The following is a 54530-nucleotide window of genomic DNA, read 5'->3' on the forward strand; positions in this document are numbered from 1 at the left end:
TTTGGTGGCCGTGGTGGTCGCCATTGGCATGTCGGTGTGGCGCTCGCGTCAGGCCAAGCTGGTCACGACCTATGGTTCGGCGCGCTGGGCCGACGCGGATGACATTCGCAAAGCCGGGCTGACGCGGCCTGCCGGCGTTTTCCTCGGCAAGTATCGCAACGAGTATCTGCGCCATGAAGGCCCGGAACACGTCCTGACCTTCGCGCCGACGCGCTCCGGCAAAGGCGTCGGCCTGGTCATTCCCACGCTATTGTCCTGGCCCGCGTCCGCCGTCATCCATGACATCAAGGGCGAGAACTGGCAGATCACCGCGGGCTGGCGCTCGCGCTTCTCGCATTGCCTGCTGTTCAACCCGACCGATGCGAAGTCGGCCGCCTACAACCCGCTGCTGGAGGTTCGGCGCGGCGCGCATGAAGTGCGCGACGTGCAGAACATCGCGGACATCCTGGTCGATCCCGAAGGCGCGCTGGAGAAGCGCAATCACTGGGAGAAGACCAGTCATGCGCTACTGGTCGGGGCCATCCTGCACGTACTCTACGCGGGCGAAGACAAGACGCTGCGCGGCGCCGCCAATTTCCTGTCCGATCCGGCGTGCCCGTTCGAGCTGACCCTGCACCGGATGATGACGACGAAGCACCTGGGCGATGTATCGCACCCGGTTGTCGCGTCCGCTGCGCGCGAAGTGCTCAACAAGTCGGACAACGAGCGCTCGGGCGTGTTGAGCACCGCCATGTCGTTCCTCGGCCTGTACCGCGACCCCACGGTGGCCGAAGTCACCTCGCGCTGCGACTGGCGCATCGCCGACCTGATCGCGTCCGAGCATCCCGTCTCGTTGTATCTGGTGGTGCCGCCGTCGGACATTTCGCGTACCAAACCGCTCATCCGCCTGATCCTCAACCAGATCGGGCGGCGCTTGACCGAATCGCTCGACGGTAGCGACGGCATCGAGCGCCGTCACAAGCTGCTGTTGATGCTCGATGAGTTCCCGGCGCTGGGCCGCCTGGATTTCTTCGAGACGGCGCTCGCCTTCATGGCGGGCTATGGCATCCGCAGCTTCTTGATCGCGCAGTCGCTCAACCAGATCGACAAAGCCTACGGCCAGAACCATTCCATCCTCGACAACTGCCACGTCCGCGTGACGTTCGCCACCAACGACGAACGCACCGCCAAGCGCATCTCCGAAACGTTGGGCACCGCCACCGAACTGCGCGCGCAGCGCAACTATGCCGGTCACCGGCTTGCGCCGTGGCTGGGGCACTTGATGGTGTCGCGGCAGGAGACGGCCCGCCCCCTGCTGACGCCCGGCGAAGTCATGCAGCTTCCGACTGACGAGGCCGTGGTGATGGTGTCCAGCGTGGCGCCGATCAAGGCGAAGAAGCTGCGCTATTACGCCGACGCGAACTTCAAGCGCCGTGTGCTGCCGCCGCCGATGCTGGTAGCCGGGCGTTACACCGATGCGCCGCCTGCGCGCCCTGATGACTGGAGCGATCTGGCCATTCCCGCTGTACCGACCACGCCGGCCGGTACAGCAGCCGATGGCATGGGCGGCACCGCCGATGAAGGCGGCCCACGCCGTCAACCCGAACTCTCCGAAACCGTCGCCTACGCCCCCGAGTTGGCCGCACCTGCGGGCGACCTTGGCCTGCTCGATGACGACGACCTGCCGCTTCCTCTTCCGCGCCAGTTCGACCCCGCCATGCAGCGCACGGCCCGGCTGGCAACGCTGGACCCCAACGACGGAATCGACCTATGAGCCCTCATCGTGCGAACTATCGCCTCAATCTGTTCATCCAGCCCGAGCACGCCAAGCGTCTCGAAGAACTGGCCGCCAAGAAAGGCGTCTCGAAGTCGTCCATCGTCGCGGCGGCGCTCGCATCGTGGCTGTCACCCGATGCCGGCGACCAGCGCGAGGCCGCCATCGCCAAGCGGCTGGATCGCCTGTCGCGGCAGGCCGAGCGCCTGGAGCGCGACCAGAACATCCAGATCGAAACACTGGCGCTGTTCATCCGCTACTTCCTGACCGTCAGCACGCCGGTTCCCGAGACCCATCAGGACGCGGCCCGCGCCCAGGGCAAAGCGCGTTTCGAGCAGTTCGTGGAGCAGCTTGGCCGCCACCTGCTACGCGGTCGGAGCTTGGTGCGCGACGTGGTGGAAGAACTGCATCCCGATCCGGTGCGGATGGATGACGCGGCGGCGCTGGCCGAAGCCCACGAACGGACAGCGGAGCGTGCCTCATGAGCGCTGTTCCTCAAATCCCGCCCGAACGCTCATCCACCGCGGCTTCGCTGGATCGCCGCATCCAGATGCTGCGCACGGCCATGGGGCCGGTCATCGCCGCCGCGCTGGCCGACCCGGACGTGGTGGAAATCATGCTCAACCCCGACCGCACCCTGTGGGTGGATCGGCTCTCAATGGGCCGCACGCCGCTGGGCATGGAACTGTCCGAAGACGATGGTGAACGCATCATCCGCCTGGTGGCCGCGCACGTCGGCGCGGAAGTGCATCGCGGGCGGCCACTGCTTACCGCCGAGCTGCCCGAAACCGGCGAGCGCTTCGAGGGCATCTTGCCGCCGGCTGCGCCGGGGCCAGCCTTCGCGCTGCGCAAGCGTGCCGTGAGCATCATCGGCCTGGATCGCTATGTGGCCGACGGCATCCTGACCACCGGGCAGGCCGAGTTCCTACGCCGCACCGTGCGCGAGCGCCAGAACATCCTGATCGCCGGGGCGACGAGCAGCGGCAAGACCACGCTCGCCAATGCCTTGCTGGCCGAGATCGCCGCCACCGGCGACCGCGTGCTGGTGCTCGAAGACACCATCGAACTGCAATGCGACGCCCGCGACCATGTGCCCCTGCGTACCCGCGCTGGCGTCGTCTCGATGCAGGAGCTGGTGCGCGCCACGATGCGCCTGCGCCCCGACCGTGTGGTCGTCGGCGAGGTGCGTGGCGGCGAAGCCCTGGACCTCATCAAAGTGTGGGGCACCGGTCATCCCGGCGGCATCGCCACGATCCACGCCGGTTCCGCGCTGGGCGCCCTGCTGCGCCTGGAACAGTTGATTCTCGAAGTGGCGGTGAATCCGCCGCGTGCGCTGATCGCCGAGGCCATCAACGTCGTCATCCACATCGCCGGACGCGGCCGCAAGCGCCGCGTCGAAAGCATCGCCCGCGTCGTCGGTTTCGGCGGCGTGGGCTACCGCCTGGCAGACGCGCTGGAAACACCGTTTCCCGAGCTGACGCCAGTTTCTTCCCCGTCCCCTGAACCCTCTGGAGAACTGCCATGACGCAGATGCACCTTCCTGCTTTCCGCTTTTCCGTAAATCCGCTTCCACGAATGGCACGGCTACGCAGCCTGTCCCGCCCTGCGGGGCAAGGGCTGCTGCTGGCCGCGCTGCTGCTGTTCTTGGCCGGTACCGCGCAGGCTGCCGGTTCCTCGATGCCCTGGGAAGGGCCGCTGACCTCCATCCTCGAATCCATCCAGGGTCCTGTGGCACGCATCGTCGCGGTCATTATCATCATTTCCACCGGCCTGGCGCTGGCCTTCGGCGATACCAGCGGCGGCTTCCGCAAGCTGATCCAGATCGTGTTTGGGTTGAGCATCGCCTTCGCCGCGTCCTCGTTCTTCCTGTCGTTCTTCAGCTTCTCCGGCGGGGCGGTCGTATGAGCGCCCCGGACAGCTTCGCGGCAGGGTTCGAGGTGCCGCTGCATCGCTCGTTGACCGAGCCGATCCTGCTGGGCGGCGCGCCGCGCACCGTAGCGATTGCCAACGGCACGCTGGCCGCCGCCGTCGGGCTGGGCCTGCAACTGTGGATTCCCGGTGTCGTGCTCTGGATCGTCGGCCACTCGCTGGCCGTCTGGGGCGCGCGTGTCGATCCGCAGTTCATGCAGGTCTTCGCCCGACACATCAAGCACAAGCCGCTGCTGGACGTGTGAGGACGACGCCATGCTGAACCTTGCCGAATACCGCCAGCGGCCCGCGCTGCTGGCCGACTGGTTGCCCTGGGCCGGGCTGATCGCGCCGGGTGTCGTCTTGAACAAGGACGGCAGTTTCCAGCGCACAGCGCGCTTTCGCGGGCCTGATCTGGACAGCGCCACGCAGGGCGAGCTGATCGCCACCACGGCGCGGCTGAACAACGCGCTGCGCCGGCTGGGTTCGGGCTGGGCGCTGTTCGTGGAGGCCGAGCGCCAGCCGGCAGCGGACTATCTGCATTCCGACTTCCCCGAACCGCTGTCGTGGCTGGTGGACGAGGAGCGCCGCGCCGCCTTCGAGGAATCGGGCCACCACTTCGAGAGCGCCTATCACCTGACGCTGGCCTATCTGCCGCCCGAGGAATCCCGCGCCCGTGCGGCCAAGCTGCTCTACGAGCACGCACCGGGCGATGGCGTGGACTGGCGCGGCCGGCTCGATGCCTTCGTGGCAGAGACGGATCGCGTGTTCGACCTGCTCGATGGCGTGATGCCGGAAATCGCCTGGCTCGATGACGCGCAGACACTGACCTATCTGCACGCCACGGTTTCGACGCGGCGCTACCGGCTGGCCGTGCCCGAGGTGCCGTTCCACCTCGACGCGCTACTGGCCGACTCCGCGCTGGTCGGCGGCCTGGCGCCCACGCTGGGCGACCAGCACCTGCGCGTGGTGTCGGTGCGGGGCTTTCCGACCTCGACCTGGCCGGGCCTGCTGGACGACCTCAACCGCCTGGGCTTTGCCTATCGCTGGAGCACGCGCTTTCTCTGCCTCGACAAAGCCGAAGCGGAAAAAGAACTGGGCCGCCTGCGCCGCCAGTGGTTTGCGAAACGGAAGAACGTCATCGCCTTGCTGCGCGAGACGATCTTCCAGCAGGAAAGCCCGCTGGTGGACACCGACGCCAGCAACAAGGCCGGCGATGCGGACGCCGCCATGCAGGAGCTGGGCAGCGATCAAGTCGCCTTCGGCTACCTCACCGCCACGGTCACCGTGCTCGATGCCGATCCGGCCGCGGCCGACGAGAAGCTGCGCAGGGTGGAGCGCGTGATTCAGGGCCGGGGCTTCGTGACCATTCCAGAAACCTTGAATGCGGTCGATGCGTGGCTGTCGTCGGTGCCGGGCAATGCCTATGCCAACGTGCGCCAGCCCATCGTTTCGACGCTGAATCTGGCGCACATGATGCCGGTGTCCGCCGTGTGGGCCGGGCCGGAGAAGAATGCCCATCTCGACGGCCCGCCGCTGATCGTCACGCGCACCGATGGCGCGACGCCGTTCCGGCTGGTGACGCACATCGGCGACGTGGGGCACACGCTGGTCGCGGGGCCGACCGGCATGGGCAAGTCCGTGCTGTTGGCGATGCTGGCCTTGCAGTTCCGACGCTATGGCGGCTCGCGCATCTTCGCCTTCGACATGGGGCGCTCGATGCGCGCCACCATCCTCGGCCTGGGTGGCGAACACTACGACCTGGGCGCGGACGGCGGAATCGCCTTCCAGCCGCTCGCGCGCATCGACCGCGAAGGCGACCGTACCTGGGCGGCCGAATGGGTGGAAGGCCGGCTGCTGCATGAAGGCGTCACCGTCGGTCCGGACGAGAAAGCCGCCATCTGGTCGGCGCTGGGGAGCCTCGCCGGTGCGCCTGTGGAGCAGCGCACCATGACCGGCCTGTCGGTGCTGCTGCAATCGAACGCGCTGCGCCAAGCCCTGTCGCCGTATGTGCTGGGCGGTGCGCACGGCAAGCTGCTGGATGCCGACGGTGACAGGCTCGGCAGCGGCGACGTGCAGGGCTTCGAGATGGAAGAACTGATGCACAGCCCCGCCGCCGTGCAGGCGGTACTGCGCTACCTGTTCGCCCGCTTCGATGCACGGTTCGACGGTGCACCCACGCTGCTGATCCTCGATGAAGCCTGGCTGTTCCTCGATGAACCATCGTTTGCAGCGCGCATCCGGCAATGGCTCAAAACGCTGCGCAAGAAGAACGTCAGCGTCATCTTTGCCACGCAGTCGCTGGCCGACATCAAGGATTCGAGCATCGCGCCCGCGATCATCGAAAGCTGTGCCAGCCGCATCTTCCTGCCAAACCCGCAGGCGACCGAGCCGCAGATCCGCACGATCTACGAGGGCTTTGGCCTGAACGCGCGGCAGATCGAAATCGTCGCCACCGCACAGCCCAAGCGCGATTACTACTACCAATCGCGCCTGGGCAATCGCCTGTTCGACCTCGACCTGGGGCCGGTCGCGCTCGCCTTCGCGGGCGCTTCCACACCGCAAGACCAGCGCGCCATCGACGAGGTTCTTGGCCGCGTGCCGACGCAGGCCGGCGCTCCCGGCTTCGCCGGCGCGTGGCTGCGCCATCGCGGCCTCGATTGGGCCGCCGACCTGCTGCCCTCGTTCCGCGGCTTCGCGCCGGGTTCCCTCACTGACCACCCCCTGGAGAACTTGCCATGAAGAAGCGTCTTATCGCCGCCGCCATCGCGGCCATGCTTTGCAGCGCCACCGCCCATGCGCAATGGGTCGTGGTCGATCCCACGAACCTCGTGCAGAACACGCTGACCGCCGTTCGCACGCTGGAGCAGATCAACAATCAGATCCATCAGCTCCAGAACGAAGCGCAGATGCTGATGAACCAGGCGCGCAACCTGACGAAGCTGGACTTCAACATCGTCAACCGCTTGCGCTCCACGCTGGCGACCACCGAACGCCTGATCGCCGAGGCGCAAGGGCTGGCCTATGACGTGCAGAGCATGGATCGTGAGTTCGCCCGGCTGTACCCGGAGCAGTACGCGGCCACCGTCAGCGGCGATCAGATGCTGCGCGATGCCCGTGAGCGGTGGAAGAACACCCTCGACGGCCTGCACACCGCGATGCGGATGCAGGCGCAGGTGTCGCAGAACCTAGCGCAGGACGAAGGCGCGCTTGCCGATCTGGTCAGCCAGAGCCAATCGGCCACCGGCGCCTTGCAGGCCATGCAGGCGACCAACCAGCTGCTGGCGTTGCAGGCCAAGCAGTCCATCCAGGCCCAGCAACTCCAGATCACGCAAGACCGGGCGGCTTCGCTGGAGCTGGCGCGGCAGGCGGCGGCCACCGAGCGCGCCCGCGAAGTGCGGCGGCGCTTCCTCGGCACCGGCACGCCGTACACGCCGCAGTCCGTCAATTTCTACACCAACAACTGACGGGAGGCGGCCATGCGATGGATTCCTGTCCTGCTGGCCGTGCTGCTGACCGCTTGCGGCCAGCAACCGGCCGAAGACCTGGCCGCCACCTTGGCCGCCGATCCCGTGCGGCTCAAGGCGCTGCGCGCCCGATGCGCAGCTAACAAGCAAGCCGCAGGCGAAGACGCCTGCCGAGCGGCCGCTGAAGCCTTCCGCCGGCGCTTCTTCGCTGGCCAGGCCGGGCCGGACGAGTACCGGACGCTGGCCGAACTGCCGCCGATTCCAGCGAGCTTCGACACGCCCACCGACGACGCGCCGGAAGGCGATGCGTCGATCGCCGCAGCGGAGGACACGCCATGAACGACGTGACCATCATCGACAGATTCTTCGATACCTTCTCGCGCTACTTCGACTCGGGCTTTGGCCTGCTGCACGGCGAAGTGGCGTTCCTGACGGCCACGCTCATCGTCATCGACGTGACCATCGCCGGCCTGTACTGGGCCATGAGCCACGCCACCGGCCAGGGCGAGGACGTGATCGCCAAGCTGCTGCGCAAGGTGCTCTACGTCGGTGCCTTCGCCTACATCATCAACAACTTCAATTGGCTGTCCGGCATCGTATTCCGGTCGTTCGCCGGGCTGGGCCTGACGGCCAGCGGCTCGACGCTGACGATGGAATCCTTCCTGCAACCGGGACGGCTGGCGAAAGCCGGTCTCGATGCCGGAGGACCCATCATCCTCCAGCTCGACGACATGATGGGATTCCCCGAGGTGTTCGCCAACCTCGACGTCATCCTGGTGTTGTTCATCGCCTGGCTGATCGTCGTGCTGTGCTTCTTCGTCTTGGCGATCCAGCTTTTCATCACGCTGATCGAGTTCAAGCTGACCACGCTCGCCGGCTTCGTGCTGGTGCCGTTCGCGTTGTGGAACAAGACTTCGTTCCTCGCCGAGAAGGTGCTCGGCAACGTGGTGTCGTCGGGCATCAAGGTGCTGGTGCTGGCCGTCATCGTCGGCATCGGCTCGGGGCTGTTCGCGGAGTTCCAGGTTCACCCCGATGAGCCTTCCATCGACCATGCGCTGGTCGTGATGCTGGCTGCGCTCACGCTGCTGGCGCTGGGCATCTTCGGCCCTGGCATCGCCACGGGCCTGGTGTCCGGGGCGCCGCAGCTCGGTGCGGGCGCGATGGCCGGTGCTGCCGTCGGTGCGGTCGGCACAGGCGTTGCCATCGGTGCCGCCGCGACTGGCGTGGGCGGTGCCGTCATGGCGGGTGCACGCATGGCCCCTGCCGCCGCCAAGCTGGCCGGCAGCGGCGCGCGTGCGGCCACGTCGGCGGCCAGTAGTGCGAAGTCGGCGTTCCAGACCGGTTCGGCCGCTGCGGGAGGCGGGGCCAAAGGCGCTGCTGCAGGCCTTGGCAACGTCGCCAAGACCGGCGCGCAGGCCGCCGGCCGCCGCGCCGTGTCGGGCGTTTCCGCTGCCGGGCAGAAGGTGGCCGATTCCTTCGGGGCGGGATGGAACGGCGCAGAGGCCGGCGCTGCCGGCGCCGGCCAGGCCGCCGCAGGCGAAGGCGAAGGCGCGGACAGTGCCGCCAGCGCACCGAAGCAGGAACAACCCACCTGGGCCAAACGGATGCACCGCAGCCAGCAGATCACCCATGCCGCGACCACCGCCGCCCACACGCTGCGCGGGGGTGATGGCGGCGGCTCGGGGCAAGGCCCGAGCTTGCGCGATTCCGATACCTGACCCTCAAGGAGAACACTCATGCGATTCAAACGACCGCAGGTGCGCTATGCCGATACACCGCAGCCTGCCACCCCGTACCAGTCCGCCGCGCAGGTGTGGGACGACCGTATTGGCTCGGCCCGCGTCCAGGCCAAGAACTGGCGATTCATGGCCTTCGGTTGTCTCACGCTCGCGCTGCTGATGGCCGGCGGCCTGGTCTGGCGTTCGGCGCAATCCATCGTCACGCCCTACGTCATCGAGGTGGACAAGAGCGGCCAGGTGCGTGCGGTCGGTGAAGCCGCCACACCGTACAAGCCCGCTGATGCGCAGATCGCCTACCACCTCGCGCACTTCGTCACGCTGGTGCGCTCGCTCTCCGTCGATCCCATCGTCGTGCGGCAGAACTGGCTCGACGCCTACGACTACACCACCGACAAGGGCGCGGCGGTGCTCAACGACTACGCCAGCAAAAACGATCCGTTCGCCCGTGTCGGCCGCGAGTCGGTGACGGTGCAGATCACCAGCGTGACCCGCGCCAGCGACACGTCGTTCAACGTGCGCTGGACGGAACAACGATTCGTCAACGGTGCGCCCGCCGGCACCGAGCGGTGGAACGCCGTGCTGTCCATCGTCCTGCAAACCCCGCGCACCGAACAGCGCCTGCGCAAGAACCCGCTGGGGATCTACGTCAATGGCCTGTCATGGAGCCGCGAACTGGATGCTTCCGAAGGAGTGAAACCATGAATGCACTTTTCCGCAAATCCGCCGTGCCGTCGATCCTGCTGGCCTCGGCTGTCTTGTTCTCGGGCTGCGCCTCGCAGGGCAAGCCGCCGCCGGCCGTCTCGCTCGATGAGCCGGTGCAGGCGCAGCCGTTGCCGGAGCCGCCCGCGCCGGTGGAGGTGGTCAAAGTGCCCGAGCCGCTGGCGCTGCCGGCACAGTTGAAGCCATTGTCCGAAGCGGATGCGGCCCCGGCTGCGCCGGAGCCTGCCGACGAGAAGGTGCGCGTGTCCCGCGCCAACGCCGAGGCGCGCATCGCGCCCACCCGCGAGGGCTACGTCAATGCGATTCAGGTGTGGCCCTTCACCGATGGCGCGCTGTATCAGGTCTATGCGGCCGTGGGCCGCGTGACCGTGATCGCGCTCCAGCCGGGGGAGGAACTGGTGACGGTCGCTGCCGGCGATACCGTGCGCTGGATCGTGGGCGACACGTCCAGCGGCAGCGGCGACGCGCTGCGCGTCAATGTGATGGTGAAGCCCATCCGTTCGGGCCTCAAGACGAACCTGGTCATCACCACCAGCCGCAGGACGTACCTGCTGGAGCTGACTTCCACGGAAAAGGCGTGGATGGCCTCGGTGTCCTGGGATTACCCCAAGGACAAGATGCTGGCCTTGCAGCGTCAGGCGCAGACGGCTAGCGCCGCCGCGCCGGTCGATACCGGCCTGTCGCTGGAGAAGATCCGTTTCCGCTACGTGGTGTCCGGCAGCAATCCGCCGTGGAAGCCGCTGCGCGTCTTCGATGACGGCGAGAAGGTCTACATCCAGTTCCCGGCGGGCATCGCCCAAGGCGAGCTGCCGCCGCTGTTCGTGATCGGCCCGCAGGGCGACGGGCAGTTGGTGAACTACCGCTTCCGTCCGCCGTACTACATCGTGGATCGGCTGTTCGGCGCTGCCGAACTGCGCCTGGGTGGCGACAAGGGTGACGTGGTGCGGATCGAGCGTACCGATGGCGTCGTCTCAAGGAACGGGAGGAACTGAGCATGAGCCAAGACGACGCTCCCGACCTCACCATGCCACAGGCGGGCAAAGTCGCGCCCGAGGCGGTGGCGCTGCGCGCCCAGCCGCGCCCGGTCACGCGCTTGAACCGGCGCACGCTGGCCATCCTCGCAGGCAGCCTGTCGGTCGCCGTGCTCGGCGCGTTGATGTGGTCGCTGCAACCGCAGCGGCGAGGCACTGGCGAGCAGACCGAGCTATACAACGTCGATCGCGTCTCCAAGTCCGAAGGGCTGGATGCGCTGCCGGCGGATTACTCCAAGCTGCCGCCAGCCGTGCCGCCCAAGGTGCCCGAACTGGGGCCACCGCTGCCAGGCGATCTTGGCCCGGCCATCGTGAAGTCGCAGCAGCCGGTGACGGCCACCTATGCGCCACCCAGCCAGGACCCCAACGACGCCTTACGCAAGGAAGCCGAAGCGGCCGCGGGTTCATCGGTGTTCTTCCGCTCTGGCACGCAAAAGGCCGCGCCGGTGGCGCAGTCGCAAGCCGCTGCCGCGTCCGGCTTCGCCGCCAATGCGGCGTTCGATCCGATGGCGGCCGGGCCTGCCTCGACGGCGGCCCAGTCTGCCGATCCGACCACCGTGCAGAACCGGCAAGACCAGAAAGAGGCGTTCCAGAAAGCCGGAACCACGGAAACCCGTAATTCCGGCAATCTGACCCTGCCGGCTTCGCCGTATCAGGTGATGGCCGGAACGGTGGTGGCCGGGGCGCTGGTGACCGGCATCAAGTCGGACTTGCCGGGCGAGGTGATCGCCACGGTGACGGAGCCGGTCTATGACACGGCTACCGGGAAGTTCCTGCTGATCCCGCAGGGTTCGCGCATCCTGGGCAAATACAGCAGCCAGGTCAGCTACGGGCAGAGTCGCGTGCAGGTCGTGTGGAACCGGATCATCCTGCCGGACACGTCTTCGCTCACGCTCGACAACCTGGCCGGCACCGACCCGGCCGGCTACGCCGGGCTGGAAGACGACGTGGATTACCACTGGCGCCGCATCTTCGCCGGCGCGGCGCTGACGACGCTGCTGGGTGTCGGTGCCGAGCTGGCCGCGCCGGAGAACCGGCAGGACGGCAATCGCATCGTGATTGCGGGGCGCGACAGCGCGCAGGACAGTGTGAATCAGGTCGGGCAGGAAATGACCCGGCGCAACATGAACATCCAGCCGACGCTGACCGAACGGCCGGGTCTGCCGGTTCGCATCATCGTCAACCGCGACCTGGTGCTGCGGCCGTACCAGCCGCTTTTCTTCAACCGGGGGACTTCACGATGACGACGCGCAAGCTGCGGCTGGGGCCGCTGCCAAAGATGGAATCCACGAAGCTGACCTTTGCTTGCCCGGCCAGCCTGAAAACCGACCTCGACCGGTACGCCGCGCTGCACGCGCAGACCTATGGCGAGACGGTCGATGCGACGACGCTAATCCCGCACATGCTCGAAGCCTTCATGGCGGGGGATCGGGGGTTCAGGAAGGGAGAGGCCGGCAAGGCTGTGACGCCAAAATCAAGCTGACGATGGTGGTTTCTGCTAGCGGCCATTCCTCGACGCGCAGCCCCAAGGCTGCGCGTTCTTAGTTGTGGAGAGCGGCGGTCGATCGGGCTATGATGACGGTTCAAGCCCGGCGTTCTCTGCACGACCAAGTGCGATCCGGCTTTCTCTCCCGACGCTCCTGTGTGGCACCTAGTCCACAACGCCGCACTCCCGCAACGCGGCCCAAAGTAGAGCTAAACCCGCGCCCTGTATAGACTTCTGACCATCAGGCTGTTTTCACTAATGGCTTGACACCGGCCCTTTTTTGTTTCCGAAAGAAGGCTAGTCGGGTCGGTCGTCCGCGCGCAGGCGCCAGGTGCCTTCGTGGCGTTCGGCCAGGCCGCGCTGCTCCAGGTCGCTGAGATAGCGACGCAGACCGCGTTCGCCGCGACGCTGAAAGAACGGCAACAGGCGCGGCAGCAGGTCGGGCACCAGCATCGCCAGCCGGCTCAGCCAGAGTTCGCCGGCGCGCGGGGCGCTTTCCAGCCGCGGTCGATCCAGCACCCGCACCAGCAGCCGCGCCACCGTCTCGGGCGACTGGGGCGGATCCATGAATTGCAGGGCATTGCCGCCGGCGATGGCTTCGTGGCGCAGCATCGGGGTGTCGGTGGCCGACGGCAGGACACAGCAGACGCGGATGCCCTGGGGCGCGAGATCCTGGGCCAGGGCGAGGATGTCGCCGCGCAAGCCGAACTTGCTGGCGCAATAGACGGGGCTCTCCGGGGTGGGAAAGATGCCCGCCAGGGAGACGGTGGTGACCAGCCGGGCATTGGTCGAGCGCCTGAGCAGGGGGATGGCCAGGCGCGCGAGCAGCAGGGGCGCCAGCAGGTTGATGTCGAGCTCCTGGCGAATGCTGGCCGGACTGCGTTCGGTCAGGGGGCCGACGCGGACGATGGCGGCGTTGTTGACCAGGGCGTCGAGGCGACCGCAGCGCTGCTGGACGAAGTCGATCAGGGCGGTGAGCTGGTCTTCGTCGCAGAGATCGGCGGCGTAGGTCAGGGTGGCTTCGCCCAGCTCGGCGCGCAGGGCGGCCAGGCCCCTGGCGTCGCGGTCCACCAGGACCAACTGGACGGGCCGGCGGCTGAGTTGCCGCGCCAGGCATTGACCGATGCCGCCAGCGGCACCGGTGATCAGGATGACGTCGCTCATGGGCAGGCTCGCTCAGGACGGGGTGGCCAGGCTGGCCGGAAGCGGCGCGGGCGCCTGGCGCAGGGGATCGAAATAGCCCGGGGTCAGGTCGCTCCAGCCCAGCCGGCGGCGCAGCTGGCGCAGGTAGGTCTGCAGGGCGTGCACCTCCAGGTAGACGGCGTGGCGCGGCGAGTCGACGAAGCGGATGCCGCCGGAGAGGTCCGGATCGTCCTGCTGGATCAGCGCCTGGAATTCGCGCGCCTGGTGCGGCCGCTGCAGCTGGTCGGCCAGGTGGCAGGCGATCAGGTGGGCTTCCTGGTCGAACAGCTTGTAGGCACTGGAATTGGTCTCCAGGTAGCCGATGCCGAACAGGTTGCGGTGCTCGCGGCTGAAGATGGACAGGTAGAGCTGCGGCCGGCCGTGCTGCCAGCTGAAGTAGTCGGCGGCGTAACGGCAACTCCAGCGATAGCCGGTGGCATAGAGCACCAGGTCGAGACTCTCCCGGCTGCCATCGCGAAACACCACCTGGTCGCCCTCGAAGTGGGCGATGTCCGGACGCGCCTGGATGTTGCCGTGCTGCAGATGGTGCAACAGCTGGCTGTTGAGCAGCGGATGGCTCTCGAACAGGCGATGGTCCGGCCTGGGCAGGCCGAAGCGGGTCAGGTCGCCCTGCAGCAGGCGCAGCAGCCCTTGGAACAATGGGCGCTCCAGCCACAGCGGCAGGCGCGGACCGCGTTCGCCGAAGACGTCCGCCGGCACGCCAAAGAGGTGCTTGGGGATGAAGTGATAGCCGCGCCTCAGGCTGATGAAGGCGCGCCCGGCGTTGGCCGCGGCGTCACAGGCGATGTCGGCCCCGGAGTTGCCGGCGCCGACGATCAGTACCCGCTTGCCCTGGAATTCCGTCGCACGCCGGTAGCTGACCGCATGGCGGATCTCGCCGCTGAAGTGCCCCGGGATTTCCGGCAGGTTGGGATCCCAGTTGCAGCCGGTGGCGCAGATCAGCGCTCGATAGCGGCGGCGTTCACCGCTGTCGAGGGTGACGATCCAGCGGCCGTCCGCATCCTGGTCGACCCGTTCGACGGCGGTGTTGAAGCGGGCCTGGGCACAGGTAGTCGAGGATCTGGCGATTGCCCGGATAGTCGGGAAAGGTGGCGGGCATCGGATAGTCGAGAAAGCCCGAGAGGTCCCGCGACGAGATGAAGTGGGCGGATTCGTACATGGGGGTACCGGGATTATCCAGGTCCCAGACGCCGCCGAAGTCGCTGTGGCGCTCGAATTGCTCGTAGTCCAGGCTACGGCGCTTGAGGGCGCGGGCCATGCACAGGCCGCCGGGGCCACCGCCGACGATGCAGATGCGCTCGCCGCAATCCTGGTAGGGAAGGTCGTCGTTCATGCGGGTCTCCACGGGTGGGTGTCGAGGCAACCTTAGCGGCGGATCGAGGGCCCCTGGCAGGGTGGCGGCGGCCAGCGAGGGGGGCCGAAACGGACAGCCGTTGCCAGGGGATGTCCGCCTGGTCGCCACTGGGTTAACGTCCAGGCAGGTTCTCGTCCGTGGAGCGTCGTCATGCCGGACCCCATCGATCCGCGCTTTTCCCGTGCCTCGGCGCCGCCGCAGGTATCGCGGCTGCTGCTGCGGGTGGCGGCCGAACGCCAGGGTGACGTCGAGCGACTCTGCCGCGGCCTGGGGTTCACGGCGGCCGATGTGCAGCGGCCGGGCTTTCGCCTCTCGCACCGGCAGGGCTATCTGCTGGTCAGGCGCTGCCTGGCGCAACTGGGCGACGACGGCCTGGGCCTGGCCGTGGGTGCCCGGCAGACGAGCGTCTCGCCGGGCCTGGTCGGGCTCGGCATGCAGGCCTGCGCCACCCTGGGCGCGGCCCTGGAGCTGGGGCTGCACTATCAGCGGCAGGCCGGTGCCATGCTCGACTATGCCTTGGAGCAAGAGCGCTCGGCGGTGCGACTGGTGCTGACACCACGCTTCCGCGAGCCGGCGGTGACCGCCTTCTACATGGAGGAGGGACTGGCCAGCGTGCTGAGCGTCGCCCGGCATCTGGCCGGGACCCGACTGCCGCCGCGGGCGCTGAGCCTGGACTATCCCGCTCCACCGCATGGCGAGCGCTATCCGGCCTTGTTCGAGTGCCCGGTGCGTTTTGCCGCACCAGCGACCGCCATCGAATTCGACTCCGCCTGGCTGGACCTGCCCCTCGCCACCCGCGACGATGCGGTGGCCACCGAGGTGATCGAATTGCTGGGCGCAGCTGCCGGCCACGATCCGCTGCGAACGGATCTGGTCGAGGGCTTGCAGCGCGAGATCCGCAAGCGGCTGGCTGCGCCGCCGACCCTGGCGCAACTGGCCGCGCCGCTCAATCTCAGCGAGCGTACGCTAAGGCGTCGACTCGAGGCAGCGGGTACCCGCTACCAGGCCCTGGTCGACGAAGCGCGTCGCGAACGGGCCCTGACGCTGCTCGGTCGGGCTGACCTGGCCCTGGCCGAGGTGGCTTTTCAGAGCGGCTTCGGCGATCTGCGCAACTTCCGCCGAGCCTTCCGGCGCTGGACCGGCCTGGCGCCGCAGGAAGCCCGGCGCCGCCTGCGAATATCGATGGAAGAAGGCGGCTAGGTGTCGCTGCCCGCGCGAAGGATTTAGGTCGCCTCTATTTATCCGATTGAGAAAAAGCACTAACACCTCTCGATAGGGTCTGCTATTTAATATAGCCAAGGCTATAACGATCCCGGGAGGATTCGCGATGCTGAAAGACCTCAAGAAACGCGCCCTGCGCGGTCTGCTGGACAAGCTGCTCGATGGGCACGCCGAACGTCGCCCGCTGGAGACCCAGCCCGAGCGCTCTCGCGGCATGACGGTCCACGCCGCGCACTGATCCCTGCCGATCAGGTAGGGGCCACTCGCCTCTACCGCCCTCATAGGCGCCTCCGCTATGTCCTGAGCGAGGCGCCTTGTCCTGTTCATCTCTGTCCTGGCCCCCTCTCATCCCAGGTTACAAAGTCTCCCTGCACCTCTGATAGGTTGTGCTATCTAATTTAGCCAAGGCTATAAATACCGAGAGGCGGGCCGGATGCTGGAGAAGACGAGACGCTGGACCCTGGCGGGTCTGCTGGGAGTGCTGCTGGGCAACGCCGCCCAGGCCGCGGAGCCGTTCAAGGTGGTCACCACCTTCACGGTGATCGCCGACATGGCGCGCAATGTGGCGGGTGATGCCGCGCGGGTGGAATCCATCACCAAGCCCGGCGCCGAGATCCACAACTACCAGCCTACCCCGGGCGATCTGCTCAAGACGCGCGATGCCCAGCTGGTGCTGTGGAACGGCCTGAATCTGGAGCTCTGGTTCGAGCGCTTCTTCAGCCGCATGAAGGACGTGCCCAGCGCGGTGGTCTCCCGCGGCGTCGAGCCCATCGCCATCGCCCACGGCCCCTATGCCGGCAAGCCCAATCCCCATGCCTGGATGTCGCCCCGGGCGGCGCTGATCTACGTCGACAACATCCGCGATGCCCTGGTGCAGCATGATCCGGCCCAGGCCGACACCTATCGGCGCAACGCCGAGGCCTACAAGACGCGCATCACCGCCACCCTCGAACCCCTGCGCCAGCAGCTGCAGGCGATTCCCGAACAGCGGCGCTGGCTGGTGTCCAGCGAGGGCGCCTTCAGCTACCTGGCGCGCGACCTGGGGCTCAAGGAGCTCTATCTCTGGCCGATCAACGCCGATGCCCAGGGCACGCCGCAGCAGGTCCGCCGGGTGATCGAGACGGTACGCGCCGAGCGGATTCCGGCGGTGTTCAGCGAAAGCACGGTTTCCGCCGCCCCGGCTGAGCAGGTGGCACGGGAGAGCGGTGCGCGCTACGGCGGGGTGCTCTATGTGGATTCCCTGAGCGCCGCCGAGGGGCCGGTGCCCACCTATCTCGACCTGCTGCGGGTCACCAGCGAAACCTTGGTCAAGGGGCTGGCGCCATGATCGCCCTCGACGGGGTCGGCGTGACCTATCGCAATGGCCACACCGCCCTGCGCGACGCCAGTCTGGTGGTGCCCGGCGGCTCCATCACCGCCCTGGTGGGCGTCAATGGCAGCGGCAAGTCGACGCTGTTCAAGGCGATCATGGGCTTCGTGCTCCTGCGCACTGGCCAGGTAAGGGTCGATGACCTGCCGGTGGCCCAGGCGCTCAAGCGCAACCTCGTCGCCTACGTCCCCCAGAGCGAAGATGTGGACTGGGACTTTCCGGTGCGGGTGGAAGACGTGGTGCTCATGGGTCGCTATGGCCGGATGAATTTTCTGCGCCTGGCCCGCGCCGCCGATCACCAGGCGGTGGACGCCGCCCTGGCGCGGGTGGGGTTGACCGAGTTGCGCAAGCGGCAGATCGGCGAACTCTCCGGCGGCCAGCAGAAGCGGGTCTTCCTCGCGCGCGCCCTGGCCCAGGACAGCCGGGTGATTCTGCTGGACGAACCCTTCACCGGGGTGGATGCCCTCTCCGAGCGCGCCATCATCGAATTGCTCCAGGCGCTACGCACCGAGGGTCGCTCGATGCTGGTGTCGACCCATGACCTGGCCAGCATCGAGCGCTTCTGCGACCGCACCGTATTGCTCGATCGCACCGTGCTGGCCCAGGGGCCGACGGCCGAGGTCTTTACCCGCGAGAACCTGGAACGCACCTTTGGCGGCGCGCTGCGCCTGTTCGAAGTGGGCCAGGCGGCGCCGCGGCGCCGGGAGCGTGCCTGATGGAAGGGCTGCTGGAACCCCTGACCTATGGCTACATGAGAAACGCCCTGGGCGCGGCGGCGCTGGTGGGCGGACTGTGTGCCTTCCTTTCCGCCTACCTGATGCTCAAGGGCTGGTCGCTGATCGGCGATGCCCTGTCCCATGCCGTGGTGCCCGGCGTGGCCGGCGCCTATCTGCTCGGCCTGCCGCTGGCCCTCGGCGCCTTTCTCGCCGGCGGCGCGGCGGCCGGGGCCATGCTCGGCCTGCGGCAGTACACCCGGCTCAAGGAAGACGTCATCATCGGCCTGATCTTCAGCGCCTTCTTTGGTGGCGGGCTGTTCCTGGTCTCGCTGGCGCCGGTCGCGGTGGACATCCAGACCATCGTCTTCGGCAACATCCTGGCCATCACCCCCGAGGCCAGTCGCCAGCTGCTGATCATCGCCACCCTCTCTCTGCTGGTGCTGCTGCTCAAATGGCGCGATCTGCTGCTGGTGTTCTTCGACGAGGGCCAGGCGCGTGCCTGCGGCCTCAATCCCACCGGCTACAAGCTGCTGTTCTTCATCCTGCTGGCGCTGAGCACCGTGGCGGCGATGCAGACGGTGGGCGCCTTCCTGGTCATCGCCCTGGTGGTGACGCCGGGGGCGACGGCCTATCTGCTCAGCGACCGCTTCTCCCGGGTGGTGCTGATCAGCGTCGCCATCGGCGTCGGCAGCGGGCTGCTGGGCACCTATCTCAGCTACTTCCTCGACGGCGCCACCGGTGGCTGCGTGGTGGTCTTGCAGACTCTGATCTTTCTGCTGGCCTTCGTGCTGGCGCCGCGTCACGGCCTGCTGGCCAACCGCCGGCGAACGCGGCAGACGGCGGAGGCGGGCTGATGGACTGGCTGTGGCTGACCCTGGAAGTCGACTTCATGCGCCAGGCACTGCTGATGGCCGTGCTGGTGGCGGTGCCCGCGGCGCTGCTGTCCTGCTTTCTGGTGCTCAAGGGCTGGGCGCTGCTGGGCGATGCCATCGCCCACGCGGTGTTTCCCGGCCTGGTGCTGGCGTCGGCGCTGGGCGCGCCGCTGGTGGCGGGCGCCTTTGTCGCAGGACTGGGCTGCGCCCTGGCCACCGGCTATCTCAAGCGCCACAGCAGGGTAAAGCAGGACAGCCTGATGGGCGTGGTCTTTTCCGGCATGTTCGGCCTGGGCCTGGTGCTGCACGCCAGGCTGCCCACCGAGCTGCACCTGGACCACATCCTGCTCGGCGACCTGCTGGGAGTGACCTCGGAAGCCTTCTGGCAGATGGCGGTGATCGCCGGCCTGGTGGTGTTGGCGCTGGCCTGTCGCTGGCGCGATCTGCTGGTACTGGCCTTCGATGCGGCCCAGGCACGGGCCCTGGGCCTGCGGGTAGGGCTGCTGCACTACGGCCTGCTCGGCCTGATCGCCCTGACCGTGGTCGGCGCCCTGCAGGCGGTGGGCATGGTGCCGGTGGTGGCGCTGTTGATCGCTCCCGGCGCCACCGCCTTTCTGCTGACCCGTTCCTTTGGCTGGATGCTGCTGGTGGCCACGGCGCTGGCCGTGACGGCGGCCCTGGGCGGGGTGCTGCTGAGCCTGGTCTGGGACAGCGCGCCGGCGCCCACCCTGGTGGTGTTGCTGACGGCCGGTTTCCTGCTGGCCCTGGCATGGCGCCTGTGGCGGGATCGACGTCGTTCGGGCGACAAGGGCGTTCAGATGGCCTGATGTAATCGGCTGACCGGCCCTGCCAGGCGTTTCCGGTCACGCTCGCCTCACCTCAGGAGAACCACAATGAAAACCGTCGCCCAGTTGCTCGCCCTGAAGACCCAGCAGGACGTCTACACCATCGCTCCCGACGCCTGGGTGCTCGACGCCCTGCGGCTGATGGCGGAAAAGAACGTCGGGGCGCTGCCGGTGATGCGCGACGGCGAGCTGGTGGGTATCGTCAGCGAGCGCGACTATGCGCGCAAGGTGGCCTTGCAGGGGCGTTCCTCCTACGCGACCCCGGTCAGCGAGATCATGACCGAGGCGGTCATCATCGTGCTGCCGCAGCAGACCGTGGGCGACTGCATGCAGATGATGACCGACCACCACCTGCGCCACCTGCCGGTGATGGGTAACGGCAAGCTGATCGGATTGTTGTCCATTGGCGACCTGGTCAAGGCGACCACCGTCCAGCAGGCGGAGCTGATCCGCCATCTGGAGGGTTATATCCGCGGCGAGTGACGGGTCAGCCGGTGCGTCCGGCGCTCACGGCCAGGGCGCTAAGCTGGCGTCCTTCGGCATCGAAATTCTCCGCCGCCAGCCAGCGCTGGAAGCCGGCGTCCACCATGGGCCACTCGTGATCCAGCAGGCTGAACCAGGCGGTGTCGCGGTTGCGGCCCTTGACCACCCGGTGCTGCCGGAACAGCCCCTCATGGCGCATCCCCAACCGCTCGGCGGCGCGTTTCGAGCGGGCATTGGCGTCGTCGCACTTCCACTCCAGGCGCCGATAGCCGAGGGCGAAGGCTTCCTGCATCAGCAGATAGAAGGCTTCGGTGGCCAGGGGCGTGCGCTGCAGGCGCCCGCCAAAGGCGACATGGCCGATCTCGATGCTGCCGTGTTCGGGGACGATGCTCATCAGGCTGAGTTGCCCGAGGGCGCGGCCGTCACGGGGATCCACCACGGCATGGAACAGCGGATCGCGCCCCTGGGCCAGGCCCGCCAGCCAGCTGTCGAAGGCGGCCCGCTCGGTGAAGGGGCCATAGGGCAGATAGTCCCACAGGGCCGGGTCCTGGTCGTGCAGGGCCGCCCAGAGATCGTCGCCGTGACGCTGGGGGTCCAGGGGTTCCAGGCGTACATAGCGACCCTGCAGCAAGCGGGGCTGGGGCAGCTGGGCCGGGGTCCAGTCGAGAGGGGTCATGGTCTGTCTCCTAGCAGGTGGCGGTACTGGATGAAACCGGAGTGGGTGGCGATGCGATCATAGAGCTGACACGCCGGGTAGTTGGTCTCCTGGGTCAGCCAGTGCACCCGGTCGCAGCCGTCCGCTGCGGCGCGGGCATAGACGTGCTCGATCAGGGCGCGGCCCAGGCCGCCGCCGCGGTGATCCTCGGCGACATAGAGATCCTGCAGGTAGCAGTAGTCGGTTTCGGTCCAGCAGGAGGGGTGATAGATGAAGTGCACCAGGCCCAGGGGGCGCTCGCCGTCCCAGGCCAAGGCGCCGTACAAGGGCTGGGCGGGGTCGAGCAGCCGTTGCCAGGTGCGGGCATAGGTGGTTTCCGGCAGCCGGGTCTCGTAGAAGGCCAGGTAGGCCTGCCACAACGCGTGCCAGACGGCGTGATCGGCTTCGCTCAGGGGGCGGATGGTCATGGGTGGCTCCAGGGTCAGGCGAGAGAGGGGATCAGGGCGGCCAGGGCTTGGTCGCCGGGTACCGGGCTGGCGGCCAGTCCCTGGCGGACGCCTTCGCGATCGGCGGCGTTGCGATTCTGGCTGAGCTTGGCGATGCCCTGGAGACTGTCCAGCGGCAGACGCAGGCCGCGGATGGCGCGCAGCATGCCCTGGACATAATCCGCGGGCGCATCCGCGACCTGCCAGGGGCGGGCACGCCCGGCTTCGTGCTGGTCGGTGAGGCGTTCCAGCAGCTGCAGCAGACGCTCGGGGTCATCGAATACCTCGACGTTGCCGCGAGCGTGCACGGCCTGGTAGTTCCAGGTCGGCACCACCCGGCCATGTTCGGCCTTGCCGGGATAGAAGGCCGGGCTGACATAGGCCTGGGGACCCTGAAACACCGCCAGTACCTGGCCTGCCTCGACCAGTGCCTGGGCCTGGGGATTGCTGCGCGCCAGATGGCCATAGAGGGTGCCACAGGGACCCTCGTCGGGCGCCAGCCAGAGCGGCAGATGGCTGACCAGCGGACCGGCGTCGGTCTGGCTGATGAGCAGCGCCAGGGCATGATCGCGCAGATGCTGGTGCAGCCTGGGCAGGTCTTCGAGGCGAAAGGCGGGATTGGGATACATGGTCAGGAACTCCAGCGACGTCCGGCCATGCTAAGGTCGACGTTGGCTCCCTGTAAGAGCCAATTTCCATGACTTTCAGGGTGCCAATCCATGCTGGGATTCGAGCCGTCGGGGCTGTTGCTGGAGCCGGGTCAGGGCCTGGCGCGCCAGCTCTACCAGGGCCTGCGCGAGCGCATCCTGGCCGGTGAGCTGGCCGCCGGGGTACGGCTGCCGGCCAGTCGTGAACTGGCGCGGTTGCTGGGGATCTCGCGCAATACCGTGACCGCCGCCTACGAGCAGCTCCTGGCCGAGGGCTTTCTCGACAGTCGCCCGGGCGATGGTACCTATGTCGCGCCCGTGACCCGGGCGCTGGCCACTCCCGAAGCCACGGCCAGGACGACACCCGTGCCCCAGGCCAGTGTGCCGCCCGGCGCACCGTGCGCCTTTCGGGTCGGCCTGCCGGCGATGGATCTGTTTCCCTTCGCCACCTGGGCGCGGCTGCAGCAGCGTTTCTGGCGCCAGCCGGAGCCGGCGCTGCTGGGCTATCGCGAACCCGGCGGCGAACCAAGGCTGCGTTGCCTGCTCTGCGCCTATCTGCGCCAGGCGCGGGGCCTGGTCTGCGCACCCGAGCAGATCCTCATCACCAGCGGCGCCCAGCAGGCCATCGAACTCTGCGCCCGGTTGCTGCTGGCGCCCGGAGCCTGGGCGGCCATGGAGGATCCCGGCTATCGCGCCGCGGGCCTGGCCTTGCAGAGTGGCGGGGCGCGGTTGCAGGGCGTCGCGGTGGATGGGGCCGGGCTGATGGTAGAGCAACTGGCAGGGCTGCCGGACTGCCGGCTGGTCTATGTCACCCCGTCGCATCAGTATCCCACCGGCGCGGTACTGTCCCTGCCGCGCCGCCTGGCGCTGCTGGACTGGGCGCGGCAGGCCGACGGCTGGATCGTCGAGGACGACTACGACGGCGAATACCGCTACCAGGGTGCGCCGCTGGCGCCCCTGGCCGCCTTGGATCGCCACGGTCGGGTGCTCTATGTCGGTACCTTTTCCAAGATCGCCTTTCCCGGCCTGCGCCTGGGCTATCTGGTGGCCCCGCCCGCGCTGCTGCCGGCACTGCTGGAGCTGCAACGGGCCGGGATCCGCCATCTCGACAGCGCCACCCAGACGGTCATGGCCGATTTCATCGAACAGGGCCATTTCCAGCGCCATATCCGCCGCATGCGACGGGCCGCGCGCAATCGCCGCGATGCCCTGCTGGCCGGCTGGCCAGCGGTTGCCGGCTGCGCCCCGCCGGGCGTCCCGGTGGCCGGCCTGCATCTGTGCCTGCCGGTCACCCACCTGGCTCGCGAAGCCGAGCTGGTGACCCGGGCGGCCGCGGTCGGGGTGGAGCTCAATGCGCTGTCGCGCTACTGGCTGCCCGAGGGCCCGACCCCGCCCGACGCCCGCGCCGGACTGGTACTGGGCTTCGCGGCGGTGCCGGAGGCACGGATCAAGGAGGCGCTGGCCAGGCTGCGGGAAGCCTGGGCCTGAGCGCTGCCGTCAGAGGCTTTTCGACTCCAGATTGAGACGGTCCAGCAGACCGGCGGCGCCCGCGGGATCCAGGGCCGCGGTCAGGGCGACTTCCAGGGTATCGCCCAGACGCACGCGTTCCTTGGGCGCAAGACTCACCCGCAGACCGTCTTCCTCGCCGGAGGCCAGATCGACCAGGCTCTTGCAAAGGTCCTTGCCGCGCGCACCCAGGTTCTTGAAGTCCTGCAGACAGTCATTGCGCTGCTGCTGGTGCACCGCGGCCAGCGCCCGGTCACGCTGCCTGTCGAAGTCGCCCGCGGTAGGGTCGAGCGGCAGATAGCGGCGGGTCAGGGCCAGACTGCGCTTGAAATAGCCCTGATCCCTGACGTCCACCTGCAAGCCCTTGAGCTCGGCACGTTGCGCGCCCTGCTGCAGCCCGCCCAGCAGAGCGAAGGGCGACAGCAGACCGCGCCGATTCTCCTCCTGGCCACTGTCGGCGAGTTCGCTCAAGTCTTCGGCCAGGCGGCGGACCTGGCTCAGCGACAGGCTCGCGTCCACGTCCAGCAGCTCCGGCAGGTCCAGGGTCAGGCCGATGTCCGCCAGCTCATCCTCGACGTTCCATTTCAACCGGCCGGAAAAGGGCGCCAGTTCGGCGCGTCCGCTGGCGAGCAGCAGATCGCCAACCAGGGGCAGCCGCAGCGCCGTCGAGCGGCTCTTGGCGTCGGGCGGAAAGGCCACGCCTTCGAACTGGACATCGGCCCGGCGGTGGGCGGGTTCGTCCTTGAGGTCGGAGAGAGTCAGTTGGGCGATGCTCGGCCCATCGCTGAGGCGCACCTCGTGCAGCTTGATCGTGCCACCCAGCGGTGAGGAGGACAGCGACTGCCAGCTGATCCGGTCCTGCAGGCGGTGTTCGAACAGCCAGTCGCGCAGGCGTCCGTCGGCGACATGAGCGGCGTAGGCCTTGAGACCGAAATAGCCACCGACCACCACGACCAGCGCCGCACCGGCCAGGAGTTTGACGTTGAGAGTCCGTTTCATCAGAAGCGCTCCTCGCCGAGATCGGCATCCTTGAGCTGTTGGCGGGCCGCCTCGGGGGTCCAGGCGGGATCTTCGAATTGCACCCGTGCCAGCGCCAGGGGATCGCGCAGGTCGCTGCAGCCTTCGCTGGTACAGGGCTGCACGACCTTGGCCGTCAGGTGCGTCAGGGGCAGGTCGTCGGCGTCACGCGCCTTCGGATCGAGCTGCAGGGTGCCGCTCAGGACATACCAGCCGGTCTTGGCCGGGATGCCGGCCGGTACCTGCGCCTGGATCGGATAGGGATAGTCGAGGGTCCAGCCGTCGCTATTCGTCTTGGTCACCCGGGCGATCAGGCGTACGGGATGGGTAGCGCCACGCACCAGGTCTCCATAGTCGCCACCACTGCCCGGCGCGTAGTCCACATCGTTGACTTGTCGCGCCAGCAGCGCCTGGGGATTGCTGCGCGCTTCCTGGGTCAGGCGCTCGTAGGTGGCGAGTTGATCACGGGCACGGAACGCCTGCTGCATCCGTACCTGCCGGGCTTCGCGCTCACGCTCGCGTGCGGCCTGCTCGCGCTGGCGCGCCTGCTTCTCGTCCCACATGAACAGGTAGTTGGTAGCCTGCTCGGGATTGTACTGCCAGGCCTTGCTGCGCCAGTTGCGGTCAACATTGACGCGATACAGCCAGAAGTCCTGACTGGATTCGTTGCTGTTCCAGGGGCGGGAAAAGATACCCTTGGTGAAGTCGCGCACGGCCAGGAAGGTGAAGTGCGGGATCATCGTGCCCAGCGCGTCGAGCTGTTGCTGGGTCTTGGCGATGATGGGACGGATCTGGTCGAGCTGACGGAATTGTTCGCTGTTGCCGGTCACGAACAGTACATCCGGACCGCTGATCGACCACTGGCCGCGATAGCTGTAGCCGAGACGCAGCAGGCTGTAGCTGGCGGTCACCGGATCGCTGGCCAGCAGGAATAGAGCCTGCTTCTGGCTATCGAAGCCGACAAAGCGCAGCGGCGGCAAGGGCTTGTCCAGCGGCAGACCATTGAGGAAAAAGCCCTTCCAGCGCTGCAATTGCTTGCCGTCGCTTCGCTCCACGGCGAGTTCACCCTCGCCCTGGGCTAGGCCGTTCTCGCAACGGATACCACTGGAGCGCACCTGCAGGTAGCGGCTGTCTTCCTCGACCTTGAAGGGGACGCGGAAGGCGCAGCCCTGGCTGTCCTTGAGGGTGGTCATGAAGTCGCTCTTGGCCAGTTCGGCTTCGCCATCGCCCGGGCGCCAGCCGGCGACATCGAAATCGGTGGCGATCTGACCGGCAGACTCCTTGGCTGCTGCAGGTGCAGGCTCGACCTTGGCCGGCGCGACAGGTGTAGATTCGGCGACCGGGGCCGCTGGCGCTGCGGGTGCCGGTGCCTCCGTGACTGCTGGAGGAGTGGCCTGCTTGGCCGTTTCAGGCGCCGTAGCAGCGGGAGCCTCGGCAGGCGCCGCCTTGGGCGGCGCGACGGGGGCCGGAGCAGGAGCTGCGGCGACGGCAGCCGGATTCTGTACCTGCGCCGTCCAGGCCGTGGCCTTGGTGGCCGTTCCGTTCAGCCGGGCGTCGGTGCTACCGGTCGCCGTCCAGGTCAGGCGTTCGGCCTGGTCGCACTGCTTGCCGAGCAATGCGCCGATCTTGGGCATCAGGCGTTCGACGGCCACGGCCTCGGCGGCCTTGCCATAGACGAAGCGCAGCGCCAGGTCGGGGGCGCACCAGGCGGCTGCAGGGTGATCGACGAAGACCTCGACGTCTTCGGCCTTGGAATAGGCGAGGCGGGTGCTTTCGGCCTGGGCAGCCGTGGCCGTGGCCAGCAGCGTCAGGGCCAGCAGGGTGGGTTTCATGGTCATCCTTCCTTAGATCAGTTCCCAGGCACCGTCAGCGGCCTGGCAGGCCTTAGTGGTCTGCTGATCCTGCTGACCGTCCTGGCTCAGGCTGTAGTTCAGGGTGCGGCAGGTGGTCTTGGCGGCGACCTTGTCCTGCACCGGCGCGGCATCGAGATCGGCGGCGTCGAGGTCCACGCCCTGCTGCTTGGCGCTGGCCACGTCCAGGGTATCCAGATCCACCGCGGGTGCCGGTTGAGCCTTGGTCTTGCCAGCGGTCGCCAGCGTGGCAGCGGTCGCCGGAGTCACCAGGGGCGCGTAGACATAGCCGATGGTCACGCCCTTGCGGCCCACGGCGATCCAGTCGTTGCCGGTACGGCCCAGGGCGGTGAAGCGCGTACCCGTGGGCAGTCCGCCGACCTTGGCGGCATTGTCGTTGGGCGCGGCGCGCAGATTGGCCGACTTGATCGACTGATAGGGCTTGTTGAGCAGGGTCAGCTGCTCGACCTTCTGCACCTTGGGCGTGCGCTTGACCGCCACCTGGCGAGCTTCGGTCTCGGTCGCCACCGGCACGATGCGGGCAGTGGCGCCACTGTGGTCGGAGGTCCAGGTGGTCACCTGACCATCCTCGGCGTGCTCCAGCGCCTTTTGCGTCTGCACGGCCAGGGCCTCGCGATCACGCTGGTCGAGCTTGGCCCCGAGGGTCTTGCCCAGGGCGCCACCGGCGAGGGCGCCGGCCAGCATGGCGGCGGTACGGCCACTGCCACCACCGATCTGGCTGCCGATGAGGATGCCGGCCGCCGCCCCGACCACGGTGCCGACGTTTTCCTGATTGAGCCATTCGTTCTGCGACATGTTGGAGCAGCCCGTGACGGCGAGGCTGCCACCCAGGCAGAGAACGGCAAGGCGATGACGAGGCTTCATTACGAGTCCTTTCCGAAGCGAAAATTTAGGAGGAGGGAATGGTAGAGGCTTGCTCCAGAGACGTTGTGACCTGATTCACCGAAAGCGGGTTTGGCATCAAAGGGCTAGCATGGCCCGGAAGGCGCAGCTGGAGGCGCTACCGCCCCTGATACGCCTTCCCGTAATGCCGCTCCAGGCGCGACTGCATGAATTCCATGGCCAGGGACAGCAGCCAGTAGAGCACCGCCGCGGTGGTCAGCATTTCCAGATAGCGATAGCTGGAGCGGCCATAGGACTGGGCGAGGAACATCACCTCCCAGACACCCATTACCGAGACCAGGGAGGAGTCCTTGAGCATGGAGATGAACTGGCTGGTGGTGGGCGGGATGATGCTGCGCATGGCCTGGGGCAGGGTGACGCGCCAGAAGATTACCCGCGGCGCCAGGCCCAGGGCCCGGGCCGCCTCGCGCTGACCGGCGGGGACGCCGAGCAGGCCGGCGCGGAAGATCTCGCTGAGGTAGGCGCCGTAGTTCAGCGACAGGGCGAGGATGCCGGCGCTGATGGCGCCGGGGACCACGCCGATCTGCGGCAGGCCCAGGTAGATCAGCAGGATCTGGATCAGCAGCGGGGTGCCGCGAAAGAAGGAGGCGTAGAAGGTCGCCACGCCATAGGCCAGGGCACTGGACGACAGCCGCCCCAGGGCCGCGGCGAAGCCCAGCAGCACTGACACCAGGATGGAGCTGAGGCTGAGGAACAGCGTCAGGGCCGCGCCTTGGAGGAAGCCGTTGGGGCCCAGGCGCCAGCCCACCAGGTTGGGCAGGCGCGGCCAGACGCTGGCGAACTTGAGGTCGAAGCCGAGCACGAAGACCACGCCCCCGGCCAGCAGCGCCAGCCAGGTCAGCCAGACACGGGTGCGAAAGCTCAGCAGGGGGCGGCGCTGGTCTGGGGGCGGTAGCGGACTCATTGGCTGATGTCGGCACCGATCCACTTGTCGGAGATCCGCTTCAGGGTGCCGTCCTGGCGCAGCCCCTCGATGATCTCGCGCAGCGTGGCGGCGAATTCCGCATCACCCTTCTCGATGGCCACGGCGTTGGGCTCGGCATAGAGCGGTGCGCCCGCCAGCTTGAACTTGCTGTCCTGGGCCAGGCGCGGCTGGGCGGTCACCAGGTTGGTCAGCACCGCGTCCAGGCGTTTGCCGGCGCCCAGGCCCAGGTCCTGGAAGGCGACGTTGTCGTCGGGGAAGGGCACTACCTGCACCTGGTCGAAGGGGTAGCTCAGCGGCTTGTCCTCCTGGCCTTCGATGGTCAGGTCCTTGTTCAGGTAGCTTTCGTAGGAGGAGGCGCTGGTGACGCCGACCTTCTTGCCGGAGAGGTCCTTGGCACCGTGGATGCGGTCGTCACCGGCGTTGACCACGATCACCGCTGGCGAGGCGTAGTAGTTGACCGGGAAATCGAACACCTGGGCGCGCGCCTGGCTCGGCGTCATGGAGCAGATGCAGACGTCGTAGCGACCGCTCCAGCGACCGGCGGCGATCACGTCCCAGGAAGGGGTTTCCAGGCGCAGCTTGACGCCGAGCTTGTCGGCCACCGCCTTGGCCACGTCCACGTCGAAGCCTTCCAGCTGGTTCTGGGCATTGAGCTGGGAGAAGGGCGGATAGCTCTCCATGAGCACGTTGACCAGCTCGCCCTTGGCCTTGATGCGGTCCAGGGTGGTCCCGGCCGAGGCCGAGGTGGCGACCAGCGCCAGGGTCAGGCCGAGGGCCGATAGCAGAGCGGTTCTCATGGGGGCGTCCTTTGCAAAGGGAAAGAGGGCCTGGTATTAGAGAGATATGAGAACCGATATTGAACTCTGTTTTGGTTATAAGGAAAAGTGAAATAGCTATATGGCCAACATGAATCTTGTGCTTCTCGACGGTGGCATGGGCCGCGAACTGCAGCGCCGCGGCGCGCCCTTTCGTCAGCCGGAGTGGTCGGCCCTGGCCCTGAGCGAGGCGCCGGAGCAGGTGGAAGCGGTGCATCGGGCCTATATCGAGGCCGGCGCCCAGGTGATCACCAGCAACAGCTATGCGGTGGTGCCCTTCCATATCGGCGAGGCGCGTTTCGCCGCCGAAGGCGAGGCCCTGGCGGCACGAGCCGGCCAGCTGGCACGGCAGGCGGTGGTAGCCAGCGGTCAGCCGGTGCGGGTGGCGGGTTCGCTGCCGCCGCTGTTCGGCTCCTATCGCCCCGATCTGTTCGAGCCGGCGCGGGTGGACGAGGTGCTGCAGCCGCTGATCCGCGGCCTGGCGCCCCATGTCGATCTCTGGCTGGCGGAAACCCAGAGTTCCCTGGCCGAGGTGCGCGCCATCGCCGCGGGGCTGCCCGGGGATGGCAAGCCGCTGTGGCTGTCCTTCACCCTCAAGGACGAAGACGTCGACGAGATCCCACGGCTGAGATCCGGCGAGCCGGTGGCCGCGGCCGCGCAGCTGGCGGTGGAACTGGGCGCCGGAGCGCTGCTGTTCAATTGCAGCCAGCCCGAGGTGATGGCCGCGGCGCTGGATACCGCGCGGGCGACCTTTGCCGCGGCGGGGATCGAGATTCCCTTTGGCGCCTATGCCAACGCCTTCCCGCCCCAGCCGGAAGAGGCCACCGCCAATGATGGCCTCGACCCCCTGCGTCCGGATCTGGATCCGCCCGGCTACCTGAGCTTCGCCCAGGACTGGCAGGCGCGTGGCGCGAGCCTGATCGGCGGCTGCTGCGGCATCGGCCCGGAGCACATCGCCGTACTCAACACGCGACTGCGCGGCTGACGCCCGCATTCGGTCGGCAAAAAAAGCGGACAGCGCTCGGGGCGCTGTCCGCTTTTTTCTTGCCGCCAGACGGCGCTCAGACCTGCGCCTGGCCACCATCGGCGAAGAGTTCGGCGCCGTTGACGAAGCTGGAATCACTGGAGGCCAGGAACAGGGCAACCCTGGCGATTTCCTCCGGCTCGCCGACGCGACCCAGGGGGATCTGGCCGGCCAGGTGGTCCAGCAGACCCTGCTGCTGGGCGGCATCCGGACCGGCCAGTTCCACCAGCCCCGGGGTGCGGGTGGCACCCGGACTCAGGGTGTTGATGCGGATGCCGCGGCCCTGCAGCTCCAGGATCCAGTTGCGGGCGAAGGCGCGTACGGCGGCCTTGGATGCGCCGTAGACGCTGAAGGCCGGGGTGCCGGTACTGGCGGCGGTGGAGCCGGCCAGTATCACCGAGGCATGGTCCGCCAGCAGCGGCAGGGCCTTCTGCACGGTGAACAGCACCCCCTTCACGTTGCGATCGAAGGTGTCGTCGTAGTGGGCTTCGGTCATCTCGGCGAGGGGCAGCAGGCTGCCACCTCCGGCGTTGACGTAGAGCACGTCGAGGCGCCCGTGCTCGCGGCGGATGCGCGCATAGAGGTCATCGAGCTGGTCCAGGCGCGAGGAGTCCACGGCGATGCCGGTGGCGTTGCCGACCTGCTCGACCGCGGCATCCAGTTCCGCCTGCCGCCGGCCGGTGAGGATGACGTGGGCGCCCTGCTGGGCGAAGAGTGTGGCAGCGGCCAGGCCGATGCCGCTGGTGGCACCGGTGACGAGGGCGATCTTGTCGGCGAGCTTGAGGGTCATGGCTGAATCTCCGAGTGGTTGTGATCAGGTGGAGTCAGCCTATCGACCCTGGCTCCTCTGCAAAATAGAATGATTGGCAAGTCATCGTTGCAGAAATGAAATGAGCAGATTGCCGGATTTCGAAGGCTTGGCGATGTTCGCCAAGGTCGCCGAGGAGGGCTCCTTCGCCGCTGCGGCGCGGGTGCTGGGCGTGTCGGTGGCCACCGTCTCGCGGGCGGTGACGCGCCTGGAGGAGCGCCTCGGCGGGCGGCTGTTCAATCGCACCTCGCGGCAACTGGCGTTGACCGAATTCGGTCGCGAGCTGGCCGCCCAGGCCGGCGACCTCTATCGCCAGGCGGAGGCGACCGAAAGCGCCGCCCAGGCGCGCGCCGTGCAGCCTCGCGGTCAGGTGCGGCTGGCGGTGCCCATGGCCTTCGGCCTGCGCTGGGTGGCGCCGCTGCTGCCCGAGCTGCTGCGCCGCTATCCCCAGCTGACGGTGGATCTGCACCTGTCCGATGCCGCCGTGGATCTGGTGGCGGAGGGCTTCGACGCCGCCCTGCGCATCGCCGCCTTGCCCGACTCCTCGCTGGTCGCCCGGCGGCTCTGCGCGGTCAGCCAACTGCTGGTGGCGGCGCCGGCCTACGTCGAGCGCCATGGCCATCCTCGACATCCGCAGGAACTGAGCGAACATGCCTGCCTGAGCTACGCCTACCGGGCGCGCAGCCAGGTGTGGCGCTTCAGTGGGGACGACGGTCGCGAGGAAAGCGTGCTGCCGCGTGGTCCCTTGCGCGTCACCAATTCCGAAGCCCTGCTGCCGGTGCTGCTGGAAGGCCTGGCCATCGCCGAGTTGCCGGACTTCATCGCCGCCGACTACCTGGCCGATGGCCGGCTGGTGCCGCTGCTGCCGGACTGGCAGCTGACCCGTGGCGGCCTCTATTTCGTGACCCCCTCGGCGCGCAGTCGCCCAACCAAGATCCAGGTGCTGCTCGATTTCTTCGTCGAGCATCTGAGCAGTCCCGGCTGGTAGGCGAGCCCTCCGTCCGCTTCGTGACATCCCGCAACATCCACCTTTCGCCACGCAAGGCTGGCGAAAGGTTGACCTCTTAGGATCCGCTCAAGACCCGCCCCCGTGAGCGGGCGACGTGCCTACAAAAATAACCAGGATTCTTGCCATGTCGTATCTGTCCTTCCAGGCGTCCCCGCGCGCCCGTCTCACCTGGATTTTCGCCCTCTCCGCGCCGCTGCGCCGCGGCTGAACCCTCCTTCTCTTCGCGAAAATCCAGAGGTATTCCCATGCTGACTTTCCTCGGCTTCGCCATGGTCATGACCTTCATGTACCTGATCATGACCAAGCGCCTGTCTCCGCTGATCGCCCTGACCATGGTGCCGATCGCCTTCGCCGTACTGGCCTGGGCGCTGTCCAGCGAATTCGCCAGCCTCGGCAGCGTCAAGCTCGACGCCCTCGGCCCGATGATGCTCGACGGCATCCGCAAGCTGGCGCCCACCGGCGTGATGCTGCTGTTCGCGATCCTCTACTTCGCCGTGATGATCGATACCGGCCTGTTCGACCCGGCGGTGCGCTGGATCCTCAAGCTGGTCAAGGGCGATCCGCTCAAGGTGGCCATGGGCACCGTCTTCCTGACCCTGGTGGTCTCCCTGGACGGTGACGGCTCGACCACCTACATGATCTGCGTGGCGGCCATGTTCCCGCTGTACAAGCGCCTGGGCATGAATCCGCTGATCATGACCTGCCTGATGCTGCTCTCCAGTGGCGTGATGAACCTGACCCCCTGGGGCGGTCCGACCGCCCGTGCTGCCAGTGCCCTGCACGTGGAACCGGCCGACGTCTTCGTGCCCATGATCGCGCCCATGCTGCTGGCCATCGCCTGGCTGTTCTTCCTCGCCTACCTCTATGGCCGCAGCGAGCGCGCCCGCTTGGGCATCCTGCAGATCGGCGAGACCGAAGGCGCCGACGTCACCGTCTCCCAGTGCGCCGAGGCCCGCCGCCCGCACCTGCGCTGGTTCAACGGCCTGCTGACGCTGGCGCTGATGGCCGCGCTGATCGTCGGCATCCTGCCGATGCCGGTGCTGTTCATGATCGCCTTCGGCATCGCCATGACCGTCAACTACCGCTGCCTGAACATGCAGAAGCAGCGCATCGCCGCCCATGCCGAAAACGTCCTGGCGGTGGTCTCGCTGATCTTCGCCGCGGGCATCTTCACCGGCATCCTCTCGGGTACCGGCATGGTCGACGCCATGTCCAAGGGCCTGCTGGCGGTGATCCCGGACGCCCTGGGTCCGTACATGGCGGTGATCACCGCCCTGGTCAGCCTGCCGTTCACCTTCTTCATCTCCAACGACGCCTTCTACTTCGGCGTGCTGCCGGTGCTGGCCGAGGCCGCCGCGGCCTATGGCATCAGTCCGGTGGAGATCGCCCGGGCCTCCATCGTCGGTCAGCCCGTGCACCTGCTCAGCCCCCTGGTGCCCTCGACCTACCTGCTGGTGGGCCTGGCCAAGGTGGAGTTCGGCGACCACCAGCGCTTCACCCTGAAGTGGGCGACCGTGACCTGCATGTTCCTGCTCGGCGGTGCTTTGTTACTGGGTGTGTTTCCGCTGTACAGCCGCTAGAGTTTTACCATTTGTACGACTAGCCTTGCCGGCTGTTCGAAAATGGCGCGTCGCCTGACGCGCCTTTTCCATTGGAGCGCGCGCCCGAGCGCGTCTCAGCTAAAAGAGGATTTGCAATGGACTGGCTGACCAACCCGGAAATCTGGGTCGCCTTCTTTACCCTGACGGCCCTGGAAATCGTTCTGGGCATCGACAACATCATCATGATCTCCATCCTGGTCAGCCGCATGCCCAAGCACATGCAGGCGCGGACCCGTTTCTTCGGCCTGGCCCTGGCCATGGTCACCCGCATCCTGCTGCTGCTGTCCATCACCTGGGTGATGCGCCTCACCGCCGACCTGTTCTTCGTCTTCGGCCAGGGCATCTCCGGGCGTGACCTCATCCTCTTCTTCGGCGGCCTGTTCCTGCTGTGGAAGAGCAGTGCCGAGATCTACGAAGGCCTGGAAGGCGAAGACGAGCACGACGAGGACGCGCCCCAGAAGAAGGGTGGCGGTTTCATCGGCACCATCATCCAGATCGCCATCATCGACATCGTCTTCTCGCTAGACTCGGTGATCACCGCGGTGGGCATGGTCAGCCACGTGCCGGTGATGGTCGCGGCGATCATCGTCGCCGTGCTGGTGATGATGCTGGCGGCCGGCGCCATCAGCAATTTCATCGACAAGCACCCGAGTCTGAAGATGCTGGCGCTGTCGTTCCTGATCGTGGTCGGTACCGTGCTCATCGCCGAAGCCTTCGAGGTCCATGTGCCCAAGGGCTACGTCTACTTCGCCATGGCCTTCTCGCTGGCGGTGGAAGCCATCAACATCCGCCTGCGCGGCAAGGCCAAGGCGCGCGAAGCGGTCAAGCGGCGCAAGGAGCAGATCTGATCGCGGCGGCGGAACCGACCCGGCTCTCCGCCGCCTAAACCAGCAAGTCCCCACGAGCCCGAAGGTGCCCTGCCTTCGGGCTCGTGCGTCTGTGCAGAACGGTCATTACGATTTTGTGACAAGCTTGCCAGGAGCTCTTGGACACGCGCCGGGAGGGCGCCACGATGCTGACACTGCTCAATCTGCTATCCGCCGTTGCCCTGCTGGTGTGGGGCACCCATATCGTGCGCACCGGTATCCTGCGGGTATACGGCGCCAGTCTGCGCCGGGTGCTCAGCCGCAGCATGCAGCGCATGCCGCTGGCCTTTCTTTCCGGCATCGCCGTCACTGCCCTGGTGCAGAGCAGCAACGCCACCGCGCTGCTGGTAACCTCCTTTGTCGCCCAGGGCCTGGTGCCGCTGACCCCGGCGCTGGCCATCATGCTCGGCGCCGACGTGGGCACCGCGTTGATGGCGCGGGTGCTGACCTTCGACCTGTCCTGGCTGTCGCCGCTGCTGATCTTTCTCGGCGTGGTGTTCTTTCTCGGCCGCAAGCAGACCCGCGCCGGCCAGCTCGGCCGGGTCGCCATCGGCCTGGGGCTGATCATCCTGGCGCTGCAGCTGATCGTCGAGGCGGCCTCGCCAATGACCCATGCGGCCGGGGTCAAGGTGCTGTTCTCTTCACTGACCGGCGACCAGTTGCTCGACGCCCTGACCGGCGCGGTGTTCGCCATGGTCTCCTATTCCAGCCTGGCAGCGGTGCTGCTGACCGCCACCCTGGCCGGCTCCGGGGTCATCTCGCTCAAGGTGGCGCTGTGCCTGGTGGTGGGGGCCAACCTGGGCAGCGGCGTGCTGGCGCTGATGGGCGCGGCCAAGCAGGGCGTGGAGGCGCGGCGGGTGGCGGTGGGCAGCCTGCTGTTCAAGCTCGCCGGCTGCATCCTGGTGCTGCCCTGGATCGGCCTGCTGGCCGACTGGCTGCAGGGCTACGACTTCAACGACGCCGAGGTGGTGATCGGTTTCCACGTCGCCTACAACCTGGTGCGCTGCCTGCTGTTCCTGCCGCTGACCGGGCCCCTGGCGCGCTTCTGCACCGCCATGCTGCCGGCCAAGGACAGCGCCGAGACCATCCTGCGACCGCGCCACCTGGACACCGCGGCCCTGGATACCCCGGCCCTGGCGCTGACCAACGCCTCCCGCGAGCTCCTGCGCATGGGCGATGTCATCGAGCAGATGCTGCAGCACCTGCTGGTGCTGATCAATGCCGGCGACAAGCAGCTGGCCCGCGAGGTGCGCCGTCTCGACGACGACGTCGATGCCCTATACACGGCGATCAAGCTGTACCTGGCGCGCATGCCGCGCGACGACCTGGACGAGCGCGACAGCCGGCGCTGGGCCGAGACCATCGAACTGGCGATCAACCTGGAGCAGGCCGGCGATCTGATCGAGCGCATGGCCAGCGACGTCGACAGCAAGAAGATCGCTGCCCGGCGTTCCTTCTCGGCTTCCGGGGTGGACGAACTCTCCGCGCTGCACCGGCTGCTGGTCGACAGCCTCAAGCTGTGCCTGTCGGTCTATCTCTCCGGCGACCTGGACGCGGCGCGGCGCCTGCGTCGGCTCAAGCAGCGTTTCCGCCTGCTGGAACGGCGCTATGCCCATGCCCACGTCGAGCGGCTGCACCAGCAGGTAGTGGAGAGCTTCGAAACCAGCTCCCTGCACCTGGGGCTGCTCAGCGACATGCGCCGGGTCAATTCGCTGTTCTGCAGCATCGCCCACGGCGTGCTGGAGGCGGCCGATGCCGGCTATGCCACCGAGCACGAGCTGCCGGTGGAGGGGCGCGAGGAGTCGGGCGGGGTTTGAGGTCGCGGTTTGACACAGGGATTCGTGGATGAGGCTGCGCCGTCATCCACGCTACTGATCTGATCTTGTCAGCGCCAATGAAGTTGAGCGCCACTTCGGATGGCCCTCTCTCCCCTGGGGAGAGGGGGCCCCTGCTGCGAACTGCCAGTGGAAAAGGCTGCGCCGTCATCCACGCTACGGGGTTCGAGTTGATCGCGGCCATGGCGGTCCGCCGATGCGGCCGCTCCTACAGGGTGTGATGCTTCTGTAGGAGCGGCCCATGGCCGCGATTGGGGTACCTCACTGCACCCGACTATCGAGCTGCTGCAGGATCCGCCAGGCCGTCTCGATCCGCGCGGCATTCGGGTAGTTGCGGTTGGCCAGGATCACCAGGCCGAGCTGGCGCTCGGGGATAAACAGCGCATAGGCGCCGAAGCCGTTGGTGGAGCCGGTCTTGTTCAACAGCCGGGCGCCGCTCGCCGGCAGGGGCGGGTGCTGCCAGTCCAGCGGTTGCGGCTCCAGGGCCATCGCCGGGGTGTTGCCGGCCAGCAGCTGGGTCTTGGCCAGCGGATAGGCGTAGGCCTCCCAGGCCAGACCCTGGGTCATGGGGCCGCTGCGATAGTAGCCCTGTTGGGTGGCGTCGAGCGCCTTGGCCAGGGGCGCCGGCAACCGGTCGGGATTGAGATTCGCCTCGACGAAGGTGAGCAGATCGCCGGCGGTGGTCTTGATGCCATAGGCCTCTTCGGCATAGGCGCCCGGATTGACCCGTAGCGGCTGGTCGTTCCTGCCATGGCCCCAGGCGTAGTGGGCCTGCTCGACCGCCGGCACCTGCAGATAGGTATGGTCGAGGCCGAGGGGCTTGAGCACGTGGCGCTGCAAGGCCGTGGCGAAGGGCTCGTCGAGCCGCTGGGCCGCCAGGGCGCCGAACAGGCCGATGCTGGGATTGGAGTAGAGGCGGCGGCTGCCGGCGGGGAAGGGCGGCTGGAAGGCGCGGTAGAAGGCCGTCGTCTGATCGTCGCGGGTGACGCTGTCGGGAAATTGCAGCGGCAGGCCGCCGGCGCTGTAGGTGGCCAGCTGCAGCAGGCTGGCCTGGCCGATGGCGCTGCCGGCCAGGGCCGGGCGGACCTGAGCGGCGGACTCGTCCAGGCGCAGGCGGCCGGTCGCCGCTGCGTAGCCACCCAGGGCGGCGGTGTAGGTCTTGCTCAGGGAGCCGATCTCGAACAGGGTAGCCGTGTCCACCGCCTGGCCGCTGCGGCGATCGGCGGTGCCGAAGTAGTAGAGCCGGCGCAGGCCCGGGGCCGTGACACCCACGGCCAGGCCCGGAATGTCCTGCTCGGCCATCACCGCGCGGGCGGCGGCGCGGATCTCGTCGTCGAGGGAATTGGCGGCGTTGGCCAGGAGCGGCAGGGTCAGGCCCAGGCCGAGCAGCAGGGAAAGACGCGGGAAAGCCGACATGCGGGAGCTATTCCTGAGGAAGGGAGGCCAGGAGTCTAGCCGAGCGTTGCCACAGCGGTATGAGACGCGGCCAGCGTTGGAAGATTTTGCCGCCGGCGCTGTCCATGGCTGGCTGGAGCCCGGTCCTCGACTGGACTACAGTCGCCTCTCACCTTTTCCAGGAGTCATCCTATGTCCGCTGCCCCCCTCGTCGAACAGATCCAACTAGGCCAATTGCCCGTCTGGCGCATCCGCGTCGGCCAGGCCGAAGCCCTGGTGGCCTGCCAGGGCGCCCAGGTGCTGCGCTACGGCTTCGACGGCGAGCCGGACATCGTCTGGGGCAATCCGGAAGCCGTGTTCGAGCCCGGTACCCCGATCCGTGGTGGCATCCCGGTCTGCTGGCCCTGGTTCGGCGACCTGCTGAAGAATCCGGCCGCGGTCCAGACCATGTGCACCACCACCGCGGACGCCCCGGCCCACGGCCTGGCGCGCCAGGTCGCCTGGCAGGCCGGCGGCGTCGAGGTGGACACCGACCGGGTGCGCCTGGACTTCCACCATCGCACCTCCGCCGAGACCACCCCGGGCTGGCCCCATGCCACCGAGCTGACCCTCAGCCTAAGTGTGGGCGAACGCCTGGAGCTGACCCTGAGCGTGCACAATCTGGAAGATCACCCGCTGGTGCTGAGCCAGGCGCTGCACACCTATTTCGCCGTGAGCGACGTCCGTGAGGTGGGCATCGAAGGCCTGGCCAACGCCGACTACTACGACTGCCTGGACGGCTGGACCCGCAAGCGGCAGAACGGCGAGCCGACCATCACCGCCGAGACCGACCGGGTCTATGTCGGCCTGCCGGCACGCCTGGCGATCCGCGATCCCCAGTGGCAGCGCCGGCTGTTCGTCGAGACCCGCAACAGCCATTCGGCGGTGCTCTGGAATCCCTGGATCGACAAGGCCGCGCGCCTGAGCCAGTTCGCCGACGACGCCTGGACCGGCATGCTCTGCATCGAGACCGCCCGGGTGATGGACGACGTCCTGACCGTAGCGCCGGGCGCCTCGGCCGAGATGGCGGTGAGCCTGTGGCGCGAGGCGCTGTAGGGGCTGCTCAGGCGTCAGGGCTTGCCCTCACCCCGGCCCTCTCCCGGAGGGAGAGGGGGCGCTCAGGGGGAGTTTGCTGCGCAGGACCTGGGGCTGCCAGGCTTCAAGCGCACTCTCACCCGACATTCTCGCTGAGGGAGAGAGGACACGCAGGGGGACTTTGGTGCGCAGGACTTGGGGCGATCAGGCTTCAAGCGCACCCTCACTCGCATTTTCGCTGAGGGAGAGAGGACACGCAGGGGGACTTTGGTGCGCAGGACTTGGGGCTGCCAGGCTTCAAGCGCACCCTCACCCCGGCCCTCTCCCGGAGGGAGAGGGGGCGCTCAGGGGGAGTTTGATGCGCAGGACCTGGGGCTGCCAGGCTTCAAGCGTACCCTCACCCTGGCCCTCTCCCAGAGGGAGAAGGGAGGCTCCGATAGGCTTTGGCGTGTTGGATATTGGAGCGTGCGCAGGACTCACTCTTGGTTTGGCAGAGTCACGGCCTTGCTGCGGCGTCTACCCAAACGCCCCCTCTCCCCCTGGGAGAGGGCCGGGGTGAGGGAGCCGCCGGCACCGAGCCGAAGATCACAACTCCTCGCACAGATTTCGCCCGATCCACTCGGCCACCGCCGTGCGCGCCAGGCCGCAGCCGAGCAGGCTGTGCAGCTTGCCCAGGGCGGCTTCACGGGTCATGCCGCGGCCGGAGATCACCCCGGCATCGGCCAGGCCGCTGCTGGCGGCGTAGGTACCCAATTCCACCGTCCCGCGAGCGCCCTGGCTGAGGGCGACCACGGGGACCCCGGCGTCGCGCAGTTCAGCGAGGGCGGCGAGGAAGTCGGCGTCATCCGCCGGACCCGTGCCGCTGCCATAGCACTCCAGCACCAGCCCCTGCACACCGCTGCCCGCCAGACCACGCAGGGTAGCGCCGTCGACGCCCGGAAACAGCGGTAGCACCGCCACCCGTACCGGCTGGCGCGGCTGGTCGAAGCGTAAGGCGGCCGGCGTGGCCACCAGGGTGTCGCCGCTGCGCGGCCGGGCGCTTTCCACGAAGGCCTTCCAACCGCTGCTGGCCTGCTTGGTGCAGCGCGCCGCCGGCAGGCGTTCGCCATGGAATTGCACCTGCACCCCCGGCGTCAGTCCGCTGGCGAAGGCGGCGAAGCTGTCGGCCAGGTTGCCGTCGGCATCGCTGTCCGGCACGCCGGCCGGCAGCATGGAGCCGGTCAGCAGCACCGGAATGGCCAGACCCAGCAGCCGGAAGGCCAGGGCGGCGGCGCTGTAGGCCAGGGTATCGGTGCCGTGCAGCACCAGCACGCCGCGGCAGGCGGGGTCGGTGGCTGCCGCCAGGATCGCCTGGGCCATGCGCTCCCAGGCGGCGGGGGTCATGTTGGCGCTGTCGATCAGCGGCAGCAGCTCCTGCAGCCGCCAGGCCGGATTGCCCAGCTCCGGACGGCTGGCCAACAGGGCGTCGATGCGCGCCTCGAAACCAGCGGCGGGGGCCAGGCCGGCGGCGGTCGCCTGCATGCCGATGGTGCCGCCGGTGTAGAGGATGTGCAGGTAGGGTGAGCTCATGAGGGACTTCCTGATAGGACTGCCCCCACGCGAGGTGGGGGCAGGAAAGCGGTCGCGGTCCGGGTCAGCGCGACCCGGTTGCGACGATCAGTGCGCCTGGCGCGGCTGGGCGGCGCGGGCTTCGGCGACGGTCTCTTCCAGACGCTCCAGCGCCGGCCAGGCCTGGCGATCCAGGTCCAGGTCGCGGAACTGGTCGGCGTCGAACACCGGCTGGTCGACCCCGGCACGGCGCTGGGCGTCGTAGTCGTTGAGGATGCGCATGCCGACCTTGATCAGCATGGCCAGGGCGATCAGGTTGACGAAGGCCAGGCAGGTCATGGTGATGTCGGCGAAGGCGAACACCGTGGTCAGGTTCTGCATCGAGCCCCAGCAGATCAGCACCAGCACCAGGCCGCGATAGCCGAGCAGCACGGCCTTGCCGCGGCCGAGCAGGTAGCGCAGACCGTTCTCGCCCAGGTAGATGTTGTAGAGGATGCAGGTGAAGACGAACAGCGACAGGGCGACGCTGATGAAGATGCGGCCCCAGTCACCGACCACCGCGGCCAGGGAGTTCTGGGTCAGGACGATGCCGTCACCTTCGAAGCCCGGGGTGTAGAAACCCGAGAGCAGGATCAGCAGCGCGGTACAGGTGCAGATGACGAAGGTGTCGAGAAAGACGCTGAAGGCCTGCACCACGCCCTGGGCGGCCGGGTGCTTGACCGCGGCCACCGCGGCGACGTTGGGTGCGGCGCCCAGGCCGGCTTCGTTGGCGAAGACGCCACGCTTGACGCCCATGGTGATGGCGGCGCCGAGCAGACCGGCAAAGGCCGGCTCCAGGCCGAAGGCGCTCTTGACGATGGTCAGCAGGGTGCCGGGGACCAGGTCGATCTGGGTGATGATCACATAGAGGGTGACGGCGATGTAGGCCAGGGTCTTGACCGGCACCAGGATGTCGGAGACCGCGGCGATGCGCTTGATGCCGCCGATGAACACCAGGCCCAGCAGGATGGCCAGGGCGATCCCGGTGTACTGCACCGGCAGGCCGAAGGCGTTTTCCAGCGAGTGGGTCACGGTGAAGGACTGCAGACCGACGAAGGCGAAGCCGTAGGTCACCAGCAACAGGCCCGAGAAGATCAGGGCCATCCAGCGCTTGTTGAGGCCGTGCTGGATGTAATAGGCCGGACCACCGATGTACAGGCCGTCGCCGTCGGCGCGCTTGTAGACCTGCGCCAGGGTGCACTCGAAGAAGCTGCTGGCCATGCCGACCAGGGCGGTCACCCACATCCAGAACACCGCACCGGGGCCACCCAGGGTCACCGCCAGGCCCACACCGGCGATGTTGCCGGCACCGACGCGACCGGCCAGGCTGAGCATCAGCGCCTGGAAGGAACTCAGGCCGTCACCGCTGTTGCGCAGGGAGTCCTTGAAGACGGTGAACATGTGCGGGAAATGGCGTACCTGCACGAATCGCGAACGCAGGGTGAAATAGCTGCCCAGGCCGACGATCAGCACGATGAGCACGTGGCCGGACAGGAAGTCGTTGAGCATTTCTAGGTAGTGCATGAAGAATCCTCGAGCATGCTAGTGATGCTCCAAGGCCGGCTCGCAAGCCTTGGGGCTATTATTGTGGAATATCCCGCCAGGGCCTGCTCCCGGCGTGGGGAGACGACGGCAACAGGCTCTGGAACGGATCGGTCCGGGTGGAACGGGCAGTAAGACGGACCGGGCGCCTAGATTCGGCTATCCCACCGGCGTGAACAATTCCGCGCCTCGCTTCAAAATGGCGCGACTTGATGCTAGTTTTCTGGCCGTCTGTCAAGCTCGGGCCGGATTCATGAGCGACTTTTCCGCCAATTTGCAGCTGCTCTGCCAGCACCACCGCTCGATTGCGGCCGTCTGTCGCGCCGTCGGCATCAACCGTGCCCAGTTCAATCGCTACCTCAACGGGCAGAGCCGTCCGTCGCCTTACAACCTGCAGCGCCTGGCGGAGTTCTTCGCGCTGCCGGTGGGCGATCTGCAGTTGCCGCAGCGGCAATTCGCGGCGCGCCTGGGCGCGCCGGTCGGTCAGGAGGCGGGCTGGGCGGGGCAGGCCCTGGCCCTGTTCGGCGAGCGTCAGGAAGGCCTGGCGCGCTACCAGGGCTACTACCACGAATACTATCCGTCGCTGTCCACGCCGGGGGTTGTGCTCTGCGGACTGGTCTGGCTGTTCGCGGAAGCGGGCGTCTTCCGCTACGTGCGTTTCGAGCGCCTGCGCCGGCGCGACGAAGCCACCAGCCAGGCGCGCTTTCGCTACCTGGGCCTGGCCATGAGTCTGGAGAGCCGGCTGTTCTTCACCGACTACGAATCCCTCACCGGCAACGAGTTGTCGCAGACGGTGCTGCTGCCCAGCGCGCGCAACCGTATCGATCGCCTGAACGGACTCAAGCTCGGCGTCAGCGCCTCCGACCGGCGCGAGCCGGCCTGCACCCGGGTGGTCTGGGAGTACCTCGGCACGCGGCCGCCGCGGGGTCGGGCCTATGCCCGCATCGGCCTCTACGACTGGCAGGATCCCGGTCTGGATGAGGATCTGCGCCAGCGCCTGGCCAGCGTGGCCCTGGTCGACCGGGTCTATCGCCTGGGCTAGAGGGATTCCTCGATCGCAGGGTGGCAGCGATCGCAGTCTTCGAGGATGGCGCGGTCGCGCCCGGCCTGCTTGGCCCAGTAGAGCTGGCGATCGGCGGCCTCGATGAAGGTCTCGGCGCAGTCGTGATCCGGCCGCGCACAGGCGCCGCCGATACTCACCGTCACGCGCGGACCGGCGTGGGGCGCGAGGTGGGGGATCTCCAGGCGCCGTACCGCGTCGAGCAGGCGCTGCGCCAGCTTGGCGGCATCCTCTTCGCGGGACGGCGTGCAGAGGATGGCGAATTCCTCGCCGCCGTAGCGGGCCAGGCAATCGCCGGCGCGCAACTCGTCGGCCAGGGCGCTGGCCACCTGTTGCAGGCAGCGATCGCCGGCCGGATGCCCATAGCGATCGTTGAAGGCCTTGAAGTGATCGACATCGATCATCAGCAGGAGCAGCGGGCGGGGCGGGGGATGGGCCAGGGCGTTGGCCAGGGCCTGCATCAGCGCCCGGCGATTGGCCACCCCGGTCAGGGGATCGGTGGCGGACTGCTGTGCCAGGAAGCGATTGGATGCGGTCAGTTCTTCGTTGCGCAAGCGATCGCGCAGGATCAGCAGATAGCCCTGACGGCGCGCGCGCTCCATCCAGAAGTTGTTGAGCAGGGTGAAGCTCGCGGTGGCGAACGCCAGGGTCATGACCAGCGACGCCTCCAGGACAGGCAGGGCGTGCATCTGGGTGGCCAGACCGATGGCCAGCAGGGCGACCAGGCTGTGGACCGCGGCCTGGCGCAGGGGCGGGGCGATGCAGCTGTTGGTGAAGAGGGTCATCAACGGCATGGTCGCGAGCCAGAGGGCGCGATGCGCGGCATCGGTGGCCTCGACGTCCAGCAGCGGCGGCGCATAGGCCAGCAGACAGGGCAGGATACCCACCCATTCGCGTGCCGGATGCTCGGCTGGCATCAGCCTGAGCGCCAGCAGGACCAGCCCGCCGCCAACCACCACCAGTGCGCTGAGCAGGCTGATGAGCCAGAAGGCATCGGTCATCAGGATCCAGTCCCAGATCGAGAAGCTGGCATAGGCGAGGATGGCCACGGTCAGACTGATGCGCAGGTGTCGCCGGCGCGAACGGGCGATGTCGCGCTGATAATGCCGTTCCAATACCGGTTCGAAGCGCAGGGCCCAGAAAGGGCGAGCCAGCGCTCGGGCGAGGGCGAGACTGAGGGACATGGATGCCGTACCTGGCGGGAAAATCCGAGGGTCACTTCAGCACATTAAGTCCCTTAGCACGATAGAGGGTTCCCAGACGCAAGGATGTAACCGCCGAATGGTAGCCATTGGCTACCATTCGGGACGTCATGGCAGACTCGATCTTCAATTACCGGCCTTGATGCGACTCCAGGCGCGCGTCCGCACCCGCTCGATGGGCTGCGGCAGCGGCTGCACCACATAGAGCTTCTTGAGCATGTCCGGAGTGGGCACCAGGTCGTGGTTGTCGCGGATGGCGGCGGTCACCAGCGGCATGCCCGGCTTGTTGGCGTTGGGGTAGCCGAGGTAGTCGCTGATCCCGGCGATCACCCTGGGTTCGAGCAGGTAATTGATGAAGGCATGGGCCTGGTCGACGTTGGCGGCACTGGCCGGAATGGCCCAGGTGTCGAACCAGATGGGCGCGCCCTCGCGCGGCAGGCGCCAGTCCACCACCACGCAGTTGCCGGCTTCCTTGGCCCGGTTGCCGAACTGATAGAAGCTGCCGGAATAGCCCACCGCCACGCAGATGTCGCCGTTGGCGATATCGGTCATGTACTTGGTGGAATTGAAGTAGGCCAGGTAGGGGCGGATCTTCAGCATCAGCGCCGTGGCCTTCTCGTAGTCCTTGGCGTTGGCGCTGTTGGGGTCCAGGCCCAGGTAGTGCAGCGCCACCGGCAGGATGTCCGAGGGCGAGTCCAGCATGGCCACGCCACAGCTCTTGAGCTTGGCCATGTTCTCCGGCTTGAACACCAGGTCCCAGCTGTCCACCGGCGCGTCCGCCCCCAGCGCCGCCTTGACCTTGGCCGGGTTGAAGCCGATGAGGATGGTGCCGTACATGTAGGGCACGCCGTACTGGTTGCCCGGGTCGTTGACCTCCAGCAGCTTGAGCAATTCGGGATCGAGATTCTGCCAGTTGGGCAGCTTGCGCTTGTCCAGCTTCTGGAAGACCCCGGCCTTGATCTGGGTTTCCAGGAACTGGTTGGAGGGGATCACCAGGTCATAGCCGGAGCGCCCGGTGAGCAGCTTGGCCTCCAGCGACTCGTTGCTGTCGAAGGTGTCCCAGGTGACGCGGATGCCGGTCTGCTGGGCGAAGTCCTTGGGCGTCTCGGGCAGGATGTAGTCGGCCCAGTTGTAGACCCGCAGTTCGCCGGGATCGGCAGCCTGGACGGCGGTGGCGAGCAGGGCGCCACCGAGCAGGGCGGTGAGCGGACGCAGGAGGCTGTGCATGGTCGGATTCCTCGCGATAGGGATCAGGCGCCGTCGAAGGCGGCCAGGACGTTCACCGTGTTGATGCCGATCTCCGCCACGGCGTAACCGCCCTCCATGACGAACAGGGTCGGCAGGCCGAGCCGCGCCAGGCGTTCGCCCAGGCGCAGGTAGTCGTCGCTCTCCAGCCTGAACTGGGAAATGGGATCGGCCTTGAAGGTATCCACGCCCAGGGAGACCAGCAGCAGGTCCGGGGCATAGTCCTGCACGCGCGTCAGCGCTGTTTCCAGGGCGGCGCTCCAGCTGTCCCAGGCGCTGCCGGCGGGCAGCGGCAGATTGAGGTTGAAGCCCTGGCCCGCGCCGCTGCCGGTCTCGTCGGCATAGCCGAGGAAGAAGGGGAATTCGAAACCCGGATCGCCGTGCAGCGAGAGGAACAGCACATCGTCGCGCGCATAGAAGATGTCCTGGGTGCCGTTGCCGTGGTGGTAGTCGACATCGAGGATGACCACTCGCCGGGCGCCGCCGTCGAGGGCGGCCTGGGCGGCGATGGCGGCGTTGTTCAGATAGCAGTAGCCGCCCATGACGTCGGCCGCGGCGTGGTGGCCCGGCGGGCGGCAGAGGGCGAAGGCGCTGCGCGCGCCCGCGGCGACCTCGGCTCCGGCACTCAGGGCCACCTGGGCGGCGCTGTAGGCGGCCTGCCAGGTCCCGGCGGTGATGGGCGCGCCGCCGTCGAAGCTGTAGTAACCCAGGCGTCCGTGCAGGCTGGTGGGCGGCAGCACCTGGCGCAGGGTACGTGCCGGCCAGGTATAGGGCAGCAGATCCACGGTCTCGCCGCGGGCCGCCCATTCGTCCCAGGCGCCGGCGAGAAAGTCGAGATAGGCCGCGCTATGGACGCGTGCCAGCGGCGCCCGGCCGAAGTCCCTCGGCGCCACCACCTCGCCGAGCTGCCGGCGGTGACACTCGGCGAGGATGAATTCGACGCGCTGGGGTTTTTCGAAACAGGGCTGCAACTGGCCGTCGATCAATTCGCAGCGACCGTGGTGCAGGGCGTGATCGGGACTGTGGTGGATGCGCATGGCGACTCCGGGCGGCGGGCTCTCTCCAGATTCTTGCCAGCCCGGCGACCCGCGACGAGAGGCGCAACGGCCAAAAGGGGATAGATCCGGCCAGATTGCGCCCGGTGCCAGCCATCAGCTGCCCTTGGCTTCGTAGACCACGAAGCGCTTCAGGGTCGGCTCCAGCACCTCCCAGGTACCCTGGAAGCCGCGCGGTACGACGAAGCTGCTGCCGGGACCGAGCCGGGTGGCGTGGCCCTGGTCATCGGTGACCAGACTCACCCCTTCGAGGATCTGGCAGTACTCTTCCTCGGTGTAGTTCACCCGCCAGGCGCCCACCTCGCTGTGCCAGTGGCCAACGGCGAACACGCCGCTGCCATCCTCGTAGTCGAGCCAGAGGCTCTGCAGCGGATCGCCGGTCAGCAACTTCTCCGCCGGCAGGCGGTATTGGTCGGTGGGTTGGCCGCGCGCTTCGAGCAGTTTCAGCGAGGGCATGGAAAAGCCTCCTTGGGGACGGGAAGCGCTCAGCATACGCCGGCTGCTAGAGCCGATAACCCCGCGGCGATTGCCCGCTCCAGCGGCGGAAGGCATGGCGGAAGCTGGCGGTTTCGCTGAAGCCCATCACCTCGGCGATGCGATAGATGGGCAGCCGCTCCTGGGCCAGCAGGTCGCGCGCCCGTTCGAAGCGCAACTCGTCGAGCAGTTGCTGATAGCCGCTGCCGCCCGCCTGCAGGTGGCGGCGCAGGCTGCGCGGGGCCATGCCGAGGTGGCCGGCCAGGGCCGCGAAGGAGGGCGGGGCCGCCAGGTCGGCGCCCAGCAGGGTGCGGATGCGGGCGAGCAGGGCGCGCTGGCGATCCTGCTCGGGGGCCAGGCGACCGCACTGCTCCAGGGCGTCGCGATGGGTCACCGGATCGGCCAGGGGCAGCCCGCGCTCAAGCCAGGCAGCGGGAAAGGCCAGGCCGTTGAAGGGCGCGTTGAAGCCCAGGGGTGTGGCGCCGAAGCAGTCGCCATAGCGCGCGCGATAGGCCGGCTCGGCGTGCCGAAAGGCCACCTGCACCAAGGGCAGGGGCGTCCCCAGGAGGTCGCAGCAGATCGCCCGCAGCGAGGCCAGGCAGCACTCGGCGTTGCAGCGCTCCAGTTCCGGCGCGAAGGGATGGTCGTCGGCCCTGAGCCAGGCCAGCTCGCCGTGGCGCTCCAGGCGCAGGGTGAAATAGGCGCCCAGCAACCCCTGGTGGGCCAGGGCCGCCTGCAGCGCCGCGCCCAGGGTCGGGGCGCTGAGCAGGCCATAGCCGAGCAGGCCGTAGCCGGAGACGCGCAGCCGCCAGCCCAGCAGCAGCCCCAGTTCGGGCGGGGCGACCGGCAGGGCGTTGGCGATGACCCGCTGTTCCTGAGCCAGGGTGATGAGCCGATGGGGCTGTTCGAGATCGTCCAGCCGCAGGCCGCTGCCGGCCAGCAGCGGCGCCGCCCGGGCGGGCGTGTCGGCCGCCAGTTGCTGGAGCACCAGGGACACCAGGTTGAGATTGATCAGACCGGACTGACGCATGGGCAAACTCCCCGGGGCGATGGCAGCCTTCCAGGCAAGAAGGATACCGCGCCCGCGGGGCGTTGCCGTCGGTTACCGCTCAGGTCTGGCGTGCGGGACTCAGACCTTGGCCTTCAGCGGTACGAGCCGCGGGGCGATCATGTTTTCCGGGCGCAGGATGTCGTCCAGGGTCGCCTCGTCCAGCAGATTTTCCTCGCGCACCAGCTCCAGCACGCCGCGACCGGTTTCCAGCGCCGTCTTGGCGATGCGGGTGGAGGTCTCGTAGCCCAGGTAGGGGTTGAGCGCGGTGACCAGGCCGATGGAGTGCTCCACCTGACGGCGGCAGTGCTCGACGTTGGCGGTGATGCCGGTGATGCAGTGCTCGCGCAGCATGTCCATGGCGCGCTGCAAGAGGCGGATGGAGTCGAAGATCTTGTAGGCGATCAGCGGCTCCATGACATTGAGCTGCAGCTGGCCGCCCTCGGCCGCCAGGGTCAGCGCCAGGTCGTTGCCGATGATCTCGAAGGCCACCTGGTTGACCGCCTCGGGGATCACCGGATTGACCTTGCCCGGCATGATCGAGCTGCCCGGCTGGCGCGGCGGCAGGTTGATCTCGTTGATGCCGGTGCGCGGACCGCTGGAGAGCAGGCGCAGGTCGTTGCAGATCTTCGACAGCTTCACCGCGGTGCGCTTGAGCATGCCGGAGAACAGCACGAAGGCGCCCATGTCCGAGGTGGCTTCGATCAGGTCGGCGGCGGGCTTGAGCGGCTGGCCGCTGATCTCCGCCAGGCGCTGCACGGCCAGCAGCTGGTAGCCGGGGTCGGCGTTGATGCCGGTGCCGATGGCGGTACCGCCCAGGTTGACCTCGGTGAGCAGCTCCGGCGCCAGGGTCTTGAGGCGCGCCAGGTCTTCGCCCAGGGTGGTGGCGAAGGCATGGAATTCCTGGCCGAGGGTCATGGGCACCGCGTCCTGCAGCTGGGTGCGACCCATCTTCAGCACCTCGGCGAATTCCACGCCCTTGGCGGCGAAGGCGGTGATCAGGCTGTCCAGGCTGGCGAGCAGGGCGTCATGGCCGAGCAGCAGGCCCAGGCGGATGGCGGTGGGGTAGGCGTCGTTGGTCGACTGCGCCATGTTGACGTCGTTGTTCGGGTGCAGGTGGCGATACTCGCCCTTGGCGTGGCCGAGCAGCTCCAGGGCGACGTTGGCGATCACCTCGTTGGCGTTCATGTTGGTCGAGGTGCCGGCCCCGCCCTGGATCATGTCCACCACGAACTGGTCGTGGAATTCGCCGCGAATGATGCGTGAGCAGGCGTCAACGATCGCCTGGTGCTTCTCGGTCGGCAGGTGGCCGAGCCGATGGTTGGCGTCCGCCGCCGCCTGCTTGACCATGGCCAGGGCCACCACCAGCTTGGGGTAGTGACCGAGGGGTACGCCGGAGAGACGGAAGTTCTGCACGGCGCGCAGGGTCTGGATGCCGTAGTAGGCATCGGCGGGGACGTCGAGGGTACCGAGGAGATCTTTTTCGAGGCGGACGGATGATGCAGAGTCGGACATGATAGCGTTGGGCTTCGATCGAGCGGCAGGTGCCGCGATGCCCTAGAATCTAGGCCTGCCAGCCGATCCCGGCCAATGCCGATCCGCCAAGCCTCATGCCGGATCGGCATAACTCTGGTTGTGACCTCACGAGATCCGACGACGTATGGGTGCCATGAACATCGAATTCAAATGGCTGGAAGACTTCGTGGCCCTGGCGGCCACCCACAGTTTTTCCCATGCCGCCGAAAAGCGTTTCGTCACCCAGCCCGCCTTCAGCCGGCGCATCCGCGCGCTGGAGGAAAGCGTCGGCCTGACCCTGGTGGACCGATCCCACACTCCGATCAGCCTTACCGAGGCCGGTCAGCTGTTTCTGGTCACGGCGCGCAGCGTGGTGGAGCAACTGGGCGAGACGGTGCGCCATCTGCATCACCTGGAAGGCGGGCAGGGCGAGGTGCTGCAATTCGCTGCCGCCCACTCCCTGGCCCTGGGCTTCTTTCCGCAGTGGATCGCCGGGCTGCGTGGCCAGGGCCTGGCGCTGGCCAGCCGGCTGGTGGCCACCAACGTCGGCGATGCCATCCACGCCCTGCGCGACGGCGCCTGTGACCTGATGTTGGCCTTCCACGATCCCGATGCCGCGCTGCAGATGGACCCGGAGCTGTTTCCGTCGCTGCACCTGGCGCACACCGCCATGCTGCCGGTCTGCGCCACCGATGGCGAAGGCCGACCGATGTTCCAGCTGGACGGGCAGAGCAGCGTCCCCCTGCTGGCCTACAGCGCCGGCGCCTTCCTCGGTCGCTCGGTGAATCTGCTCCTGCGCCAGCGCAAGCTGCGCGCCGTGACCCTCTACGAAACCGCCATGGCCGACAGCCTCAAGACCATGGCGCTGCAGGGCCTGGGCGTGGCCTGGGTGCCGCAGCTGTCGGTGGCGGCGGAACTGGCCCGCGGCGAACTGGCCGTGTGTGGCGACGCCGCCTGGCAGGTCGGCCTGGAAATCCGCCTCTACCGCTGTGCCCTGTTGCGCAAGCGACTGGTGCAGCAGGTCTGGCGACATCTCGAAAGTCAAAGCCACGGCGGCTGATAAATGGTAGCATACTATGCTGATATCGGCTTTTAGTTAGCCGACGTCCTGCAAGCCTTTTGCCGTCATCTGCGCGACACTGGCACCTCTCTCACGGAGGTCAGCCATGCAGCGCATCCGCGTCATCGACTCCCATACCGGCGGCGAACCCACCCGCCTGGTCCTCGATGGTTTTCCCGAGCTCGGCCAGGGCAGCATGGCCGAGCGCCGCACCCTGCTGGCCGGCGAACACGACGCCTTTCGGCGAGCTTGCATGCGCGAACCGCGTGGCAACGAGGTGCTGGTTGGCGCCCTGCTCTGTGAGCCGGTATCTCCTGCCGCCAGCGCTGGCGTGGTGTTCTTCAACGAGGTCGGCTACCTCGGGATGTGCGGCCACGGCACCATCGGCCTGGTGGTGTCCCTGGCCCACCTCGGCCGGATCGGCCCTGGCGATCACCTGATCGAGACCCCGGTCGGCGATGTCACCGCCACCCTGCATGACGACGGCAGCGTCAGCGTGCGCAACGTCCCGGCCTATCGCCATCGCCACGCCGTCCAGGTGGAGATCCCCGGCCATGGCCCGGTCAGCGGCGACATCGCCTGGGGTGGCAACTGGTTCTTTCTCTGTGCCGATCACGGCCAGCGCGTCGCCGCCGACAACCTCGACGGCCTGCTCACCTTCAGCCTGGCCCTGCGGGGCGCGCTGGAGGCCGCCGGTATCACCGGCGACCAGGGCGGCCATATCGACCATATCGAACTCTTCGCCGAGGATCCGGACGGCGCCGACAGTCGCAGCTACGTGCTCTGCCCGGGGCGTGCCTACGACCGTTCGCCCTGCGGCACCGGCACTAGCGCCAAGCTGGCGTGCCTCGCAGCCGACGGCGATCTTGCGCCCGGCGCCGTCTGGCAGCAGGCCAGTGTCATCGGCAGCCGTTTCGAGGCCCATTACCAGCACGGCGACGAAGGCCGCATCCTGCCGGTGATCCGCGGCCGCGCCCATGTCATGGCCGAGGCGACCCTGCTGCTGGCCGCCGACGATCCCTTCGCCTGGGGTATCCCGGGGTGAAGTCCGTGGCGGAGGTCCTCGTCGTCGGTGCCGGCATCATCGGCGCCAGCTGCGCCGCGGCCCTGGCCGCGCGCGGCTGCCGGGTGCGGGTGCTGGATGCCGGCCTGCCTGGCGCCTCCGCCGCCGGCATGGGCCACCTGGTGGTGATGGACGACGACCCCGCCGAATTGACCCTGAGCGCGCGCTCCCTGGCGCTCTGGCGCGAGCTGGTGCCCCAGCTGCCGAGCGCCGCCGACTACCGCAACTGCGGCACCCTCTGGCTGGCGCGCGACGCAGCCGAGCTGGAGCTGATCGACGCGAAGCGCCAGCGTCTGGACGCCCAGGGCGTCGCCAACCAGCCCTTGAATGCGGCCGCCACCGCCGCTGCCGAGCCGGCGCTGACCACCCTGGCTGGCAGCCTGGAGGTGCCCGGCGATGGCCTGCTCTATGCCCCGGTGGTGGCCGCCTGGCTGCTGCAGCGCTCGCCGCTGATCGAATTCCAGCGTGCTCGGGTGACGGCGGTCGAAGGCCGGCGCGTCCGCCTGGACGACGGTCGCTGGCTGAGCGCCGACGCCGTGGTGCTCGCCGCCGGCCTGCAGGCCGTCAGTCTCTGCCCGGACCTGCCGCTGGTGCCCAAGAAGGGCCATCTGCTGATCACCGATCGCTATCCCGAGCAGGTCCGCCACCAGTTGGTGGAGATCGGCTATGGCGCCAGCGCCCACGCCAGCAGCGGTGCCTCGGTGGCCTTCAATGTCCAGCCGCGACCCACGGGGCAACTGCTGATCGGCTCGTCGCGGCAATTCGAGCGTCCGGACATGGCGGTGGAGCCTGCGGTGGTCGGCCAGCTGCTGCGCCGTGCCCTGGACTTCCTGCCCGGTCTGACCCATACCTCGCTGATCCGTGGCTGGACCGGCCAGCGCGCCGCCAGTCCCGACGGCCTGCCGCTGATCGGTGCCCATCCCGACCAGCCCGGTCTATGGCTGGCGGTCGGTCACGAAGGCCTGGGCGTCACCACCGCTCCAGCCACCGCCGAGGCCATCGCCGGCGGGCTATTCGGCGAGCCTTCGACGTTCCACGTGGAACCCTTCGCACCGGCGCGTTTCACCTCCGTGCCGAGGAGCCAGGCATGCTGACCCTGTTTATCGATGGCGAGCGCCTGGAGATTCGCCCTGGCAGCCTGCTCACCGCCGCGCTGGCCAAGAGCGGCAATCCCGCCGCGCGCCGCTCGGTAGGCGGAGAAGCCCGGGCACCGTTCTGCGGCATGGGCATCTGCCAGGAGTGCCGGGTACAGGTCGACGGCGTACGCCGTCTGGCCTGCCAGACCCCCTGCCAGGAGGGCATGCAGGTGGAGCGCCTGTCATGAATAGCGCGAGCTGCGATCTGCTCATCATCGGCGCCGGCCCGGCCGGTCTCGCCGCTGCCCGCGCCGCCAGTGGTCGGGGCCTGAGCCTGATGCTGCTGGATGACAATCCCTTGCCCGGCGGTCAGATCTGGCGCGCGCGGGCGGGCCAGGTCGCCGCCGAAGTCGGTCAGTTGCCGGCGGACGTCACCCTGCTCACCCAGACCCGCGTCGCCGCAGTCCTCGGATCGCACCAGCTGCTGCTGGAAGACGCCCACGGCAGCCGCACCCTGGACTTCGAGACCCTCATCCTCTGCACCGGCGCCCGCGAACTGCTGCTGCCGTTCCCCGGCTGGACCCTGCCCGGGGTGACCGGCGCAGGTGGCCTGCAGGCGCTGATCAAGGGTGGCGTGGAAGTGGCCGCTGAGCGCCTCGTCGTCGCCGGCACCGGTCCGCTGCTCCTGGCCAGCGCCGCTACCGCGCGCCAGGCGGGTGCCCGGGTCGCCCTGGTCGCCGAGCAGGCCGCGCGCCGCGCCCTAGTCGAATTCAGCCTGGGGCTCTGGCGCTGGCCGAACAAGTTGCGCCAGGCGCTGACCCTGGCCACCCCCCGCTATAGCCCCGGCACCTGGGTCGAGGCGGCGCTCGGCAGCGAGCGTCTCGAAGCCGTGCGCCTGCGCCAGGGCGACCGTCGCTGGGAGGTCGCCTGCGACCGCCTGGCCTGTGGCTACGGCCTGGTCCCCAATGTCGAACTGGCGCAGAGCCTGGGCTGCGCGACCCTGGACGGCGCCGTGGCGGTGGATGACCATCAGCGCACCAGCCAGCCGCACATCCTGGCCGCCGGTGAATGCACCGGCATCGGCGGCAACGAACTGGCCCAGGCCTCCGGCCGTATCGCCGGCCTGGTCGCCAGTGACCAGCTCGACGCCATCGCTGGCGTGCAAGCCGAAGCCCGTGCCTGGCGTCGCTTCGCCGCCCAGCTGGCGCGCACCTTCGCCCTGAATCCGGCCATTGCCCGGCTCGCCCAGCCGGATACCCTGGTCTGCCGTTGCGAGGACGTCGCCCTCGGCGCCCTGGTCGGCCATGCCGACTGGACCCAGGCCAAGCTGCGCAGTCGCTGCGGCATGGGCGCCTGCCAGGGCCGCATCTGTGGCCAGGCCACCCGCGTCTTGCTGGGCTGGACGCCGCCTGCGCCGCGCTTTCCCCTGCAACCCACCCGTATCGACAGCCTGCTGGCCCTGACCGAGGACGAGAGATGAATGCCGCCGCCCACCTGGACGCCCTGAGCCGCGCCCGGCCCGCCGACCTGCCCGCGCTGCTGGCCAGCCTGAGCCTGGTGGCGCCGCTGCTCGATGCCATCCCCGGCGTGGTGTTCTTCGTCAAGGACCTGGACGCGCGCTATGTGCTGGTCAACCTGACCCTGGCCCAGCGCTGCGGCTTCGAGGACGTCAGCGACTTGCTCGGCAAGACCGCCGAGGAAGTCTTCCCGGCGCCCCTGGGGGGCGCCTACGCCGAACAGGATCGTCGCGTGCTGCGCGAAGGCCTGGCGCTGGACGACCAGCTGGAATTGCACCTCTATGCCGGGCGTACCCCGGGCTGGTGCCTGACCCGCAAGCTGCCGCTGCACGACGCCCAGGGCCAGCTGATGGGCATGGCCGGCATCTCCCACGATCTGCAAGCGCCCGCCGCCGATCATCCGGCCCACGCCAAGGTGGCCGAGGTCGATCGCTATCTGCGCGAGCACTATGCCCAGCCGCTCTCGGTGGGCGAACTGAGTCA

The 54530-nt window shown here is 67.9% G+C and carries 55 protein-coding genes (2 of these 55 only partly in view); 34 read left to right on the forward strand and 21 right to left on the reverse strand.

Going from position 1 to position 54530, the window contains the following annotated elements:
- The 13 genes in view from GSQ95_RS00585 to GSQ95_RS00645 are tightly spaced (at most 18 nt apart) and all read left to right on the forward strand, a layout consistent with a single transcriptional unit that may run on beyond the window.
- Positions 1-1753 carry the 3' portion of a conjugal transfer protein TraG gene (locus tag GSQ95_RS00585; protein ID WP_158890771.1) on the forward strand. It extends 248 nt beyond the left edge of the window, so only the last 1753 of its 2001 coding nucleotides appear in the window; the start codon falls outside the window, past its left edge; its stop codon occupies positions 1751-1753.
- The gene (locus GSQ95_RS00590; protein WP_158890773.1) at positions 1750-2238 is read left to right on the forward strand and encodes a ribbon-helix-helix protein, CopG family; all 489 of its coding nucleotides are present in this window, start codon (positions 1750-1752) and stop codon (positions 2236-2238) included. The genes GSQ95_RS00585 and GSQ95_RS00590 overlap by 4 nt, the downstream gene beginning before the upstream one ends.
- Complete coding sequence (gene trbB, locus GSQ95_RS00595) at positions 2235-3278, forward strand: P-type conjugative transfer ATPase TrbB (RefSeq protein ID WP_158890775.1); 1044 nt, start codon at positions 2235-2237, stop codon at positions 3276-3278. Before GSQ95_RS00590 ends, trbB begins: the two co-directional genes overlap by 4 nt.
- Complete coding sequence (locus GSQ95_RS00600) at positions 3275-3658, forward strand: TrbC/VirB2 family protein (RefSeq protein ID WP_158890777.1); 384 nt, start codon at positions 3275-3277, stop codon at positions 3656-3658. The genes trbB and GSQ95_RS00600 overlap by 4 nt, the downstream gene beginning before the upstream one ends.
- Positions 3655-3927, forward strand: a complete 273-nt coding sequence (locus tag GSQ95_RS00605) for a VirB3 family type IV secretion system protein (RefSeq protein ID WP_158890779.1) — start codon at positions 3655-3657, stop codon at positions 3925-3927. The genes GSQ95_RS00600 and GSQ95_RS00605 overlap by 4 nt, the downstream gene beginning before the upstream one ends.
- Before the next feature lie 10 nt (positions 3928-3937).
- Complete coding sequence (trbE, locus tag GSQ95_RS00610) at positions 3938-6403, forward strand: conjugal transfer protein TrbE (RefSeq protein WP_158890781.1); 2466 nt, start codon at positions 3938-3940, stop codon at positions 6401-6403.
- Positions 6400-7128 (forward strand): P-type conjugative transfer protein TrbJ, encoded by a 729-nt coding sequence (trbJ, locus tag GSQ95_RS00615; RefSeq protein WP_158890783.1) that lies wholly within the window; start codon positions 6400-6402, stop codon positions 7126-7128. The genes trbE and trbJ overlap by 4 nt, the downstream gene beginning before the upstream one ends.
- A gap of 12 nt (positions 7129-7140) precedes the next feature.
- A complete protein-coding gene (locus tag GSQ95_RS00620; protein ID WP_158890785.1) occupies positions 7141-7467 on the forward strand; it encodes a hypothetical protein in 327 nt (108 codons plus the stop codon).
- A complete protein-coding gene (gene trbL / locus GSQ95_RS00625) occupies positions 7464-8846 on the forward strand; it encodes a P-type conjugative transfer protein TrbL (RefSeq protein WP_158890787.1) in 1383 nt (460 codons plus the stop codon). The genes GSQ95_RS00620 and trbL overlap by 4 nt, the downstream gene beginning before the upstream one ends.
- 18 nt (positions 8847-8864) lie before the next feature.
- Positions 8865-9569, forward strand: coding sequence for a conjugal transfer protein TrbF (gene trbF / locus GSQ95_RS00630; RefSeq protein WP_158890789.1), 705 nt, complete (start codon positions 8865-8867; stop codon positions 9567-9569).
- Positions 9566-10579, forward strand: a complete 1014-nt coding sequence (gene trbG / locus GSQ95_RS00635) for a P-type conjugative transfer protein TrbG (protein ID WP_158890791.1) — start codon at positions 9566-9568, stop codon at positions 10577-10579. Before trbF ends, trbG begins: the two co-directional genes overlap by 4 nt.
- Positions 10580-10581: 2 nt before the next feature.
- Positions 10582-11862, forward strand: a complete 1281-nt coding sequence (locus GSQ95_RS00640; protein WP_158890793.1) for a TrbI/VirB10 family protein — start codon at positions 10582-10584, stop codon at positions 11860-11862.
- On the forward strand, positions 11859-12101 hold the full coding sequence (locus GSQ95_RS00645; protein WP_158890795.1) for a DUF2274 domain-containing protein: 243 nt from the start codon (positions 11859-11861) through the stop codon (positions 12099-12101). The genes GSQ95_RS00640 and GSQ95_RS00645 overlap by 4 nt, the downstream gene beginning before the upstream one ends.
- 300 nt (positions 12102-12401) lie before the next feature.
- Here the strand turns inward: GSQ95_RS00645 and GSQ95_RS00650 are convergent, their stop codons facing one another.
- Genes GSQ95_RS00650 through GSQ95_RS26360 form a run of 3 tightly spaced genes read right to left on the reverse strand, consistent with a single transcriptional unit; the run spans position 12402 to position 14640 of the window.
- A complete protein-coding gene (locus GSQ95_RS00650) occupies positions 12402-13268 on the reverse strand; it encodes an SDR family oxidoreductase (protein WP_158890797.1) in 867 nt (288 codons plus the stop codon).
- 12 nt (positions 13269-13280) lie between these two features.
- Positions 13281-14384 (reverse strand): NAD(P)/FAD-dependent oxidoreductase, encoded by a 1104-nt coding sequence (locus GSQ95_RS00655; RefSeq protein ID WP_256664444.1) that lies wholly within the window; start codon positions 14382-14384, stop codon positions 13281-13283.
- A complete protein-coding gene (locus GSQ95_RS26360) occupies positions 14269-14640 on the reverse strand; it encodes an NAD(P)-binding protein (protein WP_256664436.1) in 372 nt (123 codons plus the stop codon). The genes GSQ95_RS00655 and GSQ95_RS26360 overlap by 116 nt, the downstream gene beginning before the upstream one ends.
- Before the next feature lie 171 nt (positions 14641-14811).
- Here GSQ95_RS26360 and GSQ95_RS00660 point away from each other — a divergent pair, with 171 nt between their 5' ends.
- The 7 genes from GSQ95_RS00660 to GSQ95_RS00685 all read left to right on the forward strand — a co-directional run bounded on the left by GSQ95_RS00660 (position 14812) and on the right by GSQ95_RS00685 (position 20167).
- A complete protein-coding gene (locus GSQ95_RS00660) occupies positions 14812-15861 on the forward strand; it encodes an AraC family transcriptional regulator (RefSeq protein ID WP_158890799.1) in 1050 nt (349 codons plus the stop codon).
- Between the two features lie 127 nt (positions 15862-15988).
- Positions 15989-16120: a hypothetical protein gene (locus GSQ95_RS26365; RefSeq protein ID WP_256664437.1), complete on the forward strand. Its 132-nt coding sequence runs from the start codon at positions 15989-15991 to the stop codon at positions 16118-16120.
- Between the two features lie 195 nt (positions 16121-16315).
- A complete protein-coding gene (locus GSQ95_RS00665) occupies positions 16316-17209 on the forward strand; it encodes a metal ABC transporter substrate-binding protein (RefSeq protein WP_158890801.1) in 894 nt (297 codons plus the stop codon).
- Entirely contained in the window at positions 17206-17967 is a 762-nt protein-coding gene (locus GSQ95_RS00670; protein WP_158890803.1) for a metal ABC transporter ATP-binding protein, read from the forward strand. The genes GSQ95_RS00665 and GSQ95_RS00670 overlap by 4 nt, the downstream gene beginning before the upstream one ends.
- Positions 17967-18821, forward strand: a complete 855-nt coding sequence (locus tag GSQ95_RS00675; protein ID WP_158890215.1) for a metal ABC transporter permease — start codon at positions 17967-17969, stop codon at positions 18819-18821. Before GSQ95_RS00670 ends, GSQ95_RS00675 begins: the two co-directional genes overlap by 1 nt.
- Positions 18821-19666: a metal ABC transporter permease gene (locus GSQ95_RS00680; RefSeq protein WP_158890217.1), complete on the forward strand. Its 846-nt coding sequence runs from the start codon at positions 18821-18823 to the stop codon at positions 19664-19666. The genes GSQ95_RS00675 and GSQ95_RS00680 overlap by 1 nt, the downstream gene beginning before the upstream one ends.
- 66 nt (positions 19667-19732) lie before the next feature.
- Positions 19733-20167, forward strand: a complete 435-nt coding sequence (locus GSQ95_RS00685; RefSeq protein ID WP_007160094.1) for a CBS domain-containing protein — start codon at positions 19733-19735, stop codon at positions 20165-20167.
- A gap of 4 nt (positions 20168-20171) precedes the next feature.
- Here GSQ95_RS00685 and GSQ95_RS00690 read toward each other — a convergent pair whose 3' ends face one another.
- From GSQ95_RS00690 to GSQ95_RS00700, 3 genes are read right to left on the reverse strand one after another with little or no spacing between them, the layout of a single operon-like run.
- Positions 20172-20843, reverse strand: a complete 672-nt coding sequence (locus GSQ95_RS00690; protein WP_158890219.1) for a GNAT family N-acetyltransferase — start codon at positions 20841-20843, stop codon at positions 20172-20174.
- Entirely contained in the window at positions 20840-21289 is a 450-nt protein-coding gene (locus tag GSQ95_RS00695; RefSeq protein ID WP_178118368.1) for a GNAT family N-acetyltransferase, read from the reverse strand. Before GSQ95_RS00695 ends, GSQ95_RS00690 begins: the two co-directional genes overlap by 4 nt.
- 14 nt (positions 21290-21303) lie before the next feature.
- The gene (locus tag GSQ95_RS00700; protein WP_158890221.1) at positions 21304-21936 is read right to left on the reverse strand and encodes an FMN-binding negative transcriptional regulator; all 633 of its coding nucleotides are present in this window, start codon (positions 21934-21936) and stop codon (positions 21304-21306) included.
- A gap of 90 nt (positions 21937-22026) precedes the next feature.
- Here GSQ95_RS00700 and GSQ95_RS00705 point away from each other — a divergent pair, with 90 nt between their 5' ends.
- The gene (locus GSQ95_RS00705; protein ID WP_158890223.1) at positions 22027-23442 is read left to right on the forward strand and encodes a PLP-dependent aminotransferase family protein; all 1416 of its coding nucleotides are present in this window, start codon (positions 22027-22029) and stop codon (positions 23440-23442) included.
- 9 nt (positions 23443-23451) lie between these two features.
- On the opposite strand, the gene GSQ95_RS00710 is transcribed toward GSQ95_RS00705, so the two are convergent.
- The 5 genes from GSQ95_RS00710 to GSQ95_RS00730 all read right to left on the reverse strand — a co-directional run bounded on the left by GSQ95_RS00710 (position 23452) and on the right by GSQ95_RS00730 (position 28973).
- A complete protein-coding gene (locus GSQ95_RS00710; protein ID WP_158890225.1) occupies positions 23452-24459 on the reverse strand; it encodes a hypothetical protein in 1008 nt (335 codons plus the stop codon).
- Positions 24459-26309 carry a hypothetical protein gene (locus GSQ95_RS00715; protein ID WP_158890227.1) on the reverse strand — a complete coding sequence of 617 codons (1851 nt, stop codon included), beginning with the start codon at positions 26307-26309 and terminating at the stop codon, positions 24459-24461. The genes GSQ95_RS00710 and GSQ95_RS00715 overlap by 1 nt, the downstream gene beginning before the upstream one ends.
- A gap of 12 nt (positions 26310-26321) precedes the next feature.
- Positions 26322-27212, reverse strand: coding sequence for an SH3 domain-containing protein (locus GSQ95_RS00720; protein WP_158890229.1), 891 nt, complete (start codon positions 27210-27212; stop codon positions 26322-26324).
- 136 nt (positions 27213-27348) lie between these two features.
- Complete coding sequence (locus GSQ95_RS00725) at positions 27349-28155, reverse strand: amino acid ABC transporter permease (protein WP_158890231.1); 807 nt, start codon at positions 28153-28155, stop codon at positions 27349-27351.
- Complete coding sequence (locus tag GSQ95_RS00730; RefSeq protein WP_158890233.1) at positions 28152-28973, reverse strand: transporter substrate-binding domain-containing protein; 822 nt, start codon at positions 28971-28973, stop codon at positions 28152-28154. Before GSQ95_RS00730 ends, GSQ95_RS00725 begins: the two co-directional genes overlap by 4 nt.
- Positions 28974-29073: 100 nt before the next feature.
- On the opposite strand from GSQ95_RS00730, the gene GSQ95_RS00735 reads away from it, so the two are divergent.
- The gene (locus GSQ95_RS00735; protein WP_158890235.1) at positions 29074-29976 is read left to right on the forward strand and encodes a homocysteine S-methyltransferase family protein; all 903 of its coding nucleotides are present in this window, start codon (positions 29074-29076) and stop codon (positions 29974-29976) included.
- 76 nt (positions 29977-30052) lie between these two features.
- Here the strand turns inward: GSQ95_RS00735 and GSQ95_RS00740 are convergent, their stop codons facing one another.
- The gene (locus tag GSQ95_RS00740; protein WP_158890237.1) at positions 30053-30805 is read right to left on the reverse strand and encodes an SDR family NAD(P)-dependent oxidoreductase; all 753 of its coding nucleotides are present in this window, start codon (positions 30803-30805) and stop codon (positions 30053-30055) included.
- 100 nt (positions 30806-30905) lie between these two features.
- On the opposite strand from GSQ95_RS00740, the gene GSQ95_RS00745 reads away from it, so the two are divergent.
- The 4 genes from GSQ95_RS00745 (at position 30906) to GSQ95_RS00760 (ending at position 36116) form a co-directional block, all read left to right on the forward strand.
- Positions 30906-31811: a LysR family transcriptional regulator gene (locus tag GSQ95_RS00745; protein WP_158890239.1), complete on the forward strand. Its 906-nt coding sequence runs from the start codon at positions 30906-30908 to the stop codon at positions 31809-31811.
- Between the two features lie 266 nt (positions 31812-32077).
- Positions 32078-33412: a CitMHS family transporter gene (locus tag GSQ95_RS00750; RefSeq protein WP_158890241.1), complete on the forward strand. Its 1335-nt coding sequence runs from the start codon at positions 32078-32080 to the stop codon at positions 33410-33412.
- Between the two features lie 116 nt (positions 33413-33528).
- Positions 33529-34281: a TerC family protein gene (locus GSQ95_RS00755; RefSeq protein ID WP_158890243.1), complete on the forward strand. Its 753-nt coding sequence runs from the start codon at positions 33529-33531 to the stop codon at positions 34279-34281.
- 164 nt (positions 34282-34445) lie between these two features.
- Entirely contained in the window at positions 34446-36116 is a 1671-nt protein-coding gene (locus GSQ95_RS00760; RefSeq protein ID WP_007160079.1) for a Na/Pi cotransporter family protein, read from the forward strand.
- 279 nt (positions 36117-36395) lie between these two features.
- Here GSQ95_RS00760 and ampC read toward each other — a convergent pair whose 3' ends face one another.
- Entirely contained in the window at positions 36396-37550 is a 1155-nt protein-coding gene (gene ampC, locus GSQ95_RS00765; RefSeq protein WP_158890245.1) for a class C beta-lactamase, read from the reverse strand.
- 171 nt (positions 37551-37721) lie between these two features.
- On the opposite strand from ampC, the gene GSQ95_RS00770 reads away from it, so the two are divergent.
- On the forward strand, positions 37722-38624 hold the full coding sequence (locus tag GSQ95_RS00770) for a D-hexose-6-phosphate mutarotase (protein ID WP_158890247.1): 903 nt from the start codon (positions 37722-37724) through the stop codon (positions 38622-38624).
- A gap of 564 nt (positions 38625-39188) precedes the next feature.
- Here the strand turns inward: GSQ95_RS00770 and GSQ95_RS00775 are convergent.
- Positions 39189-40172: an asparaginase gene (locus GSQ95_RS00775; protein WP_158890249.1), complete on the reverse strand. Its 984-nt coding sequence runs from the start codon at positions 40170-40172 to the stop codon at positions 39189-39191.
- An 87-nt stretch (positions 40173-40259) separates the two neighbouring features.
- The gene (locus GSQ95_RS00780) at positions 40260-41714 is read right to left on the reverse strand and encodes a sodium:alanine symporter family protein (RefSeq protein WP_158890251.1); all 1455 of its coding nucleotides are present in this window, start codon (positions 41712-41714) and stop codon (positions 40260-40262) included.
- Between the two features lie 271 nt (positions 41715-41985).
- On the opposite strand from GSQ95_RS00780, the gene GSQ95_RS00785 reads away from it, so the two are divergent.
- Positions 41986-42774 carry a helix-turn-helix transcriptional regulator gene (locus GSQ95_RS00785; protein ID WP_158890253.1) on the forward strand — a complete coding sequence of 263 codons (789 nt, stop codon included), beginning with the start codon at positions 41986-41988 and terminating at the stop codon, positions 42772-42774.
- On the opposite strand, the gene GSQ95_RS00790 is transcribed toward GSQ95_RS00785, so the two are convergent.
- From GSQ95_RS00790 to aspA, 6 genes are all read right to left on the reverse strand, one after another.
- A complete protein-coding gene (locus GSQ95_RS00790; RefSeq protein ID WP_158890255.1) occupies positions 42771-43976 on the reverse strand; it encodes a diguanylate cyclase in 1206 nt (401 codons plus the stop codon). The two genes, GSQ95_RS00785 and GSQ95_RS00790, sit on opposite strands and share 4 nt — an antisense overlap.
- 144 nt (positions 43977-44120) lie before the next feature.
- Positions 44121-45221 (reverse strand): polyamine ABC transporter substrate-binding protein, encoded by a 1101-nt coding sequence (locus tag GSQ95_RS00795; RefSeq protein ID WP_158890257.1) that lies wholly within the window; start codon positions 45219-45221, stop codon positions 44121-44123.
- 23 nt (positions 45222-45244) lie between these two features.
- Entirely contained in the window at positions 45245-46276 is a 1032-nt protein-coding gene (locus GSQ95_RS00800; protein WP_158890259.1) for a histone deacetylase family protein, read from the reverse strand.
- A 114-nt stretch (positions 46277-46390) separates the two neighbouring features.
- Entirely contained in the window at positions 46391-46750 is a 360-nt protein-coding gene (locus GSQ95_RS00805; protein ID WP_158890261.1) for a cupin domain-containing protein, read from the reverse strand.
- Between the two features lie 46 nt (positions 46751-46796).
- Complete coding sequence (locus GSQ95_RS00810; protein WP_158973725.1) at positions 46797-47798, reverse strand: AraC family transcriptional regulator; 1002 nt, start codon at positions 47796-47798, stop codon at positions 46797-46799.
- 99 nt (positions 47799-47897) lie between these two features.
- A complete protein-coding gene (gene aspA / locus GSQ95_RS00815; RefSeq protein ID WP_158893084.1) occupies positions 47898-49331 on the reverse strand; it encodes an aspartate ammonia-lyase in 1434 nt (477 codons plus the stop codon).
- Between the two features lie 154 nt (positions 49332-49485).
- On the opposite strand from aspA, the gene GSQ95_RS00820 reads away from it, so the two are divergent.
- From GSQ95_RS00820 to GSQ95_RS00845, 6 genes are all read left to right on the forward strand, one after another.
- Positions 49486-50391 (forward strand): LysR substrate-binding domain-containing protein, encoded by a 906-nt coding sequence (locus tag GSQ95_RS00820; protein WP_158893086.1) that lies wholly within the window; start codon positions 49486-49488, stop codon positions 50389-50391.
- A 106-nt stretch (positions 50392-50497) separates the two neighbouring features.
- Positions 50498-51436 (forward strand): 4-hydroxyproline epimerase, encoded by a 939-nt coding sequence (locus tag GSQ95_RS00825; RefSeq protein ID WP_158893088.1) that lies wholly within the window; start codon positions 50498-50500, stop codon positions 51434-51436.
- The gene (locus GSQ95_RS00830; protein ID WP_158893090.1) at positions 51433-52548 is read left to right on the forward strand and encodes an FAD-binding oxidoreductase; all 1116 of its coding nucleotides are present in this window, start codon (positions 51433-51435) and stop codon (positions 52546-52548) included. The genes GSQ95_RS00825 and GSQ95_RS00830 overlap by 4 nt, the downstream gene beginning before the upstream one ends.
- Entirely contained in the window at positions 52542-52778 is a 237-nt protein-coding gene (locus GSQ95_RS00835) for a (2Fe-2S)-binding protein (protein WP_158893092.1), read from the forward strand. Before GSQ95_RS00830 ends, GSQ95_RS00835 begins: the two co-directional genes overlap by 7 nt.
- The gene (locus tag GSQ95_RS00840; protein WP_158893094.1) at positions 52775-54010 is read left to right on the forward strand and encodes an FAD/NAD(P)-binding oxidoreductase; all 1236 of its coding nucleotides are present in this window, start codon (positions 52775-52777) and stop codon (positions 54008-54010) included. The genes GSQ95_RS00835 and GSQ95_RS00840 overlap by 4 nt, the downstream gene beginning before the upstream one ends.
- Positions 54007-54530: the 5' portion of an AraC family transcriptional regulator gene (locus GSQ95_RS00845; protein WP_158893096.1), read on the forward strand. The gene runs 268 nt beyond the window's last position; the window shows 524 of its 792 coding nt (coding positions 1-524); its start codon is at positions 54007-54009; its stop codon lies off the right edge, out of view. The genes GSQ95_RS00840 and GSQ95_RS00845 overlap by 4 nt, the downstream gene beginning before the upstream one ends.

This window comes from Pseudomonas sp. BAV 4579 (assembly GCF_009765395.1).
In the GTDB taxonomy this organism is placed as follows: domain Bacteria; phylum Pseudomonadota; class Gammaproteobacteria; order Pseudomonadales; family Pseudomonadaceae; genus Chryseomonas; species Chryseomonas aestiva.

Excerpts from the sequence above, each read along its gene's own strand:
- GSQ95_RS00590 (WP_158890773.1), top strand. The coding sequence starts at position 1,750 with ATGAGCCCTCATCGTGCGAACTATCGCCTCAATCTGTTCATCCAGCCC.
- trbB (WP_158890775.1), top strand. The coding sequence starts at position 2,235 with ATGAGCGCTGTTCCTCAAATCCCGCCCGAACGCTCATCCACCGCGGCT.
- GSQ95_RS00600 (WP_158890777.1), top strand. The coding sequence starts at position 3,275 with ATGACGCAGATGCACCTTCCTGCTTTCCGCTTTTCCGTAAATCCGCTT.
- GSQ95_RS00605 (WP_158890779.1), top strand. The coding sequence starts at position 3,655 with ATGAGCGCCCCGGACAGCTTCGCGGCAGGGTTCGAGGTGCCGCTGCAT.
- trbE (WP_158890781.1), top strand. The coding sequence starts at position 3,938 with ATGCTGAACCTTGCCGAATACCGCCAGCGGCCCGCGCTGCTGGCCGAC.
- trbJ (WP_158890783.1), top strand. The coding sequence starts at position 6,400 with ATGAAGAAGCGTCTTATCGCCGCCGCCATCGCGGCCATGCTTTGCAGC.
- GSQ95_RS00620 (WP_158890785.1), top strand. The coding sequence starts at position 7,141 with ATGCGATGGATTCCTGTCCTGCTGGCCGTGCTGCTGACCGCTTGCGGC.
- trbL (WP_158890787.1), top strand. The coding sequence starts at position 7,464 with ATGAACGACGTGACCATCATCGACAGATTCTTCGATACCTTCTCGCGC.
- trbF (WP_158890789.1), top strand. The coding sequence starts at position 8,865 with ATGCGATTCAAACGACCGCAGGTGCGCTATGCCGATACACCGCAGCCT.
- trbG (WP_158890791.1), top strand. The coding sequence starts at position 9,566 with ATGAATGCACTTTTCCGCAAATCCGCCGTGCCGTCGATCCTGCTGGCC.
- GSQ95_RS00640 (WP_158890793.1), top strand. The coding sequence starts at position 10,582 with ATGAGCCAAGACGACGCTCCCGACCTCACCATGCCACAGGCGGGCAAA.
- GSQ95_RS00645 (WP_158890795.1), top strand. The coding sequence starts at position 11,859 with ATGACGACGCGCAAGCTGCGGCTGGGGCCGCTGCCAAAGATGGAATCC.
- GSQ95_RS00650 (WP_158890797.1), bottom strand. The coding sequence starts at position 13,268 with ATGAGCGACGTCATCCTGATCACCGGTGCCGCTGGCGGCATCGGTCAA.
- GSQ95_RS26360 (WP_256664436.1), bottom strand. The coding sequence starts at position 14,640 with ATGAACGACGACCTTCCCTACCAGGATTGCGGCGAGCGCATCTGCATC.
- GSQ95_RS00660 (WP_158890799.1), top strand. The coding sequence starts at position 14,812 with ATGCCGGACCCCATCGATCCGCGCTTTTCCCGTGCCTCGGCGCCGCCG.
- GSQ95_RS26365 (WP_256664437.1), top strand. The coding sequence starts at position 15,989 with ATGCTGAAAGACCTCAAGAAACGCGCCCTGCGCGGTCTGCTGGACAAG.
- GSQ95_RS00665 (WP_158890801.1), top strand. The coding sequence starts at position 16,316 with ATGCTGGAGAAGACGAGACGCTGGACCCTGGCGGGTCTGCTGGGAGTG.
- GSQ95_RS00670 (WP_158890803.1), top strand. The coding sequence starts at position 17,206 with ATGATCGCCCTCGACGGGGTCGGCGTGACCTATCGCAATGGCCACACC.
- GSQ95_RS00675 (WP_158890215.1), top strand. The coding sequence starts at position 17,967 with ATGGAAGGGCTGCTGGAACCCCTGACCTATGGCTACATGAGAAACGCC.
- GSQ95_RS00680 (WP_158890217.1), top strand. The coding sequence starts at position 18,821 with ATGGACTGGCTGTGGCTGACCCTGGAAGTCGACTTCATGCGCCAGGCA.
- GSQ95_RS00685 (WP_007160094.1), top strand. The coding sequence starts at position 19,733 with ATGAAAACCGTCGCCCAGTTGCTCGCCCTGAAGACCCAGCAGGACGTC.
- GSQ95_RS00690 (WP_158890219.1), bottom strand. The coding sequence starts at position 20,843 with ATGACCCCTCTCGACTGGACCCCGGCCCAGCTGCCCCAGCCCCGCTTG.
- GSQ95_RS00695 (WP_178118368.1), bottom strand. The coding sequence starts at position 21,289 with ATGACCATCCGCCCCCTGAGCGAAGCCGATCACGCCGTCTGGCACGCG.
- GSQ95_RS00700 (WP_158890221.1), bottom strand. The coding sequence starts at position 21,936 with ATGTATCCCAATCCCGCCTTTCGCCTCGAAGACCTGCCCAGGCTGCAC.
- GSQ95_RS00705 (WP_158890223.1), top strand. The coding sequence starts at position 22,027 with ATGCTGGGATTCGAGCCGTCGGGGCTGTTGCTGGAGCCGGGTCAGGGC.
- GSQ95_RS00710 (WP_158890225.1), bottom strand. The coding sequence starts at position 24,459 with ATGAAACGGACTCTCAACGTCAAACTCCTGGCCGGTGCGGCGCTGGTC.
- GSQ95_RS00715 (WP_158890227.1), bottom strand. The coding sequence starts at position 26,309 with ATGAAACCCACCCTGCTGGCCCTGACGCTGCTGGCCACGGCCACGGCT.
- GSQ95_RS00720 (WP_158890229.1), bottom strand. The coding sequence starts at position 27,212 with ATGAAGCCTCGTCATCGCCTTGCCGTTCTCTGCCTGGGTGGCAGCCTC.
- GSQ95_RS00725 (WP_158890231.1), bottom strand. The coding sequence starts at position 28,155 with ATGAGTCCGCTACCGCCCCCAGACCAGCGCCGCCCCCTGCTGAGCTTT.
- GSQ95_RS00730 (WP_158890233.1), bottom strand. The coding sequence starts at position 28,973 with ATGAGAACCGCTCTGCTATCGGCCCTCGGCCTGACCCTGGCGCTGGTC.
- GSQ95_RS00735 (WP_158890235.1), top strand. The coding sequence starts at position 29,074 with ATGGCCAACATGAATCTTGTGCTTCTCGACGGTGGCATGGGCCGCGAA.
- GSQ95_RS00740 (WP_158890237.1), bottom strand. The coding sequence starts at position 30,805 with ATGACCCTCAAGCTCGCCGACAAGATCGCCCTCGTCACCGGTGCCACC.
- GSQ95_RS00745 (WP_158890239.1), top strand. The coding sequence starts at position 30,906 with ATGAGCAGATTGCCGGATTTCGAAGGCTTGGCGATGTTCGCCAAGGTC.
- GSQ95_RS00750 (WP_158890241.1), top strand. The coding sequence starts at position 32,078 with ATGCTGACTTTCCTCGGCTTCGCCATGGTCATGACCTTCATGTACCTG.
- GSQ95_RS00755 (WP_158890243.1), top strand. The coding sequence starts at position 33,529 with ATGGACTGGCTGACCAACCCGGAAATCTGGGTCGCCTTCTTTACCCTG.
- GSQ95_RS00760 (WP_007160079.1), top strand. The coding sequence starts at position 34,446 with ATGCTGACACTGCTCAATCTGCTATCCGCCGTTGCCCTGCTGGTGTGG.
- ampC (WP_158890245.1), bottom strand. The coding sequence starts at position 37,550 with ATGTCGGCTTTCCCGCGTCTTTCCCTGCTGCTCGGCCTGGGCCTGACC.
- GSQ95_RS00770 (WP_158890247.1), top strand. The coding sequence starts at position 37,722 with ATGTCCGCTGCCCCCCTCGTCGAACAGATCCAACTAGGCCAATTGCCC.
- GSQ95_RS00775 (WP_158890249.1), bottom strand. The coding sequence starts at position 40,172 with ATGAGCTCACCCTACCTGCACATCCTCTACACCGGCGGCACCATCGGC.
- GSQ95_RS00780 (WP_158890251.1), bottom strand. The coding sequence starts at position 41,714 with ATGCACTACCTAGAAATGCTCAACGACTTCCTGTCCGGCCACGTGCTC.
- GSQ95_RS00785 (WP_158890253.1), top strand. The coding sequence starts at position 41,986 with ATGAGCGACTTTTCCGCCAATTTGCAGCTGCTCTGCCAGCACCACCGC.
- GSQ95_RS00790 (WP_158890255.1), bottom strand. The coding sequence starts at position 43,976 with ATGTCCCTCAGTCTCGCCCTCGCCCGAGCGCTGGCTCGCCCTTTCTGG.
- GSQ95_RS00795 (WP_158890257.1), bottom strand. The coding sequence starts at position 45,221 with ATGCACAGCCTCCTGCGTCCGCTCACCGCCCTGCTCGGTGGCGCCCTG.
- GSQ95_RS00800 (WP_158890259.1), bottom strand. The coding sequence starts at position 46,276 with ATGCGCATCCACCACAGTCCCGATCACGCCCTGCACCACGGTCGCTGC.
- GSQ95_RS00805 (WP_158890261.1), bottom strand. The coding sequence starts at position 46,750 with ATGCCCTCGCTGAAACTGCTCGAAGCGCGCGGCCAACCCACCGACCAA.
- GSQ95_RS00810 (WP_158973725.1), bottom strand. The coding sequence starts at position 47,798 with ATGCGTCAGTCCGGTCTGATCAATCTCAACCTGGTGTCCCTGGTGCTC.
- aspA (WP_158893084.1), bottom strand. The coding sequence starts at position 49,331 with ATGTCCGACTCTGCATCATCCGTCCGCCTCGAAAAAGATCTCCTCGGT.
- GSQ95_RS00820 (WP_158893086.1), top strand. The coding sequence starts at position 49,486 with ATGAACATCGAATTCAAATGGCTGGAAGACTTCGTGGCCCTGGCGGCC.
- GSQ95_RS00825 (WP_158893088.1), top strand. The coding sequence starts at position 50,498 with ATGCAGCGCATCCGCGTCATCGACTCCCATACCGGCGGCGAACCCACC.
- GSQ95_RS00835 (WP_158893092.1), top strand. The coding sequence starts at position 52,542 with ATGCTGACCCTGTTTATCGATGGCGAGCGCCTGGAGATTCGCCCTGGC.
- GSQ95_RS00840 (WP_158893094.1), top strand. The coding sequence starts at position 52,775 with ATGAATAGCGCGAGCTGCGATCTGCTCATCATCGGCGCCGGCCCGGCC.